At 40.1% G+C, this 57,671-nt stretch carries 55 protein-coding genes, 1 riboswitch and 1 other annotated feature (1 of these 57 running past the window's edge); of the genes, 41 read left to right on the top strand and 14 right to left on the bottom strand.

What is annotated here, in order from left to right; all coding sequences use genetic code 11:
* Positions 1-566, top strand: the 3' portion of a protein-coding gene (locus AC3WR0_RS09250) for an NAD(P)-dependent oxidoreductase (protein WP_492552040.1). It extends 307 nt beyond the left edge of the window; 566 of the gene's 873 nt are visible here — the last part of the coding sequence; its start codon lies off the left edge, out of view; its stop codon occupies positions 564-566.
* 363 nt (positions 567-929) lie between these two features.
* Here AC3WR0_RS09250 and AC3WR0_RS09245 read toward each other — a convergent pair whose 3' ends face one another.
* On the bottom strand, positions 930-1,184 hold the full coding sequence (locus AC3WR0_RS09245; protein WP_492552039.1) for a hypothetical protein: 255 nt from the start codon (positions 1,182-1,184) through the stop codon (positions 930-932).
* Positions 1,185-1,323: 139 nt separating this feature from the next.
* Between AC3WR0_RS09245 and AC3WR0_RS09240 the strand changes: the two genes are divergently transcribed.
* From AC3WR0_RS09240 to AC3WR0_RS09175, 14 genes are all read left to right on the top strand, one after another.
* Positions 1,324-2,406: an alpha/beta hydrolase gene (locus tag AC3WR0_RS09240; protein ID WP_492552038.1), complete on the top strand. Its 1,083-nt coding sequence runs from the start codon at positions 1,324-1,326 to the stop codon at positions 2,404-2,406.
* Between the two features lie 292 nt (positions 2,407-2,698).
* The gene (gene bcaP, locus AC3WR0_RS09235; RefSeq protein ID WP_492552037.1) at positions 2,699-4,114 is read left to right on the top strand and encodes a branched-chain amino acid transporter BcaP; all 1,416 of its coding nucleotides are present in this window, start codon (positions 2,699-2,701) and stop codon (positions 4,112-4,114) included.
* 265 nt (positions 4,115-4,379) lie between these two features.
* The gene (locus AC3WR0_RS09230) at positions 4,380-5,648 is read left to right on the top strand and encodes an ATP-binding protein (protein ID WP_492552036.1); all 1,269 of its coding nucleotides are present in this window, start codon (positions 4,380-4,382) and stop codon (positions 5,646-5,648) included.
* Between the two features lie 205 nt (positions 5,649-5,853).
* Positions 5,854-6,936: a hypothetical protein gene (locus AC3WR0_RS09225; RefSeq protein ID WP_492552035.1), complete on the top strand. Its 1,083-nt coding sequence runs from the start codon at positions 5,854-5,856 to the stop codon at positions 6,934-6,936.
* Positions 6,923-9,112: a molybdopterin oxidoreductase family protein gene (locus AC3WR0_RS09220; RefSeq protein WP_492552034.1), complete on the top strand. Its 2,190-nt coding sequence runs from the start codon at positions 6,923-6,925 to the stop codon at positions 9,110-9,112. The genes AC3WR0_RS09225 and AC3WR0_RS09220 overlap by 14 nt, the downstream gene beginning before the upstream one ends.
* Positions 9,113-9,673 carry a 4Fe-4S dicluster domain-containing protein gene (locus AC3WR0_RS09215; protein WP_492552033.1) on the top strand — a complete coding sequence of 187 codons (561 nt, stop codon included), beginning with the start codon at positions 9,113-9,115 and terminating at the stop codon, positions 9,671-9,673. It abuts the gene before it with no gap.
* Between the two features lie 12 nt (positions 9,674-9,685).
* The gene (locus tag AC3WR0_RS09210) at positions 9,686-10,210 is read left to right on the top strand and encodes a Rieske (2Fe-2S) protein (protein ID WP_492552032.1); all 525 of its coding nucleotides are present in this window, start codon (positions 9,686-9,688) and stop codon (positions 10,208-10,210) included.
* Positions 10,200-10,409, top strand: coding sequence for a hypothetical protein (locus tag AC3WR0_RS09205; protein ID WP_492552031.1), 210 nt, complete (start codon positions 10,200-10,202; stop codon positions 10,407-10,409). Before AC3WR0_RS09210 ends, AC3WR0_RS09205 begins: the two co-directional genes overlap by 11 nt.
* Positions 10,402-10,713 carry a hypothetical protein gene (locus tag AC3WR0_RS09200; protein WP_492552030.1) on the top strand — a complete coding sequence of 104 codons (312 nt, stop codon included), beginning with the start codon at positions 10,402-10,404 and terminating at the stop codon, positions 10,711-10,713. The genes AC3WR0_RS09205 and AC3WR0_RS09200 overlap by 8 nt, the downstream gene beginning before the upstream one ends.
* Entirely contained in the window at positions 10,700-10,972 is a 273-nt protein-coding gene (locus AC3WR0_RS09195; RefSeq protein WP_492552029.1) for a hypothetical protein, read from the top strand. The genes AC3WR0_RS09200 and AC3WR0_RS09195 overlap by 14 nt, the downstream gene beginning before the upstream one ends.
* Before the next feature lie 146 nt (positions 10,973-11,118).
* Entirely contained in the window at positions 11,119-11,775 is a 657-nt protein-coding gene (locus AC3WR0_RS09190) for a sensor histidine kinase (RefSeq protein WP_492552028.1), read from the top strand.
* A 22-nt stretch (positions 11,776-11,797) separates the two neighbouring features.
* Complete coding sequence (locus tag AC3WR0_RS09185; RefSeq protein ID WP_492552027.1) at positions 11,798-12,451, top strand: response regulator; 654 nt, start codon at positions 11,798-11,800, stop codon at positions 12,449-12,451.
* A 15-nt stretch (positions 12,452-12,466) separates the two neighbouring features.
* Positions 12,467-12,919 carry a GAF domain-containing protein gene (locus AC3WR0_RS09180; RefSeq protein ID WP_492552026.1) on the top strand — a complete coding sequence of 151 codons (453 nt, stop codon included), beginning with the start codon at positions 12,467-12,469 and terminating at the stop codon, positions 12,917-12,919.
* Positions 12,920-12,935: 16 nt separating this feature from the next.
* Entirely contained in the window at positions 12,936-14,069 is a 1,134-nt protein-coding gene (locus tag AC3WR0_RS09175; protein WP_492552025.1) for a PAS domain-containing sensor histidine kinase, read from the top strand.
* Between the two features lie 215 nt (positions 14,070-14,284).
* On the opposite strand, the gene AC3WR0_RS09170 is transcribed toward AC3WR0_RS09175, so the two are convergent.
* Positions 14,285-15,943 (bottom strand): glutamine--tRNA ligase/YqeY domain fusion protein, encoded by a 1,659-nt coding sequence (locus tag AC3WR0_RS09170; RefSeq protein ID WP_492552024.1) that lies wholly within the window; start codon positions 15,941-15,943, stop codon positions 14,285-14,287.
* 178 nt (positions 15,944-16,121) lie between these two features.
* Positions 16,122-16,808, bottom strand: a complete 687-nt coding sequence (locus AC3WR0_RS09165) for a DNA alkylation repair protein (RefSeq protein WP_492552023.1) — start codon at positions 16,806-16,808, stop codon at positions 16,122-16,124.
* Between the two features lie 122 nt (positions 16,809-16,930).
* On the opposite strand from AC3WR0_RS09165, the gene AC3WR0_RS09160 reads away from it, so the two are divergent.
* Positions 16,931-17,917: a Gfo/Idh/MocA family protein gene (locus AC3WR0_RS09160; protein WP_492552127.1), complete on the top strand. Its 987-nt coding sequence runs from the start codon at positions 16,931-16,933 to the stop codon at positions 17,915-17,917.
* Positions 17,918-18,225: 308 nt separating this feature from the next.
* Positions 18,226-19,539 carry a hypothetical protein gene (locus tag AC3WR0_RS09155; RefSeq protein ID WP_492552022.1) on the top strand — a complete coding sequence of 438 codons (1,314 nt, stop codon included), beginning with the start codon at positions 18,226-18,228 and terminating at the stop codon, positions 19,537-19,539.
* A 320-nt stretch (positions 19,540-19,859) separates the two neighbouring features.
* Here the strand turns inward: AC3WR0_RS09155 and brnQ are convergent, their stop codons facing one another.
* A complete protein-coding gene (gene brnQ, locus AC3WR0_RS09150) occupies positions 19,860-21,197 on the bottom strand; it encodes a branched-chain amino acid transport system II carrier protein (RefSeq protein WP_492552021.1) in 1,338 nt (445 codons plus the stop codon).
* Between the two features lie 54 nt (positions 21,198-21,251).
* Positions 21,252-21,501, bottom strand: a binding site (T-box leader).
* A 249-nt stretch (positions 21,502-21,750) separates the two neighbouring features.
* On the opposite strand from brnQ, the gene AC3WR0_RS09145 reads away from it, so the two are divergent.
* The 5 genes from AC3WR0_RS09145 to AC3WR0_RS09125 all read left to right on the top strand — a co-directional run bounded on the left by AC3WR0_RS09145 (position 21,751) and on the right by AC3WR0_RS09125 (position 27,679).
* Positions 21,751-22,770 carry a 4Fe-4S binding protein gene (locus AC3WR0_RS09145; RefSeq protein WP_492552020.1) on the top strand — a complete coding sequence of 340 codons (1,020 nt, stop codon included), beginning with the start codon at positions 21,751-21,753 and terminating at the stop codon, positions 22,768-22,770.
* A gap of 237 nt (positions 22,771-23,007) precedes the next feature.
* Entirely contained in the window at positions 23,008-24,768 is a 1,761-nt protein-coding gene (locus AC3WR0_RS09140) for a WG repeat-containing protein (RefSeq protein WP_492552019.1), read from the top strand.
* A gap of 271 nt (positions 24,769-25,039) precedes the next feature.
* Positions 25,040-26,314, top strand: a complete 1,275-nt coding sequence (gene kynU, locus AC3WR0_RS09135) for a kynureninase (protein ID WP_492552018.1) — start codon at positions 25,040-25,042, stop codon at positions 26,312-26,314.
* A 13-nt stretch (positions 26,315-26,327) separates the two neighbouring features.
* Complete coding sequence (gene kynB / locus AC3WR0_RS09130; protein WP_492552017.1) at positions 26,328-26,951, top strand: arylformamidase; 624 nt, start codon at positions 26,328-26,330, stop codon at positions 26,949-26,951.
* A gap of 32 nt (positions 26,952-26,983) precedes the next feature.
* Positions 26,984-27,679 (top strand): tryptophan 2,3-dioxygenase family protein, encoded by a 696-nt coding sequence (locus AC3WR0_RS09125; RefSeq protein WP_492552016.1) that lies wholly within the window; start codon positions 26,984-26,986, stop codon positions 27,677-27,679.
* Positions 27,680-27,866: 187 nt separating this feature from the next.
* Here the strand turns inward: AC3WR0_RS09125 and AC3WR0_RS09120 are convergent, their stop codons facing one another.
* Positions 27,867-28,358: a copper resistance CopC family protein gene (locus AC3WR0_RS09120; protein ID WP_492552015.1), complete on the bottom strand. Its 492-nt coding sequence runs from the start codon at positions 28,356-28,358 to the stop codon at positions 27,867-27,869.
* A gap of 238 nt (positions 28,359-28,596) precedes the next feature.
* On the opposite strand from AC3WR0_RS09120, the gene AC3WR0_RS09115 reads away from it, so the two are divergent.
* The 6 genes from AC3WR0_RS09115 to AC3WR0_RS09090 all read left to right on the top strand — a co-directional run bounded on the left by AC3WR0_RS09115 (position 28,597) and on the right by AC3WR0_RS09090 (position 36,832).
* Positions 28,597-29,445, top strand: a complete 849-nt coding sequence (locus AC3WR0_RS09115; RefSeq protein ID WP_027320928.1) for an MBL fold metallo-hydrolase — start codon at positions 28,597-28,599, stop codon at positions 29,443-29,445.
* Positions 29,446-29,741: 296 nt separating this feature from the next.
* The gene (locus AC3WR0_RS09110) at positions 29,742-32,084 is read left to right on the top strand and encodes an immune inhibitor A domain-containing protein (RefSeq protein ID WP_492552126.1); all 2,343 of its coding nucleotides are present in this window, start codon (positions 29,742-29,744) and stop codon (positions 32,082-32,084) included.
* A 469-nt stretch (positions 32,085-32,553) separates the two neighbouring features.
* Positions 32,554-33,693 (top strand): DEAD/DEAH box helicase, encoded by a 1,140-nt coding sequence (locus tag AC3WR0_RS09105; RefSeq protein ID WP_492552014.1) that lies wholly within the window; start codon positions 32,554-32,556, stop codon positions 33,691-33,693.
* Positions 33,694-34,009: 316 nt separating this feature from the next.
* Positions 34,010-35,482, top strand: a complete 1,473-nt coding sequence (locus tag AC3WR0_RS09100; protein ID WP_492552013.1) for an amidase family protein — start codon at positions 34,010-34,012, stop codon at positions 35,480-35,482.
* Positions 35,483-35,527: 45 nt separating this feature from the next.
* Complete coding sequence (locus AC3WR0_RS09095; RefSeq protein ID WP_166027368.1) at positions 35,528-35,665, top strand: hypothetical protein; 138 nt, start codon at positions 35,528-35,530, stop codon at positions 35,663-35,665.
* 135 nt (positions 35,666-35,800) lie between these two features.
* Positions 35,801-35,891, top strand: a riboswitch (cyclic di-GMP riboswitch).
* Positions 35,892-35,938: 47 nt separating this feature from the next.
* Complete coding sequence (locus AC3WR0_RS09090; RefSeq protein WP_492552012.1) at positions 35,939-36,832, top strand: amidase; 894 nt, start codon at positions 35,939-35,941, stop codon at positions 36,830-36,832.
* Between the two features lie 43 nt (positions 36,833-36,875).
* Here the strand turns inward: AC3WR0_RS09090 and AC3WR0_RS09085 are convergent, their stop codons facing one another.
* A complete protein-coding gene (locus AC3WR0_RS09085; RefSeq protein ID WP_492552011.1) occupies positions 36,876-38,417 on the bottom strand; it encodes an FAD-dependent oxidoreductase in 1,542 nt (513 codons plus the stop codon).
* 118 nt (positions 38,418-38,535) lie between these two features.
* Between AC3WR0_RS09085 and AC3WR0_RS09080 the strand changes: the two genes are divergently transcribed.
* Together AC3WR0_RS09080 and AC3WR0_RS09075 are read left to right on the top strand one after the other, a co-directional pair.
* Complete coding sequence (locus tag AC3WR0_RS09080; protein ID WP_492552010.1) at positions 38,536-39,441, top strand: phosphotransferase; 906 nt, start codon at positions 38,536-38,538, stop codon at positions 39,439-39,441.
* A 14-nt stretch (positions 39,442-39,455) separates the two neighbouring features.
* Positions 39,456-40,205, top strand: a complete 750-nt coding sequence (locus tag AC3WR0_RS09075; protein WP_492552009.1) for a CBS domain-containing protein — start codon at positions 39,456-39,458, stop codon at positions 40,203-40,205.
* A 27-nt stretch (positions 40,206-40,232) separates the two neighbouring features.
* Here the strand turns inward: AC3WR0_RS09075 and AC3WR0_RS09070 are convergent, their stop codons facing one another.
* Positions 40,233-40,613: a DUF1360 domain-containing protein gene (locus AC3WR0_RS09070; RefSeq protein WP_492552125.1), complete on the bottom strand. Its 381-nt coding sequence runs from the start codon at positions 40,611-40,613 to the stop codon at positions 40,233-40,235.
* A 194-nt stretch (positions 40,614-40,807) separates the two neighbouring features.
* Here AC3WR0_RS09070 and safA point away from each other — a divergent pair, with 194 nt between their 5' ends.
* The 6 genes from safA to AC3WR0_RS09040 all read left to right on the top strand — a co-directional run bounded on the left by safA (position 40,808) and on the right by AC3WR0_RS09040 (position 45,142).
* Complete coding sequence (gene safA / locus AC3WR0_RS09065) at positions 40,808-41,422, top strand: SafA/ExsA family spore coat assembly protein (protein WP_492552008.1); 615 nt, start codon at positions 40,808-40,810, stop codon at positions 41,420-41,422.
* A 165-nt stretch (positions 41,423-41,587) separates the two neighbouring features.
* The gene (locus tag AC3WR0_RS09060; RefSeq protein WP_492552007.1) at positions 41,588-41,932 is read left to right on the top strand and encodes a lmo0954 family membrane protein; all 345 of its coding nucleotides are present in this window, start codon (positions 41,588-41,590) and stop codon (positions 41,930-41,932) included.
* A 29-nt stretch (positions 41,933-41,961) separates the two neighbouring features.
* A complete protein-coding gene (locus tag AC3WR0_RS09055; protein WP_492552006.1) occupies positions 41,962-42,609 on the top strand; it encodes a PspA/IM30 family protein in 648 nt (215 codons plus the stop codon).
* A gap of 130 nt (positions 42,610-42,739) precedes the next feature.
* On the top strand, positions 42,740-43,474 hold the full coding sequence (gene liaF, locus AC3WR0_RS09050; RefSeq protein ID WP_492552005.1) for a cell wall-active antibiotics response protein LiaF: 735 nt from the start codon (positions 42,740-42,742) through the stop codon (positions 43,472-43,474).
* Positions 43,471-44,517 carry a sensor histidine kinase gene (locus AC3WR0_RS09045; RefSeq protein ID WP_492552004.1) on the top strand — a complete coding sequence of 349 codons (1,047 nt, stop codon included), beginning with the start codon at positions 43,471-43,473 and terminating at the stop codon, positions 44,515-44,517. The genes liaF and AC3WR0_RS09045 overlap by 4 nt, the downstream gene beginning before the upstream one ends.
* Positions 44,510-45,142, top strand: coding sequence for a response regulator transcription factor (locus tag AC3WR0_RS09040; RefSeq protein ID WP_492552003.1), 633 nt, complete (start codon positions 44,510-44,512; stop codon positions 45,140-45,142). Before AC3WR0_RS09045 ends, AC3WR0_RS09040 begins: the two co-directional genes overlap by 8 nt.
* A gap of 63 nt (positions 45,143-45,205) precedes the next feature.
* On the opposite strand, the gene AC3WR0_RS09035 is transcribed toward AC3WR0_RS09040, so the two are convergent.
* Together AC3WR0_RS09035 and AC3WR0_RS09030 are read right to left on the bottom strand one after the other, a co-directional pair.
* Positions 45,206-45,931, bottom strand: a complete 726-nt coding sequence (locus tag AC3WR0_RS09035; RefSeq protein WP_492552002.1) for a TrkA C-terminal domain-containing protein — start codon at positions 45,929-45,931, stop codon at positions 45,206-45,208.
* A gap of 70 nt (positions 45,932-46,001) precedes the next feature.
* Positions 46,002-46,268: a YbyB family protein gene (locus AC3WR0_RS09030; protein ID WP_492552001.1), complete on the bottom strand. Its 267-nt coding sequence runs from the start codon at positions 46,266-46,268 to the stop codon at positions 46,002-46,004.
* Between the two features lie 287 nt (positions 46,269-46,555).
* Here AC3WR0_RS09030 and AC3WR0_RS09025 point away from each other — a divergent pair, with 287 nt between their 5' ends.
* Positions 46,556-47,380, top strand: a complete 825-nt coding sequence (locus AC3WR0_RS09025; protein WP_492552000.1) for a sensor domain-containing diguanylate cyclase — start codon at positions 46,556-46,558, stop codon at positions 47,378-47,380.
* Positions 47,381-47,463: 83 nt separating this feature from the next.
* Here the strand turns inward: AC3WR0_RS09025 and AC3WR0_RS09020 are convergent, their stop codons facing one another.
* Both AC3WR0_RS09020 and mscL read right to left on the bottom strand, forming a co-directional pair.
* Positions 47,464-48,102: a Bax inhibitor-1/YccA family protein gene (locus AC3WR0_RS09020; RefSeq protein WP_492551999.1), complete on the bottom strand. Its 639-nt coding sequence runs from the start codon at positions 48,100-48,102 to the stop codon at positions 47,464-47,466.
* 59 nt (positions 48,103-48,161) lie between these two features.
* Positions 48,162-48,575, bottom strand: a complete 414-nt coding sequence (gene mscL, locus AC3WR0_RS09015; protein WP_492552124.1) for a large conductance mechanosensitive channel protein MscL — start codon at positions 48,573-48,575, stop codon at positions 48,162-48,164.
* A 340-nt stretch (positions 48,576-48,915) separates the two neighbouring features.
* Between mscL and queF the strand changes: the two genes are divergently transcribed.
* The gene (gene queF, locus AC3WR0_RS09010) at positions 48,916-49,413 is read left to right on the top strand and encodes a preQ(1) synthase (RefSeq protein ID WP_492551998.1); all 498 of its coding nucleotides are present in this window, start codon (positions 48,916-48,918) and stop codon (positions 49,411-49,413) included.
* Positions 49,414-49,572: 159 nt separating this feature from the next.
* On the opposite strand, the gene AC3WR0_RS09005 is transcribed toward queF, so the two are convergent.
* Complete coding sequence (locus tag AC3WR0_RS09005; RefSeq protein WP_492551997.1) at positions 49,573-51,042, bottom strand: LuxR C-terminal-related transcriptional regulator; 1,470 nt, start codon at positions 51,040-51,042, stop codon at positions 49,573-49,575.
* A gap of 218 nt (positions 51,043-51,260) precedes the next feature.
* Here AC3WR0_RS09005 and AC3WR0_RS09000 point away from each other — a divergent pair, with 218 nt between their 5' ends.
* From AC3WR0_RS09000 to AC3WR0_RS08990, 3 genes are read left to right on the top strand one after another with little or no spacing between them, the layout of a single operon-like run.
* The gene (locus AC3WR0_RS09000) at positions 51,261-51,833 is read left to right on the top strand and encodes a DUF6230 family protein (RefSeq protein ID WP_492551996.1); all 573 of its coding nucleotides are present in this window, start codon (positions 51,261-51,263) and stop codon (positions 51,831-51,833) included.
* Positions 51,834-51,850: 17 nt separating this feature from the next.
* Positions 51,851-52,249, top strand: coding sequence for a DUF6114 domain-containing protein (locus AC3WR0_RS08995; RefSeq protein ID WP_492551995.1), 399 nt, complete (start codon positions 51,851-51,853; stop codon positions 52,247-52,249).
* Positions 52,250-52,261: 12 nt separating this feature from the next.
* Complete coding sequence (locus AC3WR0_RS08990) at positions 52,262-53,707, top strand: hypothetical protein (RefSeq protein WP_492551994.1); 1,446 nt, start codon at positions 52,262-52,264, stop codon at positions 53,705-53,707.
* Positions 53,708-54,178: 471 nt separating this feature from the next.
* On the opposite strand, the gene AC3WR0_RS08985 is transcribed toward AC3WR0_RS08990, so the two are convergent.
* Positions 54,179-55,411: an aminopeptidase gene (locus AC3WR0_RS08985; RefSeq protein ID WP_492551993.1), complete on the bottom strand. Its 1,233-nt coding sequence runs from the start codon at positions 55,409-55,411 to the stop codon at positions 54,179-54,181.
* Positions 55,412-55,511: 100 nt separating this feature from the next.
* On the bottom strand, positions 55,512-56,786 hold the full coding sequence (locus AC3WR0_RS08980) for an MDR family MFS transporter (RefSeq protein ID WP_492551992.1): 1,275 nt from the start codon (positions 56,784-56,786) through the stop codon (positions 55,512-55,514).
* Positions 56,787-57,671: the final 885 nt, after the last annotated feature.

Genomic DNA, 57,671 nt, shown 5'->3' with positions numbered 1-57,671 from the left:
TGGCCCAGGAAGCAAATAGCAGGGGTATTCGTTTTCTTGATGCCCCGGTAACTGGCTCCAAGATTCCGGCTGAAAAGGCTGAGCTGGTCTTTTTGGTTGGGGGAAAAGAAGAAGATCTGAATGAAGTTAGGGACATGATGAATGCCATGGGTAAAGATATTTCCTTCCAGGGAAAGAATGGGATGGGGGCATCGATGAAGCTGGTCATTAATTTGATGCTCGGCCAAGCTATGGCAGTTTTCTCTGAAGCCGTTGCATTAGGGGAAGGTATGGGCCTCGACAGAGAAAAGGTAATTAATACACTTTTGGCGGGACCAACAGCAGCTCCAGCTTTAAAGGGTAAAAAAGAAAAGATTTTGCAGGATGAATTTTCACCTGAATTTCCTCTAGTTCATCTGCAAAAGGATTTGTATCTGGCGACAAAAGCGGGATTTGAAAATGGAGTACCGATGCCAATCGCTAATATTACGAAAGAAATATACGCTCAGGCTAAACAAAGCGGATTGTCTGATCAGGACTTCTCAGCTATTAGCCGTTTCTTATCATCCAACAAATCAGTAAACTAGTTGTTTTAGTGAATGACCTAGTTTAATTCTGATTATCTGAGAAAAGGACTTGCACAACTTCTGCAAGTCCTTTTGTCTACCCTTTAATTGTCTAACTCCATCGTCCAGCGAGTTTTCATCTTTGTAAAACTTCCTTGAGTATCTTGCATCAAGTATGACCTTTAGGTGATACTTGGTGCAGCTAGTGTCCATTCCGCTTCTCCCTACGATAAGTCAACATCGAACTCAAGTGCTCTGAGCCACAGCTTTTTCAAAGAAGCTTATGTTCAGCTCGCAAAGCTGCATGTCGCCTTTTCAGAGAAGCCGTTACAGGAAGTTTACTCAGGTAGTTGCTTCGCTGAACGGGCACTTGGGCTTTTCTTACTACCAATTAAAGTATTGAACATAATAGTGGTAGAAAACCTGAATGAAAATAGCAAAAGCAATCATTACTCCGGTCATATACCTTGTTTGAAGTATATAGAAACCAAGCCAAAGTAATATGGAGACTACAGGGATCCAAAAAGCGGGGCTGCCGGTGCTGTGAGTCCCTAAATGGTATAATTGATAGCCAGAAAACGGAACGATAAAGAGTCCATATAAAATATTTAATATGTGGATAAATTTTCTTTTGCGCATTCTTTCTCACCCTAATTCTAAAGTTGTAAACGCAAGCTGCGTATAAGAATCTATACCCTTCCTGTTAGGGAAAAAACACAACATGCTTAAGGGAGTGTTATCGATTTCAGTAGTCCATCCATGAAAGAAGGGATTGTAAATGGTTATTTGCATGATTATTGCTATTATTTTTGCAGTCATTTTATTTGCTTTAATAACATACCGAATTACAGTTCAAAACAGAATTCTTGCGAAGGCAAAAGTCCTTGTGAAAAACGGCGGGATAAGCGAAACTGCTGCTTTGGATATTGGAGGAATGGTACAGCACATTTTAATAGAAGGAAAGGATCTTACAAAACCGATTCTCTTGTTGCTGCATGGAGGCCCCGGTCAGCCCTTTCCCTTTGGAGTGAGTGCAAGGACTCTGTTCCCTGAACTGACAAGCCATTTTATAACGGTTTATTATGATCAGCGTGGCGCCGGTAAAAGCTATTATAAGGGCATTGATAAAAAAACAATGAATGCTAAACAGTTCATGTCGGATGTAGATGAATTGATTTCATATCTTCAAAAGAGGTTTAAAAAGGAGAAGATATATCTGGCAGGAATGTCTTGGGGATCCATTATCGGAATAAAACTTGCCCAGAAGTTTCCTGCAAAACTTCATGCATATATTGGTTTTGATCAAATTACGAGTATTACAGAAGGGCAAAAGCTTGCGTATGAATGGCTGGTTTCCAAGGCTGGAGATAAAGACGATAAGAGGACACTGCATAAGCTTCACAAGCTTGGAGGTCCGCCTTATTTTAATGAGAGGGAAAAGTCCTACAGCGATTTAATACATGCCGGCAAGGGATATATTTATAAAGATGAAAAAACTAAAGCCCCAAGTATCATGGCTTTAATTAAAGGAGCTTTTATATCCCCAGATTATACCCTTAAAGACACTTATAAAAGCTTAATCTCCGGGGTGAAATTCAATATTTTTGAATGTGAAGAAATGCAAAAAGAAATTATGGAAACAGATTTAAACTATATAAAAGAATTGAAGGTTCCTGTATACATTATACAGGGAAGGCATGATTTAACGGCCAACTATAGTCTTGCTCAAAAGTTTTTTAATGAACTGAATGCCCCGGAAGGAAAAAAATTTATTACCCTGGAAAATTCAGCTCATATTCCAAACGAACAGGATTTTAAAAAGTTGGTTACGGTTATAGCTGAAATGAATCATCACAAATAGATAGTAAATGGAAGTGGTGCTTTTAAAAGGAAAAGCACCCTTTTAATTTGACTATTTCCAAATACCGTTTCCTGTAATTACTTGCAATAATCAGGTGTGTAAACGATAACAATATTAATATGGGTCTATAATAATTTCCAGTATTTATCCTGATATTTCCTTGGAAAAAATTAAATTTTTAGATATTCAGAAAAACATGTTGATTTATTTTAAAAATGATTATATTATTCTGATAAAAATAAATCGCGTTAAAATTATCTAAACATTTTGACAATGGTTACAGGAGGATTTTATGAGTTTATTCAGAAAGAAAAGTATACAAGCTCTTTTAGGGGAAAATGAGCAGAAAAATACCGCTTTAAAGAAAGATCTTGGTGCCTTTGACTTATCCATGCTAGGTATTGGGGCAATCATTGGCACTGGGATATTTGTTTTAACTGGGGTAGCAGCTGCAGAGCATGCGGGACCAGCACTAATTTTATCCTTTGTCTTATCTGGACTTGCCTGTGTGTTTGCTGCATTGTGTTATGCGGAATTTGCTTCCGCTGTTCCGGTTTCCGGAAGTGCATACACCTATAGCTATGCTACCTTTGGAGAGTTGATTGCCTGGATTCTTGGATGGGACCTGATTTTGGAATACGGTCTTGCCTCTTCTGCGGTTGCCAGCGGGTGGTCTGGGTATTTCCAAGGTTTGATTGCGGGATTTGGAATCCACATACCAACAGCAATTTCTAGTGCCTATGATCCGGCTAAAGGAACTTATATTGATATCCCGGCGATTATTATTATTTTGGTTATCACATTCTTATTGACCCAGGGCGTAAAAAAATCAGCTCGTTTCAATTCAATCATGGTAATCATTAAACTCGCAGTTGTCTTATTATTTATTGGTGTTGGAGTATGGTATGTGAAGCCAGGAAACTGGACACCGTTTATGCCATTCGGATTTTCCGGAGTAACAGCCGGGGCAGCAACTGTATTCTTTGCCTATATTGGATTTGACGCAGTATCCACTGCAGCTGAAGAAGTAAAGAACCCACAGCGTAATATGCCGATTGGTATTATTTCTTCCCTGGTAGTTTGTACAATCCTTTATATCGTTGTTTCTGCTATTCTAACAGGTATCGTACCTTACACTGAACTAAACGTTAAGAACCCTGTTGCGTTTGCCCTGAATTACATCCATCAGGATTGGGTTGCAGGCTTTATCTCTATAGGAGCTATTATTGGAATTACCACTGTATTGCTGGTTATGATGTATGGACAAACTCGACTATTCTATGCAATCAGCCGTGATGGATTGCTCCCGAAAGCCTTGTCCAAGGTAGACAAAAAACGTCAGACGCCAATTGTAAATACTTGGATTACATGCTTGGTTGTTTCTGTTTTTGCAGGGATCATTCCGCTAAGCAAACTTGCTGAACTTACGAATATTGGAACATTGTTCGCTTTTATGGCTGTATCAATTGGAATCCTATATCTTCGTAAATCCAAAACACCAATTAAATCAGGATTTAAAGTTCCTTTTGTGCCGGTTATCCCGATTTTGGCATTCATATTCTGCGGGTATTTAGCACTCCAGCTTCCAGCTATGACATGGATCAGTTTTGGAATATGGCTGGTTATCGGTTTATTTGTTTATTTCGGATACGGCAGAAAGCATTCAACTTTAAATACATCTGGAAACAAATTAAGAAAAATTGGTTAACCATTAAAAAGCCCTCTTCTAAAGAGGGCTTTTTTTAGCGTAATAAGCCAGATTCAGCCAGGAAGTCACCAGTTTTCAAACAAATTACATTCAAGGTAAAAGGTTGTATTTGTTTTGGAATTTAATGGTCCAATTAATTTATATAGGTGGTTTTGTCGAAATAGGATGGTTTTTATGTTTTTTTGTCATATTTTGTTAAGGTTATGATAGAATAGGAGGCGCATTCCAACAGAAGAAAAAATAGACAGCGATTAAAAGGGGATTGATGATGAAGGAAGATTTTCAAAGAAATAACCTTGTTTTGGAAGAAGAAAAAGCCATTAAATTATTTCTTATTTTATTTTATATATTTTTATTTTCTTTTGATCTATTCTACAATTTTGTTTATCCTCACTATTCTAATCAAATAAAGCAGGGCATTCCTAAGGATGGTTTAGGTATTTGGTTATATATATCTCTTCTTTTACTAATACCTGCAGCGATTTATTTTTGTAAAAAGGGCAACCCATTTATTGTTAAATATATCTATTTGTTTTCATACATAGGCATAGACCTTTGTGACAATCTTTTAATCTATCTGGGGAATGATAAACCATTCCAATCGGGAAACGTTGCCGAGATACTGTTCCTTCTTTTTTCACCAATTTTTATTAATCGAAAGTTTTTTTGGTCAGCGATTGCTGGCCTGATTGGAAAATATATTTTTCTTGGTATTATTTTAAAGGATGGTCATGTACTCTTGCCTGTCCTGCTATTTATAATATTTGCCGCCATTTCCTTTATCATTTTAAATCGGTTTTTCTCTTATCTTAGAGCTATTACGTCTGTTCACGAAGATCTCAGGCAAAATGAAAAACTTGCGGTTATTGGGCAGATGGCAACCGCAATCGGGCACGAAATCCGTAACCCATTATCCTCTTTAAAGGGGTTCACGCAGCTGCAAGGAGAAAAACACCCGGAAGATAAAAAGTATTATACCATCATGATGCAGGAGATTACCCGGATTAATGATATTGTGGATGATTTGATGATTATCGGAAAGCCAAAGAACAAGGAATATCAACTAGAAAGGCTGGAAGATGTACTGGATTATACATTGTCTCTTGTTCGTAATTTAGCAGAGGATAATAATATCGAGATTCAAAGTAAATATGAACCAGAACTTCCTATGCCGGAGTGTAATGTCAATCAAATCAAACAGATATGTATCAATCTATTAAAAAACGCAATAGAGTCAATGCCTATGGGCGGATTGATAAAAGTGGAATTAAAACATCTTGATACAGAAATTGTTATTAGTGTAATTGACAATGGATGCGGTATTCCTAAGGAAAATCTGGATAGAATGGGGGAGCCGTTCTTTACAACCAAACAATTTGGTACTGGTCTTGGGCTTTTGGTAACAAATCTTATTATCAAAGAGCATGGGGGAAAGTTAAATATTAACAGTACGCTCGGAAAGGGCTCTCAGTTTGATGTATTGCTTCCCATCACTCAGCAGGGCCAATTATGTCATAAAACAACTTTTGTCTAACTTTTGTCTGAAAAACATATATATAGGGGAATTTCCCCCCCATGATGGGGGAGTTCCCTGATAAAGAAAATACGGTCGATTTCTTAAAATGAGATTAAGAAATCAACCGTGTTTTTTTTTACTATAAAAAGTTTAGCTCTTTGTAAACTGGATAACTGTCCAGCTTCAGCGGGCGCTTGCGCTTTTCTAATAAGGAGGAAATAAGATGCAGACAAATCTTTCGACAAATCCAAGACAGGGACGTTCCGTCAATGACGCTTTTGCTTCCCATTTTGCCAAATCAATGTTTCTTTCAATTTTAGCACTTGGGATTCTGACTTTTATCGGAACAAGAATGTTTACACACATTGACTTGAATTTGTACGGATATATGGTTGGAACCATCGTTTTCATTGGGGGATTCTTCTACCGTTTTATCGCCTGGGGAGAAAGGCCGCCAACCAAGATTATTATTAAAAAGGGCTTAAAGCTATTGTTTAGAAAATCAACTCCTAAAACGGCTGCAGAGCATTTAGTAACATATAAATTTATTTGGCACCGCGGGATCTACCGCTGGCTCCAGCACTTCTTAATTGGCGGCGGATGCATTCTTTCCTGCTTTGTTACTTTCCCTCTCGTATTTGGATTGATGTACTTTACGATGGATGACAATGGCTACTATACAGTTGTTGGTTTAGGAATGAACTTAATGAAGGTAAGTGCAGACGGAATTATCGCTTTCTTTTTCTACAATGCTTTAAATATTACAGCCGTTATGGTTATTACAGGGGTTTGCATGGCGCTGTATCGCCGCCTGAAAAATATGCAGGCACGTGCAGAACAAAAATTTATGTACGACTTCCTTCCGCTTTACATGCTTCTTTTTATATCAGTTACAGGATTAATACTGACTTTTATGAACTTCGTTTTGCATGGCTGGGGGCAGCCGGTAATGTCTCTGGTCCACCAGTTTTCAGTTATCGTAACGTTAATTTATCTTCCATTTGGGAAGCTCGCACATATTCCGTTCCGTCCGATGAGCGTATTCGCCCGGAACTATAGAGAGCATTACAGCGAACAGGCAGAAAAAGAATGTAAGGTTTGCGGATCACACTTCGTATCAGTTGAACAATCACAGGATGTTATTGATGTACTTGGTATGAATAATATGGAGTTCTTCAAGAAGGAAGGCTTCCACCTGGCAGAATTATGCTTGCCATGCCGCAGAAAATACCGGATCGCACAATTTTCAGGAATAGCAACGCATGAAATTAAGGTCAAGGAGGCCAACCAGAATGCAAAAGGCTGAGTATCGGAATGAAAGAGATAAGTTTTTTAAAGAAATAGAGAATCTGCAGCATCCAAATGAAACGCTTGTAAAAACACACTGCAGCTATTGCGGTATGCAATGTGGAATGAATCTCCGTGTTAATACAAAAACAAATAAGATAATCGGAGTTGAGCCACGTTATGACTGGCCAGTGACGGTTGGTAAAATGTGCCCTAAAGGTGTAACAGCCTATCAGCAGACCAACCATAAGGACCGTCTTCTTAAGCCGCTTATTCGAGACGATGCCTCATTAAAAGGAACAAAAGAAGGCTTTCGTGAAGCAAGCTGGGAAGAAGCATACGATTTAATCGCAAAGAGGTTTGCTGAGCTTCAAGGAGAGTATGGAAAAGATAGCCTTTCTGTATTCAGCGGAGTTTCTATGACAAATGAGAAATGTTATCTGACAGGAAAGTTTGCCCGTGTAGCTATGCAAACCCGTTACATTGACTATAATGGCCGGTTCTGTATGTCCAGTGCTGCCGGAGGCTTCCTTCGTTCTTTCGGAGTTGACCGCGGCTCCACACTGCCATGGACGGATATTCATGAAACAGACTGTCTGTTTATTGCTGGAAGCAATACAGCTGAATGCCACCCAACTTCCATGTTCCGTGTCTGGAATGTACAGGAAAGAGGGGGCTACATTATTGTCGTTGACCCACGCGAAACGCCAATTGCCAGAAGAGCAGACCTTCACCTTGATCTTAGACCTGGAACAGACTTAGCACTAGCCAACGGCATTGTAAATCTATTGATTCAAAATGGCTATGCCGATGAGGAATTTGTCAATAAACATACTAACGGCTTTGAAGAAACAAAAGAATTAGTCAAAGAATTCACTCCTGAATATACCAGCCAAATTACTGGTGTTGCACCGGAAAAGATCATCCGTGCAGCAGAGATTTATGGTAAAGCACCAAACGCAGTTGTCATGTTTGCTCGTGGAGTTGAACAACAGCATAAAGGTGTAGATAATGTTTCAGCTTATACAAATATGGCGTTAGTAACAGGAAAGATTGGCCGTCCTAAAGCGGGTGTTGCCACTTTCACAGGACAGGGAAATGGCCAGGGCGGTCGGGAACATGGACAGAAATCTGATTTACTTCCTGGATATCGTAAACTGACCAATCCAAAACATGTGGAAGAAGTATGCCAGGTGTGGGGGATCACTCCTGAAGAAATGCCTCAGCCGGGTGTATCTGCGTATGAAATGTTTGAATTAATGGATCAGAAGACAATTCGCGGATTGTATCTGCTTTGCTCAAATCCTGCTGTGTCTGCGCCAAACTTGAACTTTGTTAGAAAAGCTCTGAAGGACCTTGATTTCATGGTGTGTTCAGACTTCTACCTTTCTGAGTCAGCGGAGTTTGCGGATGTTATCCTTCCAACGGTTACATGGTCTGAGGATGAAGGGACCGTTACAAATATTGAAGGACGTATTATAAAAATTAACAAAGCACAGGAACCGCTTGGTGAATCCAAACCAGACTGGCAGATTCAGGCTGAACTTGCTGAAAGACTTGGAAGAGGGAAATACTTCTCTCATTTAAAGACAGCGAGGGACGTTGCGGACGAATTTCGTCTCGCCTCTAAAGGCGGATACGCAGATTACTATGGTGCGACATGGGATAAAATCGAAAAGCAGGACGGAGTTTTCTGGCCTTGTAAAGACGAAAACGATCCTGGTACACCGCATATGTTTTTGGATAAGAAATTTTACCATCCGGATGGAAAGGCCAAAATTTGTGCACTTCCTTATCGCCCGCCTGCGGAGGAACCAAATGATAAGTATCCATTGCGCCTCACAACCGGGCGAGTAGTGTTCCATTATCTATCAGGAAATCAGACCAGAAGGATTCAATTCCTCCATGATATGTGCCCAGAGCCTTATGTTGAGGTCCATCCTGAAACAGCTGCAAAATACAATATCGAACATGAAGAAAGCGTCCGCCTTTTTACCCGCCGCGGTGAGGCCTTTTATAAAGTGAAAATTACAGAAGCCATTAGGAAGGACACCGTATTTGTTCCTTATCATTTTGGCCACGATCAATCTATTAATCTATTAACCATTGCGGCCCTGGACCCAATATCCCGCATGCCGGAATTCAAAGCGTGTGCTGCGCAGATTGAAAAACTAGAATTAAAGAAGGTGCAATAAATGAAAAAGAGGCTTTATTTAGAATTAGAAAACTGCATCGGCTGCCGTTCCTGTCTTGCTGCTTGTACACAGTGCGGCGGACATGAAGAACGGAACAGGAACTATGTCTATGACGTTAACCCACTTGTTAACAGGCAGACAATGCCTCTTATGTGCCTTCACTGTGTCAATCCAGCGTGCGCAAGAAGCTGTCCGGCCCAGGCCATTCAAATCCATGAAACGGGTGCTGTTCTTTCGGCCCTCGTGGAAAAGTGCATTGGCTGTCAGAACTGCACAATTGCTTGCCCATATGGCATACCAAAATTTGATACTGAACAGAATTTGATGTATAAATGCGATCTTTGTATTGATCGCTCTAAAGATGGGATTCCTCCAATGTGTGCAAGTGTATGCCCGTCCAACACGCTTCAGTGGCTGACAGATGAAGAGATTGAAGCTAAGCAAAAACAGTTCAATCTCGATAATGGAAAATGGGTAACAAGCATGCCTTATTTGGAAGGCGAAACAAATGTAAGAGTGAATCTTCCAGGTATTCTGCAGGGTGTTTCTAAACTGTTTTAAGGAGGGACTGTCATGACGGAAAAAGATAATAAGATCCCAGTTAATGAAGATAATTATACTCATAATATTAACCGAAATAATGAGAGAAGGCTCGACCGCCGGGGATTTATGAAGACGCTCGTAGGAGCTGCAGGGGTATTTGCTATATCCTCCCTGCCATGGGGAGCAACTGCAGCCAAGGAGCTGATGGGCCTTGGAGATAAAGAATATCCTCATAAAAAAATTACTGATTTAAAGTCCATTGGGGTTGGAGATGCTGTTGACTTTGCTTTCCCAGGTGAACACGATAGTGCCATTTTAATAAGACTTTCAGAGGCAAAGTTTGTTGCCTACCAGAACGCCTGCACGCATCTTCGCTGTCCAGTATTTTGGGATAAAAAAGAAGAGGAAATGATCTGCCCCTGTCATCACGGAAAGTTTGATGTGCAAACAGGATCTCCAATAGCTGGCCCTCCACGCCGCCCGCTGCCTGAAATCCAGATTAAAGTAGACAAAGGAGCCGTTTATGCGGTCAGGGTGAAGCGTTATGAAGCGTGATTATATTAGTGTAGCCATTCTTAGTGCCATATTGATGCTCAATATTATTTTCACCCAATACATGGTGCATCAGTATTTTTACGAGCATTATACCAATACCATTATTTCAGGTGTAGTGAATATATTGCTGTTCCCGGCTGCCATTTTCGTTTACAAAAGGGATCAAAAAGTGCAAAAAGGAATGAAATCCCATGAATAGCGAAACCTATATTGATTTTTGTTTTATTACGCAGCTGGAAGGTAATTTTACCGGGGAGATTGACGATATACTAAAAGCACTGTTTAAGGGTAGACGCTTAAACTGGTACCTTGAAGAAAAGTCTGCAGACGGCGCCAAGGTAGTAATGGCCGAAATTAAAGGAATGAGCAACTGGAATACAGTAGAAGAAGCGATTATGTATATTGAAGATCATGCAGGAGAGGCATTCTGGAATTACCTGCAGGGATACAAGATGTTTATTTATCCCAACTCGAGAGGATGTAATAGTTGTGGAACCCATTAATATTGATGCTCTTGTTCAAACCTTTGCGGGACGAAATGCAGAACTTATTATACAGGATGAGCAGGGAAGCGACCAGGCGCCTTCAGTCCAAAAGTTCATCAAAAGGATTCAATTATGTCCTGATGGGACACATGTCAGGTTTTACTTTGATGATTTCTACTTTTTAGCTGTACCCCTGGCTGCTGAAGCTATTCTTTCAGAAAAAGAGTGGACAGCATCTGATCGGGAAAGCGGTTTGATTTATAAAATTGCAATTTGATTTCTAGGATGTGTTAAAGCCTTTTGTTGATTTCTGTCATGTTGATTTGGCGGAAGGCGAGCGCATTGAGAGAAAATAAATAGTCAAGATTAACAGTGCCAATTTTTAAAAAATGGAGCATCTTTTGAAGGTAGAGGAGGAGCGAAATGGGGCTTTTAAAAGAAAATCAGCATATAAGCTCATATATTATCCAGTCACAGGAAGAAGAAATTAAACGAATCGCCCTTGAACTTCATGAAGGTGTTGGCCAGAACCTGTACAGTCTTTATACTGGGCTGCAGTTTATTGAAACAGGCACGGATAATCCACAAATGAAAAGCTATATCCAGGAAATGGAGCGTCTGATGGAACGGACTTTACAGGAAATCAGACTCCTGACAGTTGAATTGCATCCTCCCGCTTTGTCACTGGGTTTATTTCCTGCTGTAAAAAGCTATGCAAAGCTCTATACTTCTACTTTTGGAATTATTGTAGAGCTTGAAAACAAGGGGGTGGAAAAGTCGCTTCCTGAGCAGGGCAGTATAGCGATGTTCAGGGTTTGCCAGGAAGTCTTAGTTAATGCGGCAAAACATGCGGATGCAACAAAAGTAAAAATCTCCTTTTTGTGGAATGAAGCTTCTATAACTATAAAAATCCGGGACTTTGGAAAAGGCTTTAACTGCTCTGATACATGTCACGGAAATGCATCAGGTCTTGCGGCAATAAAAGAAAGAATGCATCAGGCTGGCGGGGAGTGTACCATTTCCTCTAAAATAGGGGAAGGAACAACTGTAGAAATTTCACATCCTTTTTCTAAAGATTAGACAACAAAAGGAGAGTTTAGATTTGATAAAAATCCTGCTGGTTGATGATCATGCTGTGGTCCGCATGGGACTTTCCATGCTCTTAAGTACACATCCGGATATGCATGTTGTTGGGGAAGCCTCCGAAGGAAATGAAGGTATTAAGAAAGCTCTTGATTTAAAACCTGATGTTGTTGTCATGGATTTGAGTATGCCTCATGGTAAAGATGGGCTGTCTGCCACTTCTGAATTAAAAAAGCTGATGCCTGAAGTAAATATACTGATTTTAACGATGCACGATGATGAAGAGTATTTATTCCGTGCCATACAGGCAGGAGCTGCCGGATGTATTTTGAAAAGTGCTCCACACGATGAATTGCTGTCCGCGATTCAAACAGTTTCGTCCGGTGATGCCTATCTGCATCCATCTGCAACGAAAAGATTGATGGAGGAATACCTGGGTTCACTTAAACAGGGACAGTCAGATACGTTTAACCTTTTATCAGACCGGGAAAAAGAAGTCCTGACCTTAGTTGCCAAAGGATTTTCCAATAAAGATATTGCCGAGCAGCTTGTGATCAGTGTGAAAACAGTTGAGACACATAAGGGAAACTTGATGGAAAAGCTTCAAATGAAAACCCGTCCTGAACTGGTGGCTTATGCTGTGAAAAAGGGGCTGTTAGGATATGGCTTATAAGGAAAAAGGGATTCTATGGACCAAATAAACGATTTTCTAGCTATTGATGGTGTTTGCAAAAGCCTGATGGAAAAAATTTCGTGCGACTTTATTGGCTTGGCATTGCAGGATAAAAACGGTCTTAATATCAAGTGGCACTACGCTATTGGAAATTTAAATGAAAAGTACAAGTTAATAACTGTTCGGTTTGGGAAGGGGATTGCCGGAAAAGTCATTTCAAGCGGCAGCCCATTGATGATTGAGGATTTCCCTAATAATGTATTAGGCAAGCCAATTGAACAGCCTATTATGCTGGCGGAAAATCTGGTATCCTCCTATGCGGTACCTTTATTTTTTAAAGGCGGACCTAAAGGCGTTCTGCTTGTCGGAAATCGGGAAAAACACTCCTATACAGAGGATTTTCAAAGTAGCGTAAAAGAATCTGCTGGTCATTTGGAGAAAATATTATCAGACCACACCGTATTTTAGTATCAGGAGGCTTATTATGGAGCAGAGACCGCACAACCCATTAGAACCGGAAGGAAATGACCGGGTGGTCCCGGAGCACCAGCAGCCTGAAGAGGAAAGGCAGCCATCCGAAAAAACGGATGAAAACAAGCAATATCAGCAGGTAACAAAAGAATTAAAGAAATCAATGCAGGAATTAATTGATTTGAAATTTGCCCTCGATGAATCCTCCATTGTGGCTATTACTGATTCCCATGGGAAAATTACATATATTAATGAACAGTTTTGTGAAATCTCAAAATACACGAAAGAAGAATTAATTGGGCAGGACCATCGCATTGTAAACTCGGGTCTTCACTCAAAAGAATTTTTCCACAAAATGTGGAGAACAATCGGGGCAGGGGAAGTATGGAAGGGAGAAATCCGTAACCGGGCCAAGGATGGTACGTATTACTGGGTTGATACAACCATTGTCCCGTTTTTGAATGAAAAAAATAAGCCCTATCAATATCTCGCCATCCGCTATGAAATTACCGAGCGAAAACGGGTTGAGGAAGAACTGCAAAAAATGATGGTAAAAATAATCGACGTTCAGGAGGAGGAACGGAAAAGATTTTCACGAAATCTTCATGACGGAATTGGCCAGAATCTTTACAGCCATTTAATCACCATCAATCGTCTATTGGCTGAAATGGACCATCCGCTGCTTCAGCAAATGCAAGATGAAGCAACAGAGCTTATTGAAGAGATTCGTGATATTTCCTGGGAGCTCCGGCCATCTGTTTTGGATGATTTAGGTCTTGTTCCTGCCATTCGTTCTCTCCTGACCAGGTACTCGGAGCATTACAAAATTGATGTGATATTTGAGTGTGTATTAAACCGAAGGCTTTACGTCAATATTGAAACCACTATTTATCGGATTATTCAGGAGGCACTGACAAACATCAGGAAGTATGCTGAAGTATTTGAGGCAACAGTAACTATAAGAGAAACCGAAGAGTCAGTACGGGTGATGATTGAAGATAAGGGAGCTGGATTTGATCCGAAGCAGGAACACAGGGGTGTAGGTTTGTTCAGCATGGAAGAACGAGCCAGATCTGCAGGCGGCGAGCTATCTATCTATTCAACACCAGGCAAGGGAACGAGGATTATATTTGAAGTACCAAACTAAAGCATTCCTAGAGGGGGATGCTTTTTGGCTATTTGTGATTGGATGTTAACTGCCGATTAGATGACATAAAAGGCCCAAATAGATTTTCATAATAGCTAAAGAGACATAGAATAAGAAAAGAAAGAACCAGCCCGAAGAAGGCCGGTTCATATTTTTATAATTTGGCTGTGCGTAAGAGCCTAATGTTGATTGATACGGCTAATTTTAAGGGCAGCCTATAATTTAAACGAGCTTTTTAATGATACAATCCGATTAAAAATAATCTGACCAGCAGAAGTATTCTTCGGATCTACATTGAAGTAGCCGTGGCGGAAAAATTGGAATTTATCCTGTCCCTTTACATCCTTCATATTCGGCTCAATAAAACCATGCTGAACTTCAAGAGAGTTAGGATTTACATGATCCAGGAAGGTTTTTCCCTCTTCGTCCCCATCCTCGGGTTTTTCATCCAGGATAAGTGGTTCATATAAACGGAATTCTGTTGGAACCGCATTAGCAGCTTCAACCCAGTGGATGGTTCCTTTGACTTTACGGCCAGTAAAACCGCTGCCGCTCTTAGTTTCAGGATCGTAAGTACAATGCAGCTCTACAACATTGCCTTCCTCATCCTTAATAACATCTTCACACTTAATAAAGTAAGCATGCTTCAGGCGAACTTCATTTCCAGGGAACAGGCGGAAGTACTTGCTTGGAGGATTCTCCATAAAGTCGTCCTGTTCGATATAAATTTCACGGGAGAATGGGATTTGGCGAATGCCCATTTCAGGGTTCTCTGGATTGATTTCAGCATCAAGCCATTCAACCTGTCCTTCCGGATAGTTAGTAATTACAACTTTAAGTGGCTTCAATACACCCATCGTCCTTGGAGCTTTTAGCTTCAAATCTTCGCGAACGAAGTGCTCAAGCATTTGCTCGTCCACTGCACCTGATCCTTTGGATACCCCTGTTTCTCCAATGAAATTACGGATTGCTTCCGGTGTAAATCCCTTGCGGCGCAAGCCCGAAATAGTAGGCATCCGTGGGTCATCCCAGCCATCGACATATCCTTCTTCCACCAGCTGTTTCAGTTTTCGCTTGCTCATTACAGTATTGGTAATATTAAGGCGGCCAAATTCAATTTGCTGAGGCTGGCTTTCCATTTCACACTTCTCAACCACCCAATTATATAATGGGCGTTGATCCTCAAATTCTATTGTACAGATGGAGTGTGTCACTCCTTCGATTGCATCCTCAATAGGATGGGCAAAGGCATACATTGGATAGATACACCATTTATCTCCCGTATTATGATGGGAAGTGTGGGAAATACGGTAAATAACAGGGTCGCGTAAATTGATATTCGGTGACTTCATATCAATTTTTGCGCGAAGAACTTTTTCCCCATTGCCAAATTCTCCAGCACGCATGCGTTCGAATAGGTCGAGGTTTTCTTCAACCGAACGATTTCGGTATGGACTCTCCTGGCCAGGTTCTGTCAGTGTACCGCGAAGTGAGCGAATTTCATCTGCGGATAAATCGTCCACATAAGCCAGTCCATTTTTGATTAAAAGGACAGCACGATTATACATTTCCTCAAAGTATTCCGATGCGAAAAATAATCCGTCCCACTCATAACCGAGCCATTTAACATCTTCCTTGATAGAATTTACAAACTCCACGTCTTCCTTCAAAGGATTTGTGTCATCAAATCTTAAGTTTGTTCTGCCCTTAAATTCATCTGCCAGACTAAAGTTCAGAAAGATGGATTTTGCATGGCCGATATGTAAATAACCGTTTGGTTCTGGCGGAAAGCGAGTAACAACTTCACTACGCTTGCCAGACTCAAGGTCCTTAATAATTATATCTCGTATAAAATTAGACGATTGATTGTCCACTTTTTTCAACCTCTTTCTACATATGTATTACTTATATATCATAAATAACGATATTTTTCCATTGTTCCCGCCAAATCATTCTTTTAACAGAGGTACAATAATAATCCTGATGCTTACACTGAAGGTCTTGGTGAACCTTGGATATTTTGCAGTATTGCTGCTAGGGAAATACCCTCTTTTAAAGGGGCTGTTTTTTCATGATATTTTTTAGCGCTTCACGCCTGCTAAGGTTTGCAAGGGGATTTTCGGAAACAAAATTAATTACCCAATCAGGATCGGTTTTTGCATACTCCCTTAAAGCCCAGCCGATTGCTTTATTAATAAAAAACTCCTTGCTGCCAAGATTTTCGATAATAATCTGTGATAAAAGGCTTGTATCAGTATTGGTCTTAAACTTCAATTGAAAAAGTATCATAGTTCGCCGAAGCCAAATATTATCACTTTTTCTCCATCGATCCCCAACTTCTATAATTAAATTTGGGTATTTGCCGAAAAGATACCCGATATGATTTGTGGCAATATGGTCAATCGTATCCCACCATGATTTACTGGTGATCAAGGTTTCTAACAGTGGCAGGTATTCATCAGTTAATTCCTTTTTCTTCTTTTTTAAATCGATTAATCCGATCGCAACAATTTGCAACTCTCTCTCAGGCATTTCCCAAAGCTGCAGTATAACCTCTGTAAAAGTTTGATCTCCTGGAAATCCATTCTCTTTTATAAACGCACTTAGAATGGCTCTTCTCTCTGGGGTCTTAATTCCAAAAAACTCATATTGATCCCGCATATACTTTTTCATTTGCACAGCATTGCTGCTATTGGCATATTGCCCGAAATAGTCTCTTAGATTCTCTGCATAATTCATTGGGACTCTCCTATGTAATATTTAATTAAAAGCATATCATTTTTTTGAGCAGGGGAGTCCTGGTTTTAAAAAATAACCTAAAAAGGATAAAATAGAGGTGTACAAGAAGGAGGGTTTCAATGATTAAATTAGGAACAGTGGGAACAGGCTGGATAACTGAATCATTTATAAAGGCAGCAGAGTTAAGCGGTCAATATCATTTGAAGGCTGTTTATTCACGAACTGAGGAGAAGGCCAAAAAAATGGCTGAGACAAATAATGCTGATACTTTCTATACAAGTATCGAGGAAATGGCACAAAGTACGGAAATTGAAGCTGTTTATATTGCATCACCGAACTCACTTCATTTTGAACAGGCATTGCTGTTTTTAAAAAATAAAAAACATGTAATATGTGAAAAGCCTATTTTCTCAAATAAAAAGGAACTGGAACAAGCCTTTCAAACCGCTGAAGAAAATGGAGTATTTTTATTTGAGGCAATCCGAAATATACATACCCCTAATTTTGCTATTTTAAAGGATAACATTGCAAAAGCGGGTAAGTTAAGGAGTGCGCTTCTTCCTTATATTCAATACTCATCCCGTTATGATTCATATTTAAAAGGGGAAGAGCCAAATATTTTCTCGGCTGCTTTTTCAGGAGGAGCATTAGTCGATCTGGGTGTTTACCCGCTATTCTTAGCTGTAGGGTTATTTGGTGAACCACAAAAGGTGACTTACTATCCTGTAAAGCTGAGAACTGGAGTAGACGGCAGCGGTACCTTAATAATGGAATACGATGACTTTGTTTGTACTATCATGTGTTCGAAAACGTCTCATTCCGTTATTTCATGCGAAATTCATGGCGAAGCAGGAACCTTTGTGCTTCCGGAGGCTGCACCTATCTCTAAAATTGAATTTATTGACAGCCATACGAAGGAAAGTGAATACATGGGAATCTGGCAGGAAGAGCAGGACATGATATACGAAGCCACCAGGTTCGCAGAGATTATTGGAACCAATGACTCAAAAACATATGAGGAACTAAAAAAACTGAGCAACATTGTAATTAGAATTACCGAAGAAGCAAGAAGGCAAAACGGAATTGTATTCGGGACCGAGAAAGAATAAAAAGGAAAAGCCAGGCATCCCGCCTGGCTTATTCACTGATGAAGGGGTTGGTAAAAAACTGCCGGAAATCCTCTATAAAGAATGTAAACAATCAATAAGACTATTAAGTTTAGGAATTTCTGTTTCATTCGTATCCCTTATCCTGTTATAAATCACACCAAATACCGTATCAATTCCTTCCAGGTAAAAACTGTATAATTTTGTGTGGATTAATCTTATAAATAAATTTTCAACCGTCGAACCAAAGCGTAACTCTTTCCCTCCGAAAACAGTCTAATTAACGCAAAACAAAATACAGGAGGATCGATATGTTAACAAATAAATTTATGATTATAGCTTTAGGTGTTTCACTTGCACTCACTGGGTGCAGCTCAACGGGAATGCAAAAAGGCGTATCCACCGATTCAAACAGTAAAACTGCCACCAGCGTGACTAATAGTTCAAGCAATAAACCTGCTAAAAGTGAGACCAATAGTTCAGACAGCACACAAACGGATGAATCAAGCAAGCCCGACAGCAGCAAAACAGCAAATTCAACAGAGTCCAATAATGCAAGCAGCACCTCTAATAATTCCAGCAACAAATCTTCAAAAGCACCTGCACCTCCACAAACATCACAGCCAAATCACATTAATATTAGCCTGGTAACAGCCGTCCGAGCAGCCGATTTTTTGACTGGCTGGGCAGGAGGTAAAGGATGGATTGCGAAAACAACGAATGCAGGAAAAAACTGGAGTGTTGTTTTTCAAGGAAAAGGAACCGTTCAGCAAATAACAGCACTTAACCTTTTGGATGTGTGGGCTGCCCTCGACCAGGGAAGCGTTCAACCGAAGCTTCTCCACTCCAGTGACGGAGGAAAACACTGGGTACAAGTTGGAACAACGCCAAATAAAGGATTTTTTCATTTCGTTTCAAAAACAACAGGATTTAGCGGAAACGCCCTTACTCTTGACGGTGGAAAAACATGGAGGACGCTTGATGTACCTGAGGGTATCGTTGGAGATGCCTATTTCCATGATACTAAGAACGGTTGGGCGGTTACACAAACCAATAAAACCATGTATGTAAAAAGAACAACTGACGGAGGCAAGTCCTGGGCTGCGGTTATGACCAGAAATGTGTTCGAACCCCTTGCCGGTGCTGCCATCCGCTCTGCGGGAACGAATGACAGCTGGATTGAGCTGATTGGCGGTACTGGTATGAACCAAACATCTTATTCCTTATTCCATACAAATGATGGCGGGAAATCATGGAGAACAGTCCTCGCTAATGAAACTGCAGGAGGTGGGCCAGCACCTGGGTTTAACTTGGATTATAACAAGGGACCACATAATAAAGGAAACAAACCGGGGCCTCTTTACGTGATTAATCAACAGGGCGCCTTCATGGGCGGGTCCTGTCCGGCTTGCGATAATAACCAGAATTCAATTGGATGGACCAAGGATGGTGGCGTAACCTGGATAAACAGCAAAGTGACCATAACAGGAGACACTAACGTCTTCCTTGCCTTTCTAGACGCAAACCATGGATGGTGGATCACAACAGAAAACGAAAAGCCTAGCGTAATGTATACCACTACAGACGGCGGAGTACACTGGAATCAAGCCCATATATTCCGTTAATAGAAGGGGGTGCCCAAAAGTTTAAACTGTTGGGCACCCCTTTTCTGGGCGCATCGCGCTTTTGAATTGCTTGTTGATTTTCCTCCACAAAGGTAATCTTCTTTGATTAAGTCGCAGGGATAGAACGCCTTTTCCTGTATGAGCCATGCGCTGTAGGAATACCCCGACTGTTGTTCGAAAGTTGGGTAGAAATGTATAGGGAAACCAACCCCCTTTTTTATAAGTGGCACCACAATAAAAATTTAAAAAGTACGGAAAAGAAAAAGCTGACTCGAAAAAGTCATCATTCCACGACCTTTTGAGTCAGCCTCATATGCCTTTTAAGCCACATGCTGCTGCTTTTCTTCTGTTGAACCCTGTGTTCCGCCTAAGCGGTCTAGCACTAATCCGGCCGCAGCTCCAGCCAAGGCCGGTACCACCCATCCTAAACCAAAAGAGGAGAATGGAAGGTATGATACTGCTTGATCAAGAGCAGAAGAATCAAGGCCGAACATCTTTAATCCATCATATAAAGCCACTAATCCTGTTAAGAGCATGGAGCCTACATATACCTTCTGAGATCCCCTGAAATAACGGTGGAAGAAAGAAAGGGTAATTAGGACAATTGTTAATGGATAAGCCATTACAAGGAATGGTACTGAGACATTGATAATTTGATTTAAACCAAGGTTAGCAATTAAAAAGCTTGCAACCGTTACGATTGTAACAAATGCACGATAACTTAGTTTAGGGGCAATTTTTGTAAAATACTGCCCACAGGCAATCGTTAAACCAACACAAGTAGTAAAACAAGCAAGTGTAAAAATTACTCCAAGCAGGATGGTCCCGCCTTTGCCAAGCAGCATGCTCGACGCTGCAGATAATACCTGTGTTCCATTTTCAAAAGTTCCGTAGCCAGCCATTTTGGCTCCCATTAACCCAATTGCTAGATAAACAGCCGCTAAAGCTGCTCCAGCCACAAGTCCTGATTTGATCGTTTGAGATGCAAGTTCTTTTTTAGAGCTGATTCCTTTTTGTTTGAAAGCCGTTAAAATAACGATACCAAAAGCTAATGCTGCAAGAGCATCCATTGTTGAATAGCCATCAATAAATCCTTTAAAAAGTGAAGCAGTTTGATATTTTTCTACAGGAGCTTTTAATGGGTGAGATAGCTTCACAAATGCTGTAACACAAAGAACAAGAATTGAAATGAGCAAGGCCGGTGTGATAAAGCGGCCCATATAATCAACAACCTTTGAAGGGTTAAGGCTTAATAAGTATACGAGTGCGAAAAATACAACGGTAAACATTAAAAGAAGAACTGAATTGCTTAAAGAGACTGAACCAAGGAAAGGTTTTAATCCCATTTCAAAGGCCACATTGGCATTACGCGGAATACCAAAAAAAGGTCCGATTGAGAGATACACCACAATGGTAAAGATGGACCCAAAAAGAGGATGCACCCGGCTGCCTAATGTCTGTACTCCGTCTTTAACAAGAGCAATAGCTGCCAGAACGAGTAGAGGAAGCCCCACAGCTGTAATAATAAAGCCCAGAATTGCTGGCCAGAAGGAAGTACCGGCCTGCAGTCCTAAAAATGGCGGAAAAATTAAGTTTCCTGCACCAAAAAACATTGAAAATAGCATAAGTCCGATAAAAACTGTATCTTTCTTTTTCATTCGAAACACTCCTCAGGAAAATAGTTTTAGAAAAAAACAAAAAACCCGCCCCTGAATAGGGACGAGTTTGACTCGCGTTACCACCCTAGTTCCGTAATAAAGAAAATTACGGCACTCCATCAACGTACTAACATACGTGTTCCTGTTAACGGTGGAAATTCCGGTTTGGCTTACTGTGCTTTCAAACTTCTTCAGCCGCACGTCTCGGAGATGATTTTCAAATGAATTCTGCCATCGGCTTGCACCAAACGCCGACTCTCTGAAGGCTTAGAAAACATCCTACTCTTCTCGTCAATGACTTTTAATTTAATTGAGAGAAAACTCTGAAGTATTAATTAAACTTGATTATATTATATTTAAATAATTATTCAAGAGAAAAGTTTTTACAAAGTTTATTAGGAAGCGCAACCAAGGCTGTTGGTACAAGCATTGAGCAGCCCCGAAATTTTTTGTGACATCTTTCCGACAGTGCTTTTTTGAGAGATTTAAATCACATATTCCTTCAGTCACCTTCTTTATCATTAAGGTAACAAGCTGAATGGAGGGAAATGTAATGAAATCAAGGAACTGGTATTACAGGCAGATCAAAAGAAAGCCGGTTCAAGCTGTAAGATATGCCGTACAGGCAATATTTTTACTTTTTTTGTTATATGTAGGTCTGCAATTTTACAGGTTTTATATACACTTTCAAACAGGAGGTGCCGAGCCGTTTGTCCAAAGGCCATCTGCCGTAGAGGGATTCCTGCCAATTTCTGCTCTTGTTGGGTTTAAGGTTTGGCTGTTAAGCGGTGATTTTGACAAGATTCATCCAGCTGGTCTTGTATTATTTTCCTTTTTTGTAGGTTCTGGTTTCTTATTTAGAAAATCATTTTGCAGCTGGATATGCCCGGTAGGTACAATTAGTGAGTGGACGGGGATGCTGGGCAAAAAGCTTTTTAAGAGAAATTTTGAGATTCCGAGCTGGCTCGCTTGGATTCTGTCAGTACTTAAATATCTGTTATTATTGTTTTTTGCAAAGATGATTGTGTTTGATATGCCGGTGTTTGTGGCAAAAGATTTTCTGCAGGATCCATATAATAAAATTTCTGATGTAAAAATGCTGCTTTTCTTCCTGAACATTGGCGGATTTGCCTTGAAATTTATCATTCTTATGTTTGTGCTTTCCCTATTTTTTAAAAATTTCTGGTGCCGCTTCCTTTGTCCTTATGGAGCATTAATCGGTTTAGGGTCATTGTTTGGAATAACAAAGGTTACCAGAAATGAAGAGACCTGTATTGATTGTGAAGCTTGTACAAGAGTATGTCCTCAAAGGATAAAGGTTTCGCAAAAGATTGCAGTACTTACTCCTAACTGCACGGCATGTATGCAATGTGTGGAGGCTTGTCCTGTAAAAGACACTTTAAATATGACTGTTGCTACTAAGAAAGTGAATAAATGGTTTGTTCCAACGGCCTTCTTAGCAGCTTTTATTCTAATCTTTACTTTTGCCAAGCTTACTGGCCATTGGAATACCATTATCTCCTATGAAGAATTTAAACAATTGATTCCAGGCGCGAGTTCAATAGGGCATTAAATAGAGAAGAGTTTTCCGGTTTTAGACGGGGAACTCTTTTTGCATTACGGATCATGGATGCATAAGCAGGACACCAAAATGTAAAAAGTGCCCAGAGATAATATCGTTCTGTGCACAAAAAGACCTTCCCCTTTAGGTAAAATCCCATTTTTGAAAAAAGAATTTCTCCTTTCCTTTTAGTAACAGGGATATTCGCCCGTACATATGATAGTTAGCAGGGAAAAGTGGGGGATTAACATGAGGGGAAAAGCTTCAGCTGCGAGGAATAGTTACCTGGAAAGAGCCATGAGGTCCGTATATCTGTTTAGAGCCTCGGAAAAATTGGTTGGAGGCGTTAAATGGGGATATATCAATCAAAAGGGTTTGTTTGTCCTTCCGCCTGTTTATGACCATGCAGGGGATTTTGATGATAGCGGCCTGGCCATTATCGGATTTATGGGCTTGGACGGGCTGATAGATACGAATGGCTATTTTGTTGTGAAACCAAAATACGAAACCATACATCCCTTTTCGGAAGGCAGAGCTACTGTTATTGACAAAGGAAGATATAAAGTCATCGATGAAATGGGAAAGGAAATTACAGACAGGTCTTATGAGTTTATCGGAGATTATAAAGAGGGCAGGGCAGTGGCCTCTGTATCGGATTTAAAAGGGATATTGCGAAACGGGTTTTTAAATCGGTGGGGAAAGGCTGTTATTCCGCCGGAATTCGAATCAGCCAGTGAGTTTAAAGAAGGTAAGGCCCTTGTAAAAATAAAAGATGGTCTGTTTGCCCTTATAAGTCTTACAGGCAAGAAACTGCATACATATCAGTATGCAAATGTAGAGAATTATGGGGAGGAAATGCTGGCATTTCAGGCAGTTCAAAATGGAAAATATGGCTATATGGACGAAAATGCTAATATTATGATTACTCCCCGTTTTTCGTGGGCTGGTCCGTTTACAGAAGGCAGGGCTATCATTAACTCGGTTGAGGATAACCAAAATAAATACGGACTAATTGATCGAAATGGCTTTTATTTTATCAAGCCAGCATATGAATCGATTCATTATTTGGGTGAAGGCAGGATTGCCCTTGGAAAAGCAATACAATCGAATAAGCCATATATAGGCCTGCGTTATGCACTGGCTGATCTCGACGGACATATCCTGACAGGGTTCCTTTATAATTCAATTGATCAATTTGAAAATGGGATGGCATCTGCATGCAATAATTTATATACCTTTTTTATTGACCGTAATGGGAAAAGAATTGAAGGATTTCCGGCACAAAGTGGAAGTGGAGTCCTTTATCAGGATAAAACACTAATTCGGGGAGAAATTGATCTGAGATTGTTTTATTTTGATAAAAGCGGCAAATTAATCTGGAAGCAGAATGAGAAAATTCCGTTGAATAAAACTTATTCTGTAATTGAAAGGAAATATAAACCTAATAAGGATTACCTGATTTATTATCCGCAGCTTGAGGGGATTGAAAGCGAAAAAGTCCAGCAGTTGGTAAATGAAAGATTAAAAGAGCTATCAGGATTAAAACAAATTTCTCAGAACGAGCAGCTAGAGTCCAATTATTCAGGGGACTTTGATGTAACTTATTATAAAAAGAAATTGGTTGTGATTGAAGTAAATGGTTATGATTATCACTTTGGTGCTGCTCATGGAATGCCAGTTAAAAGGTACGCCCATGTGAATCTGGATACCGGTGAGTTCTTTCAGCTTAGAGACCTGTTTAAGAAAGATAGCGGTTATATAAAAACATTAAATGGTATTATCGAGTACCAAATAAAAAATGATGAAAAATATTCGTATGTTTTCCCGGGGAGCTTTAAAGGCATAAGACCAGCACAGCCCTTCTTTATTTCGGAAGATACGCTTAACATTTACTTTGACCCTTATGAGATTGCTCCCTATGTCGCAGGGTTTCCGACGTTCCAAATACCATTCGAGGAGATTGACAGCATAATAGATAAAAAGGCGCCTTTTTGGCAGTCGTTTAATTGATTTGAAGCAGCAGCGGGATTCCCGCTGTTTTTCTTTTTTAGGAAACTAAGTATTATTTGTTGGGATCCAGCTTCAGTGCCCTCCCTCAGCATAATTATCGCACGATGAAAAAGCTTTAGGATGTGGGTCAGGTATGCGTTGCCGCAGAATGTGGAGATTTTAGCCTTTCATCATCTGGGCGCTTACACCTTTTGTTCTTTATCTAGATTGACAGACAATATCCCATAAAGCTATTTTTGAAATAGACGTAATTTTCTAACTGGAGGTGCGTATGTTAACTCAATTAAAGAAATACGCAATAGAGAAGGATAGTCAAGATCCACTGCAATCCTTTCGCAAAGAGTTTTACATAAGAGAAGGAGAAATATATCTTGATGGAAATTCATTGGGGCTGATATCCAAAAGAGCCCAGCAAAGTCTTGAAAAGGCGATACAAGCATGGAAGGAGTTTGGGATTGACGGATGGATGTCAGGTGAACAGCCATGGTTCTACATTTCTGAAAGGCTTGGTGAAATGTCTGCCTCGTTGGTAGGGGCTGAACCTGCTGAAGTACTTGCTGCTGGTTCTACCACACTGAACCTTCATCAGCTGGTTGCCACCTTCTATTCACCGAAAGGAAACAGAACCAAGATTCTGGCAGATGAATTAAACTTTCCTTCAGATATCTATGCTTTAAAAAGCCAGATAAGTTTGAGGGGACTAGACCCTGAGGAACATCTGATTCGGGTGAAGAGCAGGGATGGAAGATTCCTAGAGGAAGAAGATATTATTGAGGCGATGACGGAAGAGGTGGCTTTAATTGTCCTTCCCACAGTACTTTATCGAAGCGGTCAGCTTCTGGATATTAAGAGACTGACAGAGGAAGCTCATAAACGAAATATTTTAATAGGGTTTGATGGCTGCCATTCAGTTGGTGCTATCCCCCATAAGTTTAGCGAATGGGGCGTTGATTTTGCATTTTGGTGTAACTATAAGTATTTAAATGCGGGGCCAGGCAGCATAGCCTCCCTCTATGTAAATAAACGCCACTTTGGAAGGATTCCTGGGCTTGCAGGCTGGTTCGGTTCAGATAAAACCAAGCAATTTGATATGGAGCATACATTTTCTTCAGCTGCAGAGGCAGGAGCATATCAAATTGGTACACCGCATATTATGAGTGCGGCACCATTAATTGGCTCCCTTGAAATGTTTGCTGAAGCAGGAATTGATAGAATACGTGAAAAATCTTTGAGTTTAACCCATTATTTAATGGAGTTGATTAGGGAAGAGCTTAGTGAGTTTGGATTTAGGATAGGCAATCCTATTGACTCTGTAAGGCTTGGCGGCCATGTTTCTCTTGAACATAAAGAGGCGGCTAGAATTTGTAAAGCCTTAAAGGAGAATGGAGTTGTACCAGATTTCAGGCAGCCAAACGTAATCCGGCTTGCTCCTGTAGCATTGTATACCTCTTATTCAGAAGTGTGGGAAGCTGTCCAAAGACTGAAAAAAATCATGGAAAATAAAGAATATGAAAAATACGAAAATAAGCGGGGAATTATCGCTTAAAGGGAGGAAATCAATGAAGATTATTGATATTTCACGCCGGCTGGAAAAAGGAACTCCAACATGGCCGGGTGATACTCCATTCTCTTATGAAGTTTCCTGGCCCAAAGAGGTAAGCGGGTCAGTTAATGTTGGCAAGCTGACAATGAGTATTCATACAGGCACTCATGTCGATGCTCCCTTTCATTTTGACAGTGAAGGAAAAAGGGTTTTGGCATTAGATTTAAATATTTATATTGGAAGGGCAATGGTTATTGATTTGACTGATAAAAAAAGCATCAGGTCAGAGGATCTTGCCGCTTTTGATTTTAATGGCTGCGAAAGGCTTCTGCTGAGGACTGGTTCCTGGAAGAACCCTTCTGTGTTCCCTGATGAAATAACCAGATTACATCCTGATCTTGGCCCATTTTTAAAAGAGAAAGGGGTTCGGCTTATCGGTGTTGATGTGCCTTCTGTTGACCCGCTTGAAAGCAAGGAACTTCCTGCGCATCATTGTTTCGACTTTCATGGAATTCATATTTTGGAAGGACTGGACCTGAGCGGAGTCAAGCCAGGAGAATACGAATTAATTGCTCTGCCTCTCCCGCTTGCGGAGGCAGACGGAAGTCCTGTAAGAGCAATACTGCGTATATATGAGTAAGTTTATAAAACTTTAATACAGGGGAGATTTTTATGGAAAGAAAATTAACTGATTATGAGAAATATATTCGAACTGAAGAGCTCCTGAGCCTGCAAAAAAACGAAGGGGAGTTATGCTGCGAAGACGAACTTACTTTTCAAATGGTTCACCAGATTGCTGAGCTCCACTTTAAGCTTGTTATTCAATACATGCATCTTGCTGAAAAAGCAATGAAAGACAGCAATGTTTTGAAAGCGGTTTCTCAATTGAAAAGGGTTAATATCCATGTAAAACATCTCCCCGAAGTTTTTAATATGGTAAAAGTCATTGCTCCTATTGACTATCATACCATTAGACTTTCCCTCGGGCAGGGCAGCGGCCAGGATTCTCCAGGATTCAATGAAATTTTAAAGCTCGGGCCAAAGCTGTGGGGCCCATTTGAACGGCTTATGAAGGAAAGATGTTTAACCCCAATGGGGCTGCAAAAAAATCCTACAGCTGATTTAGCTCTCTTTAGCCTGATGCAGGAGATGACTCAGTTCGATGAAAGCTTTCAAAGTTTCCGTCATCATCATTTGCAATTAGTAAAAAGAATGATTGGTCTTGATACAAATAGTTTAAAAGGAATTCCGGCAAAAGCACTTCAAAGAGGAATCAGCTTCGAGTTTTATCCGGAATTGTGGAAAATAATCAGTGAATTAACCGATATTACAGGCTCCAGTTATAACGCAAAACCGCTGGGAGAGTAAGAAAAGCGTAAGCGCCTGTTCAGCGAAGCAACTACCCGAGTAAACTTCCTGTAACAGCTTCTCTGAACAGACTACATGCAGCTTTGCAACGAGCTGAACATAAGCTTCTTTGAAAAAGCTGTGGCGCAGGAGCACTTGAGTGAAAAAGAGGCTGCATCCAAATGGAAACAGCCTCTTTTTTGTTCTATTACACTAAATGTTTCTTTCTAAAAATAACCCAATAGCTTCCCAGCCCAATAAATATCAGCAAACCGATTGTACCTGGGAGCGCATAAGTTTGAAGTGATGCCTCGGTGCCCGCCGGTAAATCCGCTGGAGCAGTTGTATTTGCATGGACTGTAAAAGGAAGATCTCCTTCGAGAGTATCTCCATCGATGCTTAGGGCCTTCCAATGAATCGTATACGCCCCGTCTTCAAGAGATTTTTTAAAAGTCCCAATAAGATTATTTTCAGCTGTTTTAATATTGTCTGATTGAATAATATTTCCAGATCCATTCATTATTGTAAAGGAACTTGCTGATTTAAGCTTTGTGTCAAAAGCAAGCTTGATTTCGTGAAGCGGCTGCGTTACTGTCTCTCCTTTTTTCGGAGAAGAGTTTTCCAAAGAAGAATGGGCAAACGTCTGGCGTCCTATAGGAACAAACAGAAGCAATAAAGCCAACAGAATTTTCCTAAACATTATTTTCAACTCCGAAATAGTAGTAAGTTATACCGATGTAGCTCATTTTACATGAAAAAATTTGGCTATAGACCGAGGATAGGAAAGGTTCACAATAAGTTCAAAAAACTTATCCAATTTAGTCACACAATTGTCAAAAAATATGGAAGGAATTTTTTAAATAAAAGAGGGAATAAATAACGCATTAATCTACACCTGTTTAACAAATACTTTTAATGAAAGGAAGGGAATTCAAAAAATGGATAAACAGCAGGATAATAAATTTGAAGGTTCGTTTTTGCCTATGACTTCTGTTGGAAGCGGAGTTGGCATAAGTGTTCTTCCTGATATATTTTGTTATACAAATAAAATAGTCAATCTTTGTTTTATAGGGGATCCCGAGAAGCAGAAGGACTACTTTTTAATTGATGCAGGCATGCCAAAAAATGCCGACGAAATTATTGCGGCAGCTGAAGAAAGGTATGGAAAGGGAAAGGCGCCAAAAGCCATTATATTAACACATGGACATTTTGACCATGTTGGCTCACTTGTTGAACTTCTTGAGCAGTGGAATGTTCCTGTGTATGCACATAGTCTTGAAATGCCTTATCTAACAGGGAAAGCAAATTATCCCCCAGGGGATTCAACCGTAGATGGGGGACTTGTTGCCGAAATGTCTCCCTTATTTCCGAACCATGGAATTGATTTAGGTGAAAAGGTACAGACTCTTCAGGAGGGTGGTTCTATACCGGGCTTGGAGGGATGGAAATGGCTTCACACTCCTGGACACGCTCCAGGCCATATTGCCTTATTCCGCGAGTCTGACAGGGCACTTATTGCGGGGGATGCCTTTGTGACGGTTAAGCAAGAATCACTGTACAAGGTACTTACTCAAACGAAAGAGATTAGTGGACCGCCTAAGTATTTTACGACAGATTGGCGGTCAGCTTTTGAATCCGTTGAAAAATTAAAATCGCTTAATCCATCTGTTGCTGTAACTGGCCATGGCCAGCCAATGGCAGGGCAAGAACTGTCAGAAGCACTGGATTATTTAGTTAATAACTGGACTAAAATAGGCTTACCCGAACATGGAAAATATTTGGATTGATGAAAACTGTCTCCATACTAGGAGGCAGTTTTTTTTTTTTTCTGTAAATTAATGGGTATAAAGAACTGATAAGGAATTGCCAGTTTACTAGATGAAATTTCTGATTATTAGGTAAATTTACTTATTTTCCCAGATTTTTCTGTTAAAAAATTTACAATTTTGAGAATCACTGATAACATTTGACTCAGTTTTAAAAACAAGTATTCTACTAACTTATTAAATGAGGGGGTATTTTTTTGGAGAAAAGGCAAAACAAAGCATTAAAAGTATTTTCAAGCGTAACGGCAAGCACTATCATGGCTTCCACTTTGTTTGCAGGAGCGTTCGCAACTTCAACAGTTGCACCAAAACCAGCAGCAGCAGCGCCGACAGTTGAATCGGCACCTTTAGACTTAAATATCGTCAACGAGGACCGCTTAGCAAAAGCTCTTCAGCAGCGTGGACTTATTTCCAAGGATGCAACTCCTGAACAAGTTCAAAAAGCAGTGAAGGATTACATACAAAAGAAAGGCCAGAAGCCTGGTAAACAAGCAGGAGAAAAAGCCCAGGTTACTGAGTTTGGTAAAAAGACAAAAGATTTTCTGACAAAGCAAAAAGATAAGCTGAAAAAGCAGCTTGATAAAGGACATGAGAACTTTAAAAAAGGCAAACCGACTGGTGCGGTTAAAGTAGATTCTGCTAAGCAAGCAGCCTATAATGGTGACGTTCGTGAAGATAAGGTTTTAGTACTTTTAGTTGAATATGCTGATTTTGCACACAATAATATAGAGCAAGAAAAAGGTTATATGTGGTCTGATGACTTTAGTCCAGAACACTATCAAAAAATGTTGTTCGGAAACGAAGATTTCACCTTATTTAATGGTGAAAAAGTTAAAACGTTTAAACAATATTATGAAGAGCAATCAGGTGGAAGTTACACTGTATCAGGGCAAGTTTCAAACTGGTTGAAGGTTCCTGGTAATGCAAAAGATTATGGAAGTGATGATCCCGCAGGCGGGAACGACAATTTGAAGGACAGTAAGGGTCCACGCGGACTTGTAAAGGACGCCTTAAATGCAGCTGTTGCATCCGGTATAAATTTAGCAGATTATGATAAGTTCGATCAGTATGACCTGGATGGTGATGGAAATCAATACGAGCCAGACGGCCTTGTTGACCATTTAATGGTACTGCATGCAGGTGTCGGCCAGGAAGCTGGCGGCGGTGCACTCGGTGATGATGCAATCTGGTCACATCGCTGGGCTTTAAATGGAGTTTATCCTATCTCTGGTACTCAAGCATCGGTTCCTTATTGGGGAGGACAAATGGCCGCTTACGACTATACAATCGAACCTGAAGACGGAGCGGTTGGTGTATTTGCACATGAATACGGTCATGATTTAGGTTTACCAGACGAATATGATACTCAGTACTCAGGACAAGGTGAACCAATTGCATCATGGTCTATTATGTCTGGCGGAAGCTGGAACGGGGATATCGCAGGAACAGAAGCACCAAGCTTCTCTCCGCAAAATAAAGAATTCTTCCAAAAGACAATTGGCGGCAATTGGGCTAATATTACAGAAGTAAATTATGAAGACATCAATAAAAGTGGTGTTACTTCATTTATTGACCAAAGTGTAACCAAGTCTAAAAACCCTGGCATCGTAAAGGTTAACCTGCCGGATAAGAAAATTCCTGGTATTGCTCCTAAATTTGGTGATAAGTACTATTACAGTAGAAAAGGTGATGACCTCGATACAGTAATGCAAACACCGGAATTTGATTTAACAAATGCGAGTAGTGCTAAGTTTGATTTCAAATCTTATTATGAAGTTGAAACAGACTATGATTATGTATCAGTTACAGCTGTAGCCGATGATGGAACAACGAAAGATATAGATTTAATCGGTAACGAATCCGACGTGGTTCGTGGAGGATCAGCTTTTGAATCTTCACAAGGTCAATGGGTAGATAAGTCTTATGATTTAAGCGATTTTGCAGGCAAGAAGGTAAAGCTTGTTTTTGAATACGTTACAGATGGCGGTCTTGCGCCAGACGGTTTTGCATTGGATAATCTTCAACTTACGGTAGATGGAAATGTAAAGTTCTCAGACGATGCAGAAGGAACTCCGAAAGTAACTTTAAAAGGTTTCGAAGTAGCTGATGGCTGGATTAGCAAGCCACAATATTATTACCTTGAGTGGAGAAACTGGGCCGGTGCTGATAAGGCTCTTGAATTCTCTCGCGGTGTAAAATACAGCCCTGGTATGGTCGTTTGGTATGCTGATGATACTTATCTAGACAACTGGACTGGAATCCACCCAGGAGAAGGGTTCCTTGGTGTAGTTGATGCTCACCCAGAAGCGATCGTTGGTACATTAAATGGTAAACCTTCGATCAGCCAAAGCACCCGCTATCAGGTGGCAGATGCAGCTTTCACAAACGATATTTCACAAGCATGGTATATCAATTCACCGTCTCGCGGAATCTATGACTACAAAGGCCTTCCGGGAGTCACAACATTTGATGATTCTAAGAAATACATTAATGATTTAATTCCTGATGCAGGACGTAAAGTTTCAAACTTTGGATTGAAGTTCCAGGTAATAGGTGAAGCTAAAGACAATACTGCTGGAGCCGTTTGGATTCATGAGTAATAGAATGATAGAAGCATCGGGCTGAAAACAGCCCGATGTTTTATTTCTTTAAAATAGTTATGTGGAAAAATTGAAAGCTAAACTTTTGTTGGAGTTTGTGCAGAATAATCGACGCTTAAAAGAGAGATAAAAAAATTTTTGAGAATATAAAAGCTGTGTAGAGAAAGCTCACCAATAAAAGCTATCTTGTGTAGAGAACTCTTACTGGGTAGTGGAAAAATCAAAATGTAGAACAACCTCATTTTTGTAGAACACCCATAAACCTTTGTATTTGTAGACTGTCCCCAATTTTGAAGGTCCCCGGGAAAGTTTTGAAGAACACCACCCATACTAAGAAAAATCAGCCTCTAGACACCAGCTCCCATCTGCGTTAGTATCAAAAGCATGCTGATTCGCCTAATATTGGATTTGAAAAGGCGTAAATACTTATAATAGAAACAAGACGATTTTTTAATTAAAGGAGTTTTTTATGATAAATGTTCAGGAGTTAAAACCTTTTTTAAAAGAGGCGTGGGAGAAATCTGGTTTTGAAAAGCCTACGTCTATCCAAAACGCTGCGCTTCCTGTTGCAATGGAAGGAAAAGACTTGATTGCAGAATCACCAACGGGAACTGGTAAGACCCTTGCTTATTTACTTCCTCTTCTCCAATCAGTTCAAAACGAGAATCAGGGTCTGCAGGCTGTTGTGCTGGCTTCCTCCCAGGAGCTGGTGATGCAGGTTTATCAGGAGTTCCAGAAATGGTCGGAAGGAAGCGGCATAAGAGGTGCTACCTTCATTGGAGGAGCTAACCTGAAAAGGCAGCTGGAAAAGATAAAAAAGCGGCCGCAGGTTATTTTTGGCACCCCGGGAAGAGTAAACGAATTAATTAAACAAAAAAAGCTTAAGATGCATGAAGTGAAAATGCTAGTCCTTGATGAGGGCGATCAGCTTTTAACTAAAGAGCACACTGGGACAACTCGAAACATTCTAAAAAGCACGCAGGCGAGCCGTCAGGTTTTAATTTTTTCCGCAACACTGAAAAAGGATACTGAAAAATTAGGACGAGAATTGACTAATGATCCTGAAGTCATACGAATTAACCGTGAAGAGGAAATCCCTTCAGGTAAAGTAGAGCATATCTATTTTTCCTGTGAGCCACGGGAAAAAATTAAACTTCTTGAAAAAATTGCCCGGCTTGAAAACGTTAAGGCATTGGCATTTGTAAATGACATTTCGGAAATAATGTCTGCCGGAGCGAAATTGCAATTTAAAGAATTATCGGTAGGCCTTCTCCATAGCGAACTGGATAAAATGGAGCGCCAATCAGCTTTGAAGAACTTCCGTGAAGGTAAGTTAAAGATGCTTATTGCTACCGATGTCGCAGCAAGGGGCCTTGATATTCAGGGAGTTACACATGTTGTCCATATTGATATGCCACAGGAGATTGACCAATATATCCACCGTTCCGGACGTACGGGACGGATGGGGGCAAATGGTACGGTTATATCTCTTGTTACAGAACGTGAAGAGAGAGAGTTAAAGCAATACTGCCGGAAGCTCGAGATTCCTGTAAGCAAACGAATCTTCTTTAAGGGCCAAATTGCAAATGAAAACCCAAATAAACGGTAAATGGAAGGCCATGCAGATTGATTGCATGGCTTTTTTTTAGCTAGTCAGAATTTATATCCATAAATTCTGAACGCACGACGGACAGGAAGTCCTAGTCAGGCGAAAGGCACAGGACAAGGAAAGCTACGTCAGCTTTGCCTCGCACGAAGAAAAAGCATAGCTTTTTTGAGGATGTGCCGATTTGAGCGTGATAAGCAAAAACTAAGGCATCCGCCAAAAAGGACTTGGCGAATGCCAAGTTTTTCTAACCCAAGAACAGGGAATTTCATTTGCATGTTGAAAATTATATAGATAAAGATATAGGGGGAAAAGCCTAGTGGAAAATCCTAAATTAAAACAGCTTCACGATGAATGGATTGAAGAAGCGACGATCATGGATATGCAGAAAAAAATGGAGCAGGGTGAACTTACCTCAAAGGAATTAACTTTGATTTATTTGAACAGAATTTCAGAGTTTGACCAGGGGAAAATCAATTCTGTGCTTCAAATTAATCCTGATGCGCTGCATATGGCGGAAGCATTTGATGCGGAAAGAAAGGAAAAAGGTCCGCGCAGTGCCCTTCATGGAATTCCAATTCTAATCAAGGCTAATATAGATACAGCAGATAAAATGCATACAAGTGCCGGCTCGCTAGCTTTAAAGGACTCAATTGCCCAAAGAGATTCTTTTGTGGCAGAACAGTTAAGAAAAGCAGGTGCCGTTATTCTGGGTAAAACGAATATGACAGAATGGGCAAATTTTATGGCCGAAAATATGCCTAGCGGCTACAGCTCATTGGGCGGCCAGGTGTTAAATCCATATGGACCAGGAAAGTTTGATGTAGGCGGTTCAAGTGCCGGCTCAGGTGCTGCAATTGCTGCCAATTTTGCAGCGGGGGCGGTTGGAACTGAAACTTCTGGTTCCATTTTAGAGCCTGCATGCCAAAATTCTATTGTGGGGATTAAGCCAACTGTAGGGCTTGTTAGCAGAAGAGGAATTATCCCAATTGCACACTCCCGGGATACAGCGGGACCAATGGCAAGGACCGTGGAGGATGCTGCGATTCTCCTTAATGCCTTAACTGGAATAGATGTGGAGGACCCTATTACCCGTACAAACCCGCTTTCAGGAGCAGACTTTTTAAAAGGTCTTAATAAAGGAGGGCTTAAAGGAAAAAGAATTGGTGTTGCCCGTGACGGTTTTATGGATTATTTAAGTGACGATAAGAAACAAGTATTTGAGGAAGCTATCGGAATTTTAAAAACCACTGGTGTTGAGCTTATAGAAGATATCACCATACCTTCCGTAAAAGCTCCGTGGAGTTATGATGTTCTCACTTATGAGTTTAAAGCCGATTTGAATGCGTATCTAAATACTTTGCACCCATCCGTAACAGTCCGTTCCCTGGCTCAGCTTATTGAATTTAATCAAAAGTATGAAGAAAAAATGCTAAAGTACGGCCAGGCGGTGCTCCTCGAATCGGAAGCGACAAGTGGTTCTTTGACAGAAAGCGCTTATGTTAAATCATTTGAATATGATATTTACCACGCAGGAGAACTGGGTATTGATTTTGCAATAAAGGAAAGCAATCTTGATGCGATTTTGTTCCCGGGGGAAGAAGCATCCCATATAAGCGCAAAAGCAGGATATCCATCCGTAGCAGTTCCAGCCGGCTACACGACTGAAGGTGAACCTTTTGGCGTCACTTTTTCGGCTGGGGCATACACCGAGCAGCAATTAATTCAATTCGCATATGCATTTGAACAAGCAGCCATGAAACGGAAAAAGCCGGCACTCTGTATGGAATAACCTATACCGATTTAAAACATACTACCTTTAAAAGGAGGGGTATGTATGGGACGCGTTAAGCTTGGAAATAGAAATGCGCAAATAAATAACAGTAAGAAAAAAGGAAGAACTAGTTCAGAGCTGGTAGAGTTTTCAACCGGTGATGACCAGAAAAGACCTCGTCCAAACGGAAATAGCCGATAAAAACCAGCCTCCCTTTTTAACGGGAGGCTTATTTTTGTCCAATATTAAAAAAATCTTCCTTTTAACCCAAATATCGACAATGATAAGCATTTAGACTTATTTCTATGTAAATATATAGGAATTATAATATCAATAACACGAAAAAGGCAAACCTGCTGAAAAGCAGGGACGCAAAGCTATGGGCCTACTCATTCTTTGGAGGAATGTATGGCAGCCGGCTGCCGGGCTCCTTTTGGGGATGTCCCAAACAATCCAGAAGGAGTGGAGAAATATATGAAAAGCATTAAAAAAGTCCTGGGATTATTAGCTATTGTTATGACAATTATCGGATTGGATTTCTCTTCATTACAATCAAAAGCACATGCCATGCAGGAAGTGCCCCGCTCTACATGGCTCTGGAATACCTCGCTAATTAAAACTCAGCCTGACGGTATTCTTTTATTTTTGCAGCAAAAGGGTGTTAAACAGGTTTACCTCCAGGTTGACCAAAGCATGCCGATTAGCTATTATCAGTCTTTTATCGGAAAGGCTTCTGCTAATAATATTCAGGTTCATGCGCTTGATGGAGAACCGGATTGGGCCTCAGCTGCTGGGATAACGAAAATGGATACTTTTTTAAACTGGCTGCAAAATTATCAGCGCCAGACATCGTCATCACAAAGGTTTGCTGGAATTCATTTAGATGTCGAACCATATTTGTACAAAGGCTGGACCTCTAACTATAAAGGTACTGTATTGGATTACCAGACGGCATTAACTAAAGCAAAAAACTTCGCAAAACAACAAGGGATAGTTATAGGAGCAGATATCCCGTTCTGGTTTGATGAACAGAGCTATTCCAATAAATATGGAAAAGGCTCTCTTGCGAAATGGGTTATTCAAAATACAGATATACCTACAGTCATGGCTTACCGTGATCTCGCTGAAGGTTCGAATGGAATTATAGCCCTCATTAAAAATGAGATGCAAATCGCTTCAACCCTTGGAAAAACCATTGCTATCGGTGTGGAGACAGGACAAACGACAGAAGGCAGCCAGGTAACCTTTTATGAAGAAGGTGAAGCGGTTATGAATACGGAATTAGGTAAGGTCCAAAATGCTTATTCCGGTTCTAATTATCTCTTTGCTATTCATCACTACCAAAGTTGGGCTGATATAAAGCAATAATTTAAAAAACAGCCAGAGCACATTCTGGCTGTTTTTTATACCATTAATCCTCTTCTAGAGGATTTTTTAATGCCACCAGCGCCGGGCCTTCGACTACTTCCCCGGAGTAAGCGAAACGCGAACCATGGCAAGGGCAGTCCCATGTTTTCTCTGCATGATTCCATTCGCATTCACAGCCTAAATGAGTACAGGTTGTATCCACGAGATATAGTTTCCCGCTTTCATCTCTATATCCGCCGGCTCTTTTACCGTTATGCATGACGACGGAGCCTTCGCCATTTTTTAAATCTCCCGCATCCTTAGGCACAAGCTCAAGCTTTCCTTTTAATAAATGTCCCGCTACAGCGGCATTATATGACACTGCTTTTTGCAGGCTTGGGTCAGCTTTAAACCTTGATGGAGTGTATAGATCTTTATAGGGATTTTCTCGGTCCATGGCAAGGTCTGTTAAAATATGGCCTGCCAGAATTCCAGTTGTCATACCCCATTTCTTATAGCCCGTTGCTACAAGAATATTTTCTTTATTGTCAGTAATATGACCTATATATGGCACTTTATCTAGGGTTTTTAGATCCTGGGCTGACCATCTGTAGGAATAGCTGTCTATTCCAAAAGTATCCTTGGTAAACTGCTGTAAAGCATTATAGTGAGTAAGGGTGTCCTGGCCTGTTCCAGTTCTATGGTTTTCGCCACCAATAACCAGTAATTTCTCTCCATTTTCCCCGTATGGTGTATAACGGATGGAGCGGGAAGGATCGTCCGCGCTGATATACATTCCGCCCGGGTATTCCTGGTCTGTTTTAACACCGATCGCATAGGACCTTTCCGCATACATCCTGGCAAAATACATCCCCATACCATCAAAGAAAGGGAAGTGGGAGGCAACAATGACTTTCCTTGCTGATACTCTATGGCCATCCTTTGTAACGACTTTTGGCCGGCTGCTTTCGATTTCCTCGATTTCCATGGCAGTAGTGTTTTCATAAACTTGACATCCCATTTTAACGGCCTCGTTTAAAAGGCCCTTCATAAACTTTAAAGGATGGTATTGTCCTTGATTCTTCATATAAAGAGCATTTTTAATTTCAATGGGAAATGGAATGCTTTCTGCCATATAGCCATCGATGCCAAGCGTTTGATAGGCGTCCCATTCTTTATCAATTTTTTCAGCATATTGATCTGTTGTCGAGTAGATACAGGCATCCTGCTGGCTAAAATCGCAATCAATGCCCAGCTCTTTGGAGGTTTGCTGGATAAACTCAAGGGCACTAATATTCGATTCATAATACTGCCGGGCCTTGTCCTCTCCGAAGTGACTTATGAGCTCATCATAAAACAGTCCATGCTGCGCCGTTATTTTTGCAGTTGTATGGCCGGTTGTTCCGTTAAGAACACCTCCTGCCTCTATAATAGCCACCTTTATTCCTTCCTTTGCAAGTAAATAAGCTGCAGTGATCCCTGTAATACCGGCACCAACAATTGCAATGTCTACAGATATATCTTCAGAAAGCTTTTCGAAGGACGGAAAACCTATTTCTCGCCAGTAAGTTTTTGGGAATTTTTGATGTTGGTCAGATGTACTCAAAACGAATCCTCCTTGTAAATGCTGTATCTTTCCCAGTATAAACCCAGAATATTTGTTAATATTCCCTTCTTTGGTAAAATAAATCACACAAAACTTATTCTTATATGGGGGTATTCGGTTGGCAGAAATATGGTCACCTGAACGGATTATGACAAATGAAGAGGCGGCTTTTTTAATTTCAAAACAATTTCCCGAACTCTCTCATGCAGAAATTACCAAATTGGGAGAAGGTTTCGATAACACTGTTTTTATGGTAAATAAACAATACGTCTTCCGGTTTCCGCGAAGGGCAATTGCAGTTAAACTGCTTGAAACAGAGAGACAGCTCTTACCTATGTTAACGGAAGCCGTTGATACGCCAATTCCAGTTCCAATTTTTATAGGAAAACCAGGAAATGAATTTCCTTGGATATTTATCGGCTACAGTTTGGTAAATGGTATCACCCCTGCTGCTCTATCCCCAGAAAAGCGTATGCTGTCGGTTGAACCGCTTGCCGCTTTTCTGAAAAACCTTCATGCTTTTCCGATTGTAAGTGCAAAAGCTGCAGGTGTTCCATACGATGAGATGGGACGTCTAAGTATTGCCGGAAGAAGAAATAGGCTGCAGGAAAATATTAAAAAAGCAGTAGATGGAGGGCTAACTAATGACCATGCCCGATTAATAGAGTATGCAAAATCGCTTAAAGATATTGAAATTGCCCCCATTTATAAACTGGTACATGGAGATATGCACTTCAGGAACCTCATAATCGGTAGTAAAGGGGAAATTTCTGGAGTAATTGATTGGGGAGATTCTCATATTGGCCACCCCGCTGTAGATTTATCAATTGTGTACAGCTTTTTCCCTGTTGAGGGGCGAAGGCAATTTTTTAATATATACGGATCTGTTGACTTTGAAACACAGGAGCTTGCCAGATTTAAGGCCGTTTATACCTCGCTGCTTTTACTTTTATATGGTGCTGATCTGAATGACACTGAACTAGTGAAAGGAGCACAGGAAGCTTTGAATCTTGCTCTTTTATAAAGGGAGGATTAACAATGGTTCAGAATGTACAAGAGTCGAAGAAACTTGACCGTCAAAGAGAAAAATCCGAAAGATTTGAAATAGCTTTTAATCAGATACACGAAGAACTAAAAAAAGTAGTTAAAAATGCTGACAATAACACTTTCTTGGATCTTCTCCATAAAGCGAGGAACGAGCATACTTCCATACGACGCTATTTTGATGATTTAAAAAGCTACGCCCGTCTTCGGAATGCTTTGGTCCACGAAAAAAGCAGAGAGAATTTTTATATTGCTGAACCGCATACCGAAGTAGTCGAACAAATAGAAACGATTGCCAGATTTTTAAACACTCCTCCATCTGTTGTTTCGATTGCGTCTAATAAGGTTAAAACCTATCAGGCGGATGAGGAACTAAAAGATGTCTTAATGGATATGGAGAAACATCCCTTTACCCAGTTTCCAATTTATAATGGAGAACAGTTTTCATTTTTAATGACTGAAAGCGGATTAAGAAGCTATTTTGCAAACCGCCTTAAGGGAAATACAATCTATTTAAATGGTCAAAAGATTAAGGATGTCAGGACTTATGAGAACACTAATACGGTTAAATTTGTCTCGAAAAGAATGACTATATTTGAACTTGAGGATTTATTTGAGGAACGAATGGAAAAAGGGGCCAAGCTTGAAGCGGTTATTATCACCCCGGAAGGCTCGGAAAAGGAAAAACCAATTGGTATTATTAGTCCATGGGATTTAATCAAGACAGAAAGCAATAGGGATTAAAAATAACAGCACGCTTCGCGCGTGCTGTTATTTTTCTTTATGATTAATCTGGTGGGAATAATAATCGACCTTCTTAATGTTAACTCCTACAAAGGTTTCTAGAATCGATTGCCCGCCTGCGATTGAAAGGATAAGTATAAGGATGAAAGCGACTTTTGGAAAAAGGAAATATAAACCGCCAAGAAAAATGGCGCTCCAAATTCCTGCACACCAATAACATTTTAAAAGATAACCAAACATGGATGCAGGAACTTCTTTTGACTTGGTCCCATTTTCTGTTTGAACCTGTATTTTTTTCATAAAAGGCCTTCGGATAAACTCTGTAATTTTATCAAAAACAATTAGATGTGTTAAACGATAGCTTGCCAAGATTAGCATAATATAAGTCATCCATGAAACATGCTCCATCATATATCCTCCAACTTCTTTTTCGGCGTAGCCTTACAGGACCCTCCGCCATCTTCTTTACAGTTTCCCGCCCAGAAGTAGGCTTAACCCTTCTTTTTCAATATTTTTGTGAAGCTTTATTGCCAAAGTGAAAAATAATAGGAATGTATATTTTTTACCTAAAAGCAAGAATATATATTCGGAGGTGTGTAAAAATGAAAAAATCTTACTTGTTCAGTTTCTTATTCCTGCTGTCACTATTTTGTATGCCTGGAATCTCATTTGCCCAACAGATCTATACTGTACAGCCAGGGGACTCACTGTGGAAAATCGCTGTCAGATTTCAGGTTGGGATTACGGAAATTATTCAGGCAAACTCGCAGTTTAAGAACCCAAACTTGATTTATCCCGGTGAAAAAGTAAACATTCCAAACTTTGACGCAGTGAAAAGTGTTGAACAGCAGGTCATTCAACTAACCAACCAGGAACGGGCTAAAAATGGCCTTCCGGCGCTTACAGCTGATTGGGAACTTTCAAGGGTAGCCCGCTATAAGGCTAATGATATGAGGGATAAAAACTATTTCTCACATACCAGCCCTACATATGGCGATCCATTTGCTATGATGCGGAATTTCGGAATTGCCTACAAATCGGCCGGTGAAAATATTGCCGCAGGTCAATCAACTCCACAGCAGGTAGTACAAGCCTGGATGAACAGTCCTGGCCACAGAGCTAATATTTTAAGCCGAAGCTATACCAGGATTGGTGTCGGCTATGCAAAAGGCGGATCACAAAGGTACTACTGGTCACAAATGTTTATTTCCAAATAAGTGAAGAATAAGTTCAAATCTGTATTTCATCATCAGGGGTCAGTCCATAAAGGGCTGACCCTTTCTACGTCTCAGGTCCTACTAGAAAATCTGGCTGGAGTACGTTATAGGAGAAATGAAATAAAGGTAAGATGAAATCAAGATAACGAAAGGAGATAAGAAAACATGAAAAAATTTGGTTTACTTGTTGCAGGAGGGATTGCTGCAATGGTGTTGCTATCAACCATTGGGCCAATGATCGGGCTCGCAGTCAGCCTTGTCATCCTGTACTTTATTTTGAAGCAGTTCTTGAAGGCAGAAACAAAAAAAGGAAAAGTTGGTCTGGGGATTCTTGGTTTTATCGTTCTGATGGCATCATTGCACAATGCACCAGCTATAATTGGTGCCGTTGCCGCTTATGTTCTCTATCTTATTTATAAGAAATGGAATGAGAAGTCCTATAGTGGAAAGGGAGAAAATGATCCATTTATGAACTTTGAAAAGCAATGGAATGAACTAAAAAATAACTAATCAAAAATGAATTAAGAGGAGAAATGAACATGACAAACTTATTTACACGAATCAAAAATTCAGTTACTGCTGATTTGCACGAAGCACTGGACCAAAAGGAAAAGAAAAATCCTATTACATTGTTAAATCAATATCTTCGCCAATGTGAACAGGAAACAGAAAAGGTCAGAAAGCTGGTTGAACGCCAGCATTCATTAATCGAAGAATTTAGTAAAGAGAACCGCCAAGCTGCAGAGTTAGCAGAAAAGCGCAAGCACCAAAGTGAAATTGCATCACAGGCTGGTGAAACAGGTCTTTATGAATTTGCTTTAAGTGAATATCAGCAATACACGGACCGGGCCAGCCATTTAAGTAAGGCGGTTCAGCAGGCAAAGGAACAGCTTACAGGGCTTGAAAGAAAATACGGTGAGATGGCACATAAATTAAAGGATATGCAAATCCGCCGTATGGAACTCATGGGCCGAGAAAATGTATCCAATGCCTATAATCGTATTAATAAAGTGCTTGACCCAAATTCCTATTCCGAAAAGTCTTTTTCAAGGTTTGAAGAAATTGAAAGCTACCTGGAACGTCTTGAAAAAAAAGTAACCCGCTCGCATTACCGAGATACCATTGACGAACGGATTGCACAGCTGGAAAAAGAATTGAAATTTGAAGAAAGCAAGTCCATTTCATAAACAAAACATGATATGCTAAAAAGGTGTGGACAGCTGCACCTTTTTAGCAAAAGAAGTTTAAAGGGCAGCGACAAACTGTATAACCATTTTTCTATTAAAAGTTAATTACTTTAAGGGGGAGGGAAAGCCGATGCTGAATAAATTAAAAAACGATTATCCAAGCTGGATTGTGATAGCCGGAATTATTCTTTTATTCTTGGAAGTTTTCTTTTTTAACAGCGGGCTGATCTTTTCCCTGTTAATTTCCGGATTTATGATTTATTTAGGAAGGAAAAGGGCTCCAAAAAGAAAAGGAAAGTTACTATTTTGGGGCGGCATCATTATAACGGGTATTAGTGTTTTTAATATGATTACCTTTAAGTTCTTTTTGGCAGCTATATTAATTCACTTTTTCATCCAGTATTTTCAAACAAAAAAGAATCCTAAAAAAGTTGTACCTGATATCCTTTCGAAAGACAATCATTCATCAGAGGAACCAATCCTTAGAAGCAAACCTCTTTTTGAAAATATATTATTTGGAGAGCAAAAAACACCATCACATGCTTATGAATGGAATGATATCAACATACAGGCTGGTATTGGTGATACTATAGTAGATTTCAGTTATACTGTTTTGCCAAAGGGTGAAACGGTCGTTTTTATTCGTAATTTTATAGGTAATATAAAGATCCTGGTTCCTTATGAAACAGAAGTCAGTATTCATCATTCTGTTATTGCTGGCTCCACATCAATCTTTGGAATTCAGGAAAACAAAACGTTCAATCAAGTCTATCATATCCAGACACCCGGTTTTGAGAAGGCTGAGCAGAAAATTAAAATTATGACATCAATGGCGGCCGGAAACCTTGAGGTGACCCGAATATGAGTACAGTTCAGCGCCAAATTATCTGGGCAGCCAGCTTTGCATTCGTGCTTGCCATTGGTTTTTCTGCTGCTTATATAATGGTCTTTCCTTTAGAGAACTGGGCAGACCTATGGGTCCGGCATTTGATGAACATACCTTTTGTTATTTTTGTACCGGTTGCCAGCGTTGGGATTGGAATTCTTTTTGGAATTGCTTCGGGTGTATATTGGAGAAAGCAGCTTCAGCTCGCTGACCATTCACTCCATCTGTTAGAGGAAGGCCGTCATTTGGAATTGAAAGAATTGCCGTCACTTATCGAAATGCAGTCTATCACGTCCCGAATTGAAAAAATAGGGAGGCAGATAGCCGAGCAAACGATTCTCTCTCAGCGCCTGGCCACACAGAAAGCAGAGGATACAGAAAGCAGGATTCAGGAAATTGTCTCGCAGGAGCGGAATCGGTTTGCTAGGGAACTCCATGATTCCGTCAGCCAGCAGCTGTTTGCAGCCAGCATGATGATCTCGGCCATCAATGATTCCAAACCATCTTTAGACAATAAAGAGACAAGGCAAATGAAAATGGTGGAGGAAATGATCAATCAGTCGCAGCTGGAAATGCGGGCACTGCTTCTTCATCTGCGTCCAGTTGCCTTAAAAGGCAAAACGCTTCAGGAAGGAATTGAAGAACTGCTTATCGAATTATCCCAAAAGGTTAGCATGAATATCCAGTGGAAGGTTGAAACGTTCCCCCTCGATAAAGGAATAGAGGATCATCTTTTCCGTATTTTGCAGGAGTCAGTTTCCAATACATTAAGGCATGCCAAGGCTCAAAAACTAGAGGTTTTATTAATAAAGCGGGATGACCTTACTATTATGCGAATTGTTGATGATGGAATAGGATTTGAAGCAGAAGAGGGAAAAGCAGGCTCCTACGGCATGCAAAATATGCATGAACGGGCAGTGGAATTAGGCGGAACTCTTAAGGTTGTCAGCGTGAAAAATAAAGGAACAAGGCTTGAGGTAAAGGTTCCGTCAATGGGAAATGGGAGGAATGCGAATGATTAGAGTGCTATTTGTGGATGACCATGAAATGGTGAGAATTGGGGTATCAGCCTATTTATCGGCTCAGCCAGATATTGAAGTCGTAGGTGAAGCGGACAATGGGCAGCGAGGTGCCGAGCTGGCTCTGGAACTTCGTCCGGATATCATTTTAATGGATTTGGTTATGAAAGAGATGGATGGTATAGAAGCCACTAGAAAAATAATTGAACAATGGCCCGAGGCAAAAATTATTATTGTAACAAGCTTTCTTGATGATGAAAAGGTTTATCCTGCCCTGGAAGCCGGAGCGACAAGCTATATGCTTAAAACCTCAAAGGCTGGTGAAATAGCCAATGCGGTGCGCTCAACTTACAAGGGGCAATCCGTATTGGAACCTGAGGTAACAGGCAAAATGATGTTGAAAATGCGGCAAAAAAATCAGCACCTTCCACACGAAGAACTAACCAGCAGGGAATTAGAAATCTTGCTTTTAATGGCACAGGGAAAAACTAATCAGGAAATAGCAGATCAACTCTTCATTGCTTTAAAAACGGTAAAGACTCACGTCAGCAATATCCTTAGCAAGCTGCAGGTTCAGGACCGGACACAGGCCGTTATTTATGCTTTTAAAAACTCACTCGCGGAATAAAACATAAAACTCCCGGACCAGCCGGGAGTTTCTTCAATAGTTGGATAAAGTTCAATGGTCACTTTAAATATGTCCAGCTTTTACATTTTCAGCAGTTACGATCTTTTCTTCCTTTGCTTCGATTTCATTCCCAAAAGCCTGTTTTAATGTGTTTTTATCTCCATAAATAATCAACTGGTCACCTTCAACGAGCTCCGTATCCAGCTTTTCTTTTCGAATGACGACATCCTCCCCGCGCTTGATAAAAATAACATTGATATCTTCAAAAGCATATTTTTTAATTGAGTCTCTTAAAGTTTTTCCGATATAGGCCGAGTCATGATGAAGGGGGATTTCGACAAACAAATCATCTTCTCCAGTAAGGAAGACATCGCTAACAGGCAGGTCCTCGAGATTATACTTTTTCACCATTTCTTCTTGCAGCTTCTTTGAGAGAATTTTTTGAAGGGCAGGAATTCTTAAGATAAGGGAGATAAATATGAGCACCCCGGCTCCATAGGCGATTTCTTTTGTCAAAAAGTTTTTTGCAAGAATATTGCTAATTGCTGAGATAATAACCGCCAAGGAAAAGGCTCCAAACAGAATTAAGAAGGCTCCCAATTTTCTTCTTACTGGATGCGAGATAATTAATTCCGATTCACCAGTGGTAAAGCCTGTGCCGGTTAGCATGGAAATAACCTGAAACCTTGAAATATGTCTTTCAAGGCCTGTAAGAGTAAAAATAATTACATTAATTTCTATAACGGCTAAAATAATGACTATATATATGAGAATAAACAAATAGTCCATAAAGGTCCTCCATTGGCATTCAATACCAATTTATCGCTTTAAACTATAAAAACCTAAGGAAAAGAACTCCTTAGGCATCATCTTGTTCTTTTTGATTGTAATATTGGACCCCGTATTGTGATCCTTCACTGACCATTTTGTTATCATCTATATCCATTGGGTCGGAGAGTCCGGCTTTTTCAACCGAAAGACTATAGGCTTGGGAAGGAGAGAACTTATTTTTAACCGTCTGTACCATTCCTTGTAGGTCTATCTTATTTTGTCTCCGTGCCAGCATGATTAATGCTCCAATTCCTGCTCCGGCAAATACATAGGTTGCGGCTTTTGAATACTTCATAAATAATCCTTCCTCCTTCATTTTTATAGTATGGTTGTCTCTATCTTTTATATGTACCCTTAATAGACTGAAAAAAAACCCGCGATCCGGTTTCTTCATTTTTAATTCAACAACATTCTGGAAAATCACATTTTATATTGATATAATTATAGGAAAATAGTCCCGTATTAGAAAGCTGGGAGAAAGATGCTTTTGTACATAAGTATTTTATTTATCATAATCGTTACCCTCCTGATTACTCTTTTAATTGCTTCTTTTAAAAATCGCTTTCCTTTACAATTTTTAAAATGAACTCCAAAAGTATTTTTTTCCGTTTTCAATTAAAGCCTGCTTTTAAATGCCTTTACATTAATAATGCTGTTAAAAAAATTATGGGTTTTACACCTGAGGAAGTGAAAAAACACCCTGATCTCATAGACCTGCAAATTAGTCACGATTTTAAAAGGGAATTAGAAAAAATGATCAAAGGCGATTTTGGTAAAAATCAGACCCATACATTTAAGTGGCTTCATAAAAATGGTGAAGAAGTTTGGCTGGAGATGGAGGCGAGCCCCTATTATGACGGGTGTGGAAGGCTGAAAGGGATAACGGGGATAGCTCGGGATGTTACACAACAAAAAGAACATGAGAAAAAACTGACAAGATTAAGCTATTATGATGGATTGACAGGAATTTTAAATCGAAATTACCTCGAACAATTTTTCCAGGCAGTAAATGATTTAATTCTGCCCTTGGGGATCATTATTTGTGATATTAATAATTTAAAGGATCTTAATGATTATTATGGCCATTATGTTGGCGATGACATGATTAAGAAAACGGCAAATATTCTTAACCGTTTTTCTTCACCTTCTCTTCATGTATGCAGATATGGAGGAGATGAATTTATCCTTTTTTATGAAAAAACAGTGGAGAGGGACCTAGACCTCCTTGTTGAAAAAATAGAAATGGAAATAGAATCAGAACGCCTCTGTATTCTGCCTATACAGGTTTCTATCGGGTCATCCATTATGAAATCAGCATCTGAATGGCATGAAAAAATAATGGAGGCAGACCGGAATATGTATAAAGTAAAGAAAGTATATAAAGAAAGTGAATTGCAATATAACTAATAAAACGGACAGCTAAAGGAGCTGTCCGTTTTTATTGTATAAAAATAAATTTATAAAATTGTTAACGGGCGCGTGCGTTTTTCTTAATCTTTGCTTGAAAAAATCCCGAAAATACGAAGCAGGCTGATAAATAGGTTGATAAAGTCCAGATATAGGTTTAGTGCCATTAAGGGAACTTCTTCAGCTCTTATTCCATAGTGCTTCATTCGGCTGATATCAAATAAAACATAGCCGCTGAATACCAACACTCCTATAAAGGAGTAGACCAGCATCCCAGTAGAACTTAGAGGCCAAAAGATTGAGAAAATCGATATAGCAATTAGTGCCAGCAGGGCTGCCATCAGCATGCCGCCAAGGAAAGAAAAATTCCTTTTGGATTTAGTCGCATAAATAGCCAGACCAGAGAAAACTGTCAATGTTGTAGCTAGAGCCAGAAAGACGGTGTTAGCCCCAGAAGTGGCAATATAATGGCTTATAATTGGATAGGTTGTAACCCCTGAAAGAAAAGTAAAGCTATAAACAAAAGTGTAGGAAACAGCTTTCCTGCGCCGTAAAAAGAAGGCGAAAATGAGAAGTACAGTTTCCAAAATGGCTAGCGGCAAGAACAAGCCTGCCGGAACATAGACTCCTGCTTCAGTACCCAAAATGGCAAAGGCAAGTGATAAGGCAAAGGTCCTTAAGACCGAAGGCATGTATTGATTGGATGTTTGTGTTGCGTACATTTTTTCCACCTCGTGTTAATTTATAAGGCTGCAGACCAGCAAAAGATCAGGTGCGCATCCTACTCTTTATCATACGTATAAGAGGGACGGGAGGTTTCATTTTCTTTTTGTTTTAAAAGATCTCTTATCTCCATTAATAATTCTTCTTTTTTATCAATAATGATAGGGTCCTTTTTAACTTCCTCTTTTCTTTTAAAATGTTGAAGAAGTCTTACAAGAATAAATACAGAAAACGATATAATGAAAAAGTTCACAATTGTTTGGATGAATTTCCCATACTCCAATGCTTCATTTCCAACCTTTATAGAAAGGCCTGCAAAGTTAATTCCTCCCATTAAAAGCCCTATTATCGGCATCAGCATATCGTTTACTAGAGATGTGACGATTTTTCCAAAAGCCCCGCCAATAATAACACCGACAGCAAGGTCGATAACATTCCCTTTGACGGCAAACTTTTTAAATTCATTCCACATTTGCATTTGATAATTCCTCCTAACCACAAGCAAAAAAGACTCTTAAAAGAAAATTTTAACCTTGTATATACGCTTTTTGCAAGCAGAGTTTAGCTGGGAATTCCAGAATTGGGATGTTGACACCTATCCTTTTTTTCACTATATTTACTATGACATAAAATTTCATTATACCGTACAGACAAGAGGTTCATAGCTGATACCCTCTATAAAAAACTATGGAATGGAAAATAACAGCCATGTCCTTAGGGTATGGCTGCTTTGTTCTTTAACAGGAATTAATTCTTGTTTGGAATGCCTGTTCCTTTTGTTAATGCGGTTTTACTATAAGGAGGCAATTATAATGGCAGGAAGAACAGATGAAGAACTGGAAGGCGTTACGCTTCTAGGGAATCAGGGTACTAAATACTTATTCGATTACACACCAGATGTACTCGAAGCATTTGAAAATAAGCATGCAAACCGGGATTATTTTGTTAAAATGAACTTTCCGGAATTTACAAGCCTTTGTCCAAAAACAGGACAGCCTGATTTTGCCACCATTTATATCAGCTATATCCCTGATAAAAAAATGGTAGAAAGCAAATCATTAAAATTATATCTCTTCAGCTTCAGGAATCACGGCGATTTCCACGAAGACTGCATGAATATCATCATGAACGACCTAATCAAGCTAATGGATCCTAGATATATTGAAGTATGGGGGAAATTCACACCAAGAGGCGGTATTTCCATCGACCCTTACACAAACTACGGTAAGCCTGGCACCAAGTATGAACAAATGGCAGAATACCGTTTAATGAATCACGATTTATACCCTGAAAAAGTAGATAATAGATAAACACAAAAGCAGCTTCCCATCTGGGAAGCTGCTTTATTCATAAAGCCCATTCAAAGAAGCAAGTGTTCAGTTCGTGGCAAAGCTGCATGGTGTTTATCAAAGAAGGCTTTCCAGGAAGTTTATTGAGGGCATTTTTTTCAGTGAACGGACGCTTGGGCTCTATGATATAAGCTTCATTTTTAAGGCTTTTACTGCAGCATCGGTTCGATTTTTTGCATCGAGTTTTTGAATAATAGAAGATACATAATCGCGGACCGTATAGCTGCTTAGATGAAGCCGTTTTGCAGCTTCATTGATTGATAGCCCTTCGGCCACCAGTTTCAGAACTTCTTTTTCTCTTTCGGATAAAAGGCCCTTTTGCTTACCAAACAAATGAAGAGCTTCTCTCCAATAGGGATATAAAGTTTCACCAGCAAACTGGCCAAATTTAATAAGTCCGGTTAACGTTTGGTGGCTTACCCCAAATTCCGAAGCTTCTCCCTGATCCAGAAGAGCCAGCCCAAGCAGCTGGTTTTTTGATTGGAAAAACAAAGGGAGAATAACGAGTGATTTCATTCTATGTTCCTGTAAATATGTTTCAGGCAAGGCAGCGGAAGCATTCGAAAAATAAAGTGGCTGAGCATGGGTCAAAGCATCCAGATATTCTTTAGATATAGGAAGAGAAAAGCCATCCTCGTTTACGTACTGCCCCTTTTGCTTCCGTTCATCAGGTGAGTATAAATAGAGGGAACAGCGTTTAAAAGGCATATAATCAGTGAGACCTTCTGTTATCGCTTCTAATGCAGATTCTGCATCCTGCACACCTAATAACCGCTGTAAAAAAAGAAGAGCAGCATCTTTCCATTCCATTTTTGCCTCAAGCTGATGAAGCTTCCTCTGTCGAAGATACATCCTGCTGACGAATTCCCTTTGCTGGCTGGAAACCTCTGTGGCAGTATCCTGTACACAAATAAGAAGAGTATCATTCAAGCATGGTATCTGAATAACATTGGAATCTCCCGCCAGTGGATCAAGAAGTCTGGAAACAGCGACTGTAAGGACGTTCATTTCAACAGCTTTAAGACCAGTACACATATCAATTAATGGTTGAGGAACAGGATAATCATTAGAACAAACGACCTTTTCTACTCGAATATCACTTCGATCTTCTTTTACTACTGCAAGCCACTTCATAGGGAGGATATTAGTTGCGATGATCATCCTTGCCCATTTTTCTATATGATCCTCCGTGTCCTGGTCTAATAATACTTGATCGAGAGTACGAGAAAAAAAGGACTGAATAGCCTGATGCTGAAGAAAGGTTGCATCTGGCCTGTCAGCCAAACATTTATGGAAAAGGTTTTCAATTAAGGTTACGAGAAAAAATGCTTCTACATCCTGAGAATGAATCGAGAAGTTCTTTCTCCATTCTGCCATTAAAGAAAAAATGAAGGAATCAGCGTTCTCAGGCGGCTTTTTTGAAAGCTGCTGAAATCCAAAACGAAGGAGGATGTTTAATTCACTTACTAAAGAATAATTGCGGTTTTTTAAGGTGGAAAAGATTAAATTCCAATCCTTCATAAAGGGTTTTTCTAAAGTTGCTAATATAGAAATTCCCTGCATGACCAGCTGTTCAACTTTCCGTTCCATTTCCTTCCTCCCTCCCTATTTACGTTTTGACTGTTTATCAAAAGATACGATTACCTTTTTCTGGATATGAGTGTAGCTGTAATTTTATTTACCCGACAAATGACGGGGAGTAAACTATTTTCACGATATTTTCCGTAGTAGTAGTTTTAAAGAAAGCAGGGTAAGGTAAATGAAAAGATAATTTTCGAAAAATTTAAAATAGTAAAAGGAGGACGAAAATGGAAAATGTGATTCAGTTGGTCGAGGGTTCAACAAATAAGAAGGTGTTTTGGTCATCGCTGGCAAGCGGTGTGCTCCTGCTTGGGCTTTTGCTAGTAACATTTGGCCTTTCCGGGGTAGCGTATGCTGTACCAATCGCAGGAGTAGGGGACTTCTATGTTGAGTTTGATAAATTGGTAGGAACCGGTTATAAATTTTATCCTAAAATGGGAGAAACAAGCCGTGAAACTTCTGCTCCGCAAGGAACAAATTTAATAGATAAGCTTACAATTGATAATTTGCACTTATACAAAGACTTTGAAGTAGGCGGACAGTGGATTCGAGTAAATATAGTGTCGTCACAGCCAGTACAAATCACGGGACTCCAGCAGGATGCCGGGCTTATTGAAGCAAATGCTAAATTTCAAAATTTAACTTTGCAGGAAAAGAAAAATGATGATTGGACTAAACAATTTCAGCAAACGTCTTCCAATATTACTTTGGAAAAGGCCAAGCTCAAAACCCATTATTTATTTCAAAAAACTATGAGTATGAACGGAATGAAACTGACAGTTGAACGGATTAAAAAATAGAAGGGAAGAACTAAAAAATGGGGAAGAAAAAATGGAGGAAAACCCGGCCATTATGGGGATCGTTAATTACTATTATTAGTGGGCTGATGATTCTCTGGGTTCCGACGAATCTTTACCTAAGCGCGTTTCTGCCCGGTTCAATGGCAGTGATTGGCCTTCTGTTTGGAGGACTGATTACCTTAATTGGAATCCTGGCACTCTTTTTTCCCAACTCTTCAAAGCTGCTTGGTATTTTTACTATCTTTTTATCTGTTCTATCGGTAATTGGAGCTCTGGGAGGATTTCTATTTGGTACTCTCTTTGGAATTATCGGCGGTTCACTGATGATTGCCTGGAGGCTCGCACCTACGGCGGAAGCAGTTCCAGAGAAGCAGCCGTCTGCCAAAATCTCTAAAACTACTGCTCATACTGGTTAAAGGAGATAGTATATGTGGAGGCAAATAATAAAAAACAAATCGTTTCTGTTCGGCATTTGTGTTCAGCTATTATTCCTCACCGCTTTTTCAATGGGAACTTCCGTGAAGGCGGCTGTCCAGGCACCAGATGGGTTTATCATCCAGGCGGACAGGGTGGTTGGAACCGGAATGAATGCCACCATTATAAAACAGGAAACATCTTCTTCGAGCGGAAAACCAATGCTTCGGTTCCAATATAAATCTGCAACTATCTATGGAATGAGGCTTACTAAGAAAATCCAGACTGAAAACGGACCTATTAGTATTACCTTAAAAGCTTCGGGTCCGGTTACTGTGAAGGGGATGACTGTTGACACCTCTGCGATCACTTTTCAGGGAGCTTGTATAAAGGCATTGATACCTGAGCCGGAAGCGGGTATGGATAATGTAGTTATGGTTGCCCACTATATGAACTCGGTTGACAGTAATATCGATCATTTAAAATTGGAAACGGTATCAGGAAGTGTTGGCCCTGATAAACCGGACACCGTTAAAATTCTAAAGGAACTTGCCGGTCTGCCTGCGAATCAAATAGACAGCGAGATTAAGAATATAAACAGCAGCCATCTCCCATTAACTTGTGATGATCCTGCAAAAGAAGGTTCTATTGGAGATACTGCGAAGCTGGACCAGGATCTTAAAAAAGCAATTGATATAGCAGATGCAATTACAAGACCTGTCAAGGATACAACCGGGAAACTTTTACCTGGTACTGATATTATTGGGGATGTAACAAAACCCCTAGAACCCGTAACCGATATTATCGGAGAAGTTACAAAACCGCTTGAGCCGGTAACTGATACTATCGGAGAGATAACCAAGCCACTTGATCCGGTTATTGGAGAGGTAACGAAACCATTGAAGCCGGTGACGGATACTATTGGAATAGTTACTGAACCAGTTAGGGATACGGTCAAGGAGACAACGAAAAAGCTTGATCCTGTTGTTAAGCCTGTTACAGACACTGTCGGAAAGACTGCAGCTAAGCTCGACCCTGTTACCAAAACAATTACTAAGACTGCTGAAAAAGTTACTCAGCCTGTCCAGGAGACAGTAAAGCCAGTGGTTCAAACGACGACACAAACGACTCAGAAGGTCGTAACCACTACAGTTCAGACAGCACAGCAAAAAATTGACGCAACCTGCAGCCAAATCAGCAGCTCGGGCGGACAAATCACGAAGGAAAATGCTCTAACGTTAATTGATGGGGCAATCGCTAATAAAAAAACACTGGAGGATATGTGCGGTACATCCAGCCTGAAGGATACCATTAAAAAGTGGGACGATTCACTGCTGAAATCGCTGGGCCTGTTAAACATATTCGGCCAAAAGCTGCTCAGTGATCCAGCGAAAGAACTAGAAAAAATGCGTGAACAAATTTCCAGCCAGAAAGACGGTACAATCGTCTATAAGCCATAGAAAAAGAGGCTTTCCCATGGCGGGAAGCCTCTTTTCATGAATTTGCAAAAGTCACTTGATATACCGATGATAGTATTTATGATCTTTTTTTGGATAAATCAGCTTTAATACAGCTATTTTTAAAGAAAAAGAGCAAATTTAGGCTGAAAGGGAACCACTTTTTATGAAAAGTGATAGGTTCCTTCGGAAATATTGTCTCTACAGAAGCAATATACTCCGTCTTTTTACTCTTAATGCCCGGGTTTTGGCAAGAATGCACGAGTTTTACAAGGAATGCCCGGATTTTACCAAGGAGTGCCCGGATTTTAGCAAGAAATGCCCGGGTTTTAGCAAGGAATGCCCGGATTAATCCTTAAATGCACAACTTACCAGAGCAATAACCGACTAATAAAGTGTTTCCCGAGTTGAGGCGGATATGCCCAAACGCCAGGCAAAGCCGCTTTAAAAAATTAATCAAACGTTTGATTAATTTTAGAATGCCCAGTTTCCATTGCGGAAAATGGCTTCAGAAGTACCGTCTTCAGTCACTCCGTCGATGTCCATCTCAGCAGAGCCAATCATGAAATCCACATGTGTAAGACTTTGATTCAAGCCAGCTTTTTCGAGTTCTTCGGAGGACATTTTTTTGCCGCCTTCCACACAAAAAGCATACGCACTTCCAATTGCAAGGTGGTTCGAAGCATTTTCATCGAATAATGTATTAAAGAATAATACATTTGATTGAGAAATTGGAGAATTATAAGGAACTAATGCAACTTCTCCAAGATAGTGAGAGCCCTCGTCTGTTTCCACAAGTCGTTTAAGAATTTCTTCTCCTGCTTCAGCTTTTACATCAACAATACGGCCGTTCTCAAAAGTAACGGAGAAATTATCGATGATATTACCACCGTAGCTAAGTGGCTTGGTGCTTGAAACAACTCCGTTTACACCAGTTTTTAAAGGAACTGTAAATACTTCCTCGGTTGGCATGTTTGCCATAAATTCATGGCCGCTTTCATTTGTACTTCCTGCACCAACCCAGATATGTCCTTTTGGAAGCTCAATTGTCAAATCAGTTCCTGGAGCTTTGTAAACAAGCTTCTGGTAACGTTTATTGTTAAGGTAGGTAGCTTTTTCATGAAGAGTTTTATCATGATTTTTCCATGCTTCTACAGGATCCTCATTATAAACACGAGTTGCTGTAAAAATGGCATCCCACAGCTTGCTGACTTGTTCTTCTTGATTATCTTCAGGAAATACCTTTGCAGCCCAGTCTGATGAAGGAGCAGCTATAACGGTCCAGCTAACTTTATCTGACTGTATGTATTGACGATATTTTGATAGTGCTTTTCCAGCCGCTTTTTGGAAAGTTGCGATTCTTTCAGAGTTTACCCCTTTAAGAAGGTCGGGACTTGAAGAAACAATGGACATAAACGCTGCACCTTTTTCAGCGAGTTCTTCCGTTTCTTTTGCACGCCAAACAGGGTACTCCGTAAATGCTTCCTCTGGAGCCAGATCATATTTTGTACGATTGACGGTATCGTCATTCCAGTTTACAACCACATTTTGCGCCCCTGCTTCATAGGCCTTTTTTACGACTAAACGAACAAATTCAGCTGCTTCTAGTGTGGTATTTACTACTAATGTTTGTCCTTTTTGAACGTTAACGCCAACCTTAACGGCAAGCTCAGCGTATTTTTCCAGGTTCTTTTGAAAGTCACTCATTGTTTTGTCTCCTTTAACGGAATTTTCATATTTAATTGTATCTTTTTTATCTGTAAAAAGAAACCTATTCAACCGCAGAAGCTTTGTAATAAAAAAGGGCTTATTCCAGCCCTAATGCTTTTTTTCTATTCTTTTCAAAAATCATAAACATGTACCAATAAATTCCTGCACTGGCAAGTGACAATAAAAACAGTGCAAAGAATGTCCAGTGGTATCCTACCCAGGTTGTCATTGGAATTGATAGGGGAGCGATGGTTCTTCCCATTGTATACCTAAGGCTCGCAGCAGCAAAGTACTGGCCTCTCATATGCTCAGGCGCCAATTTGGAAACAAAGTTTTGCTGGAGTCCTGCGGTCATTAATTCTCCGAACGTGAACAATGCCATTGCAAAAATAAATCCCCAAATCCATTGGGTTTGGCCGAAATAAAGAATAGCCACTGCATAGAAAAGTGAGGCTGCAACAAAAACGTTACGTTCGTTGTATTTTAACATCCATTTGGTTACGTATACCGTTAGTAATGCCACCAACAATCCATTTTCTGAAAGAATTATACCAAATGTCTGTGCACCTTTTACTTCAAATGACCAGCTTCCCAAAGTAAATAGTGTCTGAGTTCCTGCGGTATCTTTTATATAAACAGGCAGGAGCAAATCCAGCTGCATAAAGGTTTGACCTGCAATTACGCCTGCAATAATAAACAATAGAAATGTTTTATCTTTAATAATAACAGCATAGTCACGTATTTGATTTTGTAAGAAGTAATACCACTTTCCTTCATTGTCCCATTCCTTTTTTATGGTGGGAACGGTTTCCCGTGTCCACTTTGTCAGAACGAAACCTAGGAGGATACAAACCACACCGGCGATGAGCATTACTTGAAAAGGGTAGCGGACATAAAAGATGGCCCCCAAAATCGGACCACAGACAACAGCAATATTGATTGAAGTATAAAATATGGCAAAAACAGAGCTTCTGTCCTTTTCCTCAACTACATCTGCAACCATTGCCTGGCTTGCAGGCCAATAGATTGATCCAAAGACTCCTGCGATTGCGAAACAGATAAAGCTGATCCAGGGGGCATGAAGCCAAGGGGAATTTGCCAGGCCAAATCCAGCGAAAGCTAACCCCTGACCAATAGAGGAGATAACCATCATTCTTTTTCGTCCGAAACGGTCTGCACAATATCCCCCAAGCAGGTTGGCAAAAACGGAAAAGATCTGTGAAAAAATAAGTAATAAACCGGCTTTATTTTTTCCAAACTCATCGGAAAAATAAATGGTCAAAAACGGAAAAAACATCCAAAAGGTTATATTCATTAACGCTTCGCCAAAAAGGCGAACCTTTAAATTTGAATCCCAATCTCTAATCCTCATCAAAAATCCTCATTTCCTGACAGCTAGCTGACACATCAATAACGCCTAACTATCATACTATCGGACAGGAAGAACTTACAAGCGATAACAGGATGGCTGGAAAGAGTTCGGAAAGGAACGGGATAGGATAAATAGAAGTTTCACGAAATGGTGTGGGGTACCGGCCAAGCCGGCCCTCTTAATGGAAATTAGAAGTTTCACAAAATAGGGTGGGATACCGGCCAAGCCGGCCTCTTAATGGAAATTAGTAGTTTTCGAAAAAAGAGTAGTAAAGAAGCAGAAGTTTTTCGTATTTTAAGAGGTTCTGGGAAAGGGAAGGAATGAGTCCATATAATTGTGTAAAAAGAAAGAGTCATTTTATTCACTCTTGGCAACACTGTTTTCATCGACGAAAAACAATGAAAAGAGGAATAATAATGACTCAGTTACAGTTTAACCTAGATATGAACCTTTTATTCTGTTATAAATTCAAATATTGATACAGTGGTTAGGTCATCTTTTGTTTTAGTTTAAATGAGTTATGGAAAAAGAGAGGGGTGACTTCTTAAACGCTACTGCTTCTGAAATAGGAGTTGACTAGGGGAAGCTTCATAAAAGCAAAATCTTACATCCTTTAAGGTTTTTGAAATTTATCTATGTAATGGCGGCTTGATGTTCATTAAATGAAGATAGTTTTACAAGAAAAACACAAAAAATAGAGTGAGAGAAAGATATTTTTAAAATTTAAAGGGGAAATTCATGATATTAGGAAAGGAATGCACGTTTTCGAGGAAGAAATGCACGAAATAGAGGAAGAAATGCACGTTTTCAAGTCAAGTCCTATTAATTGTGTAAAATTAAATGCAAGTGTTTTCAACGAAGAATTGTGTGATGTGATCCAAACCC

Source organism: Neobacillus sp. FW104-15D2 (assembly GCF_058790155.1).
The sequence above is the reverse complement of the archived record's forward strand: the minus strand, read 5'-3'. Positions and strand labels throughout refer to the sequence as shown.

Excerpts from the sequence above, each read along its gene's own strand:
- AC3WR0_RS09245 (WP_492552039.1), bottom strand. The coding sequence starts at position 1,184 with ATGCGCAAAAGAAAATTTATCCACATATTAAATATTTTATATGGACTC.
- AC3WR0_RS09240 (WP_492552038.1), top strand. The coding sequence starts at position 1,324 with ATGGTTATTTGCATGATTATTGCTATTATTTTTGCAGTCATTTTATTT.
- bcaP (WP_492552037.1), top strand. The coding sequence starts at position 2,699 with ATGAGTTTATTCAGAAAGAAAAGTATACAAGCTCTTTTAGGGGAAAAT.
- AC3WR0_RS09230 (WP_492552036.1), top strand. The coding sequence starts at position 4,380 with ATGATGAAGGAAGATTTTCAAAGAAATAACCTTGTTTTGGAAGAAGAA.
- AC3WR0_RS09225 (WP_492552035.1), top strand. The coding sequence starts at position 5,854 with ATGCAGACAAATCTTTCGACAAATCCAAGACAGGGACGTTCCGTCAAT.
- AC3WR0_RS09220 (WP_492552034.1), top strand. The coding sequence starts at position 6,923 with ATGCAAAAGGCTGAGTATCGGAATGAAAGAGATAAGTTTTTTAAAGAA.
- AC3WR0_RS09215 (WP_492552033.1), top strand. The coding sequence starts at position 9,113 with ATGAAAAAGAGGCTTTATTTAGAATTAGAAAACTGCATCGGCTGCCGT.
- AC3WR0_RS09210 (WP_492552032.1), top strand. The coding sequence starts at position 9,686 with ATGACGGAAAAAGATAATAAGATCCCAGTTAATGAAGATAATTATACT.
- AC3WR0_RS09205 (WP_492552031.1), top strand. The coding sequence starts at position 10,200 with ATGAAGCGTGATTATATTAGTGTAGCCATTCTTAGTGCCATATTGATG.
- AC3WR0_RS09200 (WP_492552030.1), top strand. The coding sequence starts at position 10,402 with ATGAATAGCGAAACCTATATTGATTTTTGTTTTATTACGCAGCTGGAA.
- AC3WR0_RS09190 (WP_492552028.1), top strand. The coding sequence starts at position 11,119 with ATGGGGCTTTTAAAAGAAAATCAGCATATAAGCTCATATATTATCCAG.
- AC3WR0_RS09180 (WP_492552026.1), top strand. The coding sequence starts at position 12,467 with ATGGACCAAATAAACGATTTTCTAGCTATTGATGGTGTTTGCAAAAGC.
- AC3WR0_RS09175 (WP_492552025.1), top strand. The coding sequence starts at position 12,936 with ATGGAGCAGAGACCGCACAACCCATTAGAACCGGAAGGAAATGACCGG.
- AC3WR0_RS09165 (WP_492552023.1), bottom strand. The coding sequence starts at position 16,808 with ATGAATTATGCAGAGAATCTAAGAGACTATTTCGGGCAATATGCCAAT.
- AC3WR0_RS09155 (WP_492552022.1), top strand. The coding sequence starts at position 18,226 with ATGTTAACAAATAAATTTATGATTATAGCTTTAGGTGTTTCACTTGCA.
- brnQ (WP_492552021.1), bottom strand. The coding sequence starts at position 21,197 with ATGAAAAAGAAAGATACAGTTTTTATCGGACTTATGCTATTTTCAATG.
- AC3WR0_RS09145 (WP_492552020.1), top strand. The coding sequence starts at position 21,751 with ATGAAATCAAGGAACTGGTATTACAGGCAGATCAAAAGAAAGCCGGTT.
- AC3WR0_RS09140 (WP_492552019.1), top strand. The coding sequence starts at position 23,008 with ATGAGGGGAAAAGCTTCAGCTGCGAGGAATAGTTACCTGGAAAGAGCC.
- kynU (WP_492552018.1), top strand. The coding sequence starts at position 25,040 with ATGTTAACTCAATTAAAGAAATACGCAATAGAGAAGGATAGTCAAGAT.
- kynB (WP_492552017.1), top strand. The coding sequence starts at position 26,328 with ATGAAGATTATTGATATTTCACGCCGGCTGGAAAAAGGAACTCCAACA.
- AC3WR0_RS09125 (WP_492552016.1), top strand. The coding sequence starts at position 26,984 with ATGGAAAGAAAATTAACTGATTATGAGAAATATATTCGAACTGAAGAG.
- AC3WR0_RS09120 (WP_492552015.1), bottom strand. The coding sequence starts at position 28,358 with ATGTTTAGGAAAATTCTGTTGGCTTTATTGCTTCTGTTTGTTCCTATA.
- AC3WR0_RS09115 (WP_027320928.1), top strand. The coding sequence starts at position 28,597 with ATGGATAAACAGCAGGATAATAAATTTGAAGGTTCGTTTTTGCCTATG.
- AC3WR0_RS09110 (WP_492552126.1), top strand. The coding sequence starts at position 29,742 with ATGGCTTCCACTTTGTTTGCAGGAGCGTTCGCAACTTCAACAGTTGCA.
- AC3WR0_RS09105 (WP_492552014.1), top strand. The coding sequence starts at position 32,554 with ATGATAAATGTTCAGGAGTTAAAACCTTTTTTAAAAGAGGCGTGGGAG.
- AC3WR0_RS09095 (WP_166027368.1), top strand. The coding sequence starts at position 35,528 with ATGGGACGCGTTAAGCTTGGAAATAGAAATGCGCAAATAAATAACAGT.
- AC3WR0_RS09090 (WP_492552012.1), top strand. The coding sequence starts at position 35,939 with ATGAAAAGCATTAAAAAAGTCCTGGGATTATTAGCTATTGTTATGACA.
- AC3WR0_RS09075 (WP_492552009.1), top strand. The coding sequence starts at position 39,456 with ATGGTTCAGAATGTACAAGAGTCGAAGAAACTTGACCGTCAAAGAGAA.
- AC3WR0_RS09070 (WP_492552125.1), bottom strand. The coding sequence starts at position 40,613 with ATGGAGCATGTTTCATGGATGACTTATATTATGCTAATCTTGGCAAGC.
- safA (WP_492552008.1), top strand. The coding sequence starts at position 40,808 with ATGAAAAAATCTTACTTGTTCAGTTTCTTATTCCTGCTGTCACTATTT.
- AC3WR0_RS09060 (WP_492552007.1), top strand. The coding sequence starts at position 41,588 with ATGAAAAAATTTGGTTTACTTGTTGCAGGAGGGATTGCTGCAATGGTG.
- AC3WR0_RS09055 (WP_492552006.1), top strand. The coding sequence starts at position 41,962 with ATGACAAACTTATTTACACGAATCAAAAATTCAGTTACTGCTGATTTG.
- liaF (WP_492552005.1), top strand. The coding sequence starts at position 42,740 with ATGCTGAATAAATTAAAAAACGATTATCCAAGCTGGATTGTGATAGCC.
- AC3WR0_RS09045 (WP_492552004.1), top strand. The coding sequence starts at position 43,471 with ATGAGTACAGTTCAGCGCCAAATTATCTGGGCAGCCAGCTTTGCATTC.
- AC3WR0_RS09040 (WP_492552003.1), top strand. The coding sequence starts at position 44,510 with ATGATTAGAGTGCTATTTGTGGATGACCATGAAATGGTGAGAATTGGG.
- AC3WR0_RS09035 (WP_492552002.1), bottom strand. The coding sequence starts at position 45,931 with ATGGACTATTTGTTTATTCTCATATATATAGTCATTATTTTAGCCGTT.
- AC3WR0_RS09030 (WP_492552001.1), bottom strand. The coding sequence starts at position 46,268 with ATGAAGTATTCAAAAGCCGCAACCTATGTATTTGCCGGAGCAGGAATT.
- AC3WR0_RS09025 (WP_492552000.1), top strand. The coding sequence starts at position 46,556 with ATGAACTCCAAAAGTATTTTTTTCCGTTTTCAATTAAAGCCTGCTTTT.
- AC3WR0_RS09020 (WP_492551999.1), bottom strand. The coding sequence starts at position 48,102 with ATGTACGCAACACAAACATCCAATCAATACATGCCTTCGGTCTTAAGG.
- mscL (WP_492552124.1), bottom strand. The coding sequence starts at position 48,575 with ATGTGGAATGAATTTAAAAAGTTTGCCGTCAAAGGGAATGTTATCGAC.
- queF (WP_492551998.1), top strand. The coding sequence starts at position 48,916 with ATGGCAGGAAGAACAGATGAAGAACTGGAAGGCGTTACGCTTCTAGGG.
- AC3WR0_RS09005 (WP_492551997.1), bottom strand. The coding sequence starts at position 51,042 with ATGGAACGGAAAGTTGAACAGCTGGTCATGCAGGGAATTTCTATATTA.
- AC3WR0_RS09000 (WP_492551996.1), top strand. The coding sequence starts at position 51,261 with ATGGAAAATGTGATTCAGTTGGTCGAGGGTTCAACAAATAAGAAGGTG.
- AC3WR0_RS08995 (WP_492551995.1), top strand. The coding sequence starts at position 51,851 with ATGGGGAAGAAAAAATGGAGGAAAACCCGGCCATTATGGGGATCGTTA.
- AC3WR0_RS08990 (WP_492551994.1), top strand. The coding sequence starts at position 52,262 with ATGTGGAGGCAAATAATAAAAAACAAATCGTTTCTGTTCGGCATTTGT.
- AC3WR0_RS08985 (WP_492551993.1), bottom strand. The coding sequence starts at position 55,411 with ATGAGTGACTTTCAAAAGAACCTGGAAAAATACGCTGAGCTTGCCGTT.
- AC3WR0_RS08980 (WP_492551992.1), bottom strand. The coding sequence starts at position 56,786 with ATGAGGATTAGAGATTGGGATTCAAATTTAAAGGTTCGCCTTTTTGGC.